Annotated in this window: 55 protein-coding genes and 1 pseudogene; 16 read left to right on the top strand and 40 right to left on the bottom strand. The window is 52.1% G+C overall.

Annotated elements, in window-relative coordinates:
- The 28 genes and pseudogenes from ACLD4K_RS17815 to ACLD4K_RS17950 form a co-directional block, all read right to left on the bottom strand.
- Nucleotides 1–126 (bottom strand): annotated as a pseudogene (locus ACLD4K_RS17815) (hypothetical protein); the annotation flags it as partial.
- An 11-nt stretch (nucleotides 127–137) separates the two neighbouring features.
- Nucleotides 138–635: a hypothetical protein gene (locus tag ACLD4K_RS17820; RefSeq protein ID WP_000128057.1), complete on the bottom strand. Its 498-nt coding sequence runs from the start codon at nucleotides 633–635 to the stop codon at nucleotides 138–140.
- Nucleotides 636–639: 4 nt separating this feature from the next.
- Nucleotides 640–1,872, bottom strand: coding sequence for a DUF2213 domain-containing protein (locus ACLD4K_RS17825; RefSeq protein ID WP_411012254.1), 1,233 nt, complete (start codon nucleotides 1,870–1,872; stop codon nucleotides 640–642).
- Between the two features lie 14 nt (nucleotides 1,873–1,886).
- Nucleotides 1,887–2,495, bottom strand: a complete 609-nt coding sequence (locus ACLD4K_RS17830; RefSeq protein WP_411012255.1) for a phage minor head protein — start codon at nucleotides 2,493–2,495, stop codon at nucleotides 1,887–1,889.
- Nucleotides 2,496–2,508: 13 nt separating this feature from the next.
- A complete protein-coding gene (locus ACLD4K_RS17835; RefSeq protein WP_079789953.1) occupies nucleotides 2,509–3,978 on the bottom strand; it encodes a DUF1073 domain-containing protein in 1,470 nt (489 codons plus the stop codon).
- Nucleotides 3,978–5,600, bottom strand: coding sequence for a TerL protein (locus tag ACLD4K_RS17840; RefSeq protein ID WP_411012256.1), 1,623 nt, complete (start codon nucleotides 5,598–5,600; stop codon nucleotides 3,978–3,980). The genes ACLD4K_RS17835 and ACLD4K_RS17840 overlap by 1 nt, the downstream gene beginning before the upstream one ends.
- A 2-nt stretch (nucleotides 5,601–5,602) precedes the next feature.
- Entirely contained in the window at nucleotides 5,603–6,232 is a 630-nt protein-coding gene (locus ACLD4K_RS17845) for a hypothetical protein (protein WP_001118128.1), read from the bottom strand.
- A gap of 60 nt (nucleotides 6,233–6,292) precedes the next feature.
- A complete protein-coding gene (locus tag ACLD4K_RS17850; protein ID WP_080160151.1) occupies nucleotides 6,293–6,796 on the bottom strand; it encodes a hypothetical protein in 504 nt (167 codons plus the stop codon).
- 102 nt (nucleotides 6,797–6,898) lie between these two features.
- Nucleotides 6,899–7,441: a DUF2514 family protein gene (locus tag ACLD4K_RS17855; RefSeq protein WP_411012257.1), complete on the bottom strand. Its 543-nt coding sequence runs from the start codon at nucleotides 7,439–7,441 to the stop codon at nucleotides 6,899–6,901.
- On the bottom strand, nucleotides 7,438–8,064 hold the full coding sequence (locus tag ACLD4K_RS17860) for a glycoside hydrolase family 19 protein (protein WP_411012258.1): 627 nt from the start codon (nucleotides 8,062–8,064) through the stop codon (nucleotides 7,438–7,440). The genes ACLD4K_RS17855 and ACLD4K_RS17860 overlap by 4 nt, the downstream gene beginning before the upstream one ends.
- 2 nt (nucleotides 8,065–8,066) lie before the next feature.
- Nucleotides 8,067–8,408 (bottom strand): phage holin, lambda family, encoded by a 342-nt coding sequence (locus ACLD4K_RS17865; RefSeq protein ID WP_411012264.1) that lies wholly within the window; start codon nucleotides 8,406–8,408, stop codon nucleotides 8,067–8,069.
- A 179-nt stretch (nucleotides 8,409–8,587) separates the two neighbouring features.
- On the bottom strand, nucleotides 8,588–8,905 hold the full coding sequence (locus ACLD4K_RS17870) for a hypothetical protein (RefSeq protein WP_010989004.1): 318 nt from the start codon (nucleotides 8,903–8,905) through the stop codon (nucleotides 8,588–8,590).
- A gap of 66 nt (nucleotides 8,906–8,971) precedes the next feature.
- Nucleotides 8,972–9,769 carry an antitermination protein gene (locus ACLD4K_RS17875; RefSeq protein WP_001047631.1) on the bottom strand — a complete coding sequence of 266 codons (798 nt, stop codon included), beginning with the start codon at nucleotides 9,767–9,769 and terminating at the stop codon, nucleotides 8,972–8,974.
- Nucleotides 9,759–9,905, bottom strand: a complete 147-nt coding sequence (locus tag ACLD4K_RS17880; RefSeq protein ID WP_001617856.1) for a YlcG family protein — start codon at nucleotides 9,903–9,905, stop codon at nucleotides 9,759–9,761. Before ACLD4K_RS17880 ends, ACLD4K_RS17875 begins: the two co-directional genes overlap by 11 nt.
- A complete protein-coding gene (locus ACLD4K_RS17885) occupies nucleotides 9,902–10,513 on the bottom strand; it encodes a recombination protein NinG (protein WP_001096547.1) in 612 nt (203 codons plus the stop codon). The genes ACLD4K_RS17880 and ACLD4K_RS17885 overlap by 4 nt, the downstream gene beginning before the upstream one ends.
- Nucleotides 10,514–10,515: 2 nt before the next feature.
- The gene (locus ACLD4K_RS17890) at nucleotides 10,516–10,722 is read right to left on the bottom strand and encodes a hypothetical protein (RefSeq protein ID WP_411012265.1); all 207 of its coding nucleotides are present in this window, start codon (nucleotides 10,720–10,722) and stop codon (nucleotides 10,516–10,518) included.
- Nucleotides 10,722–11,324, bottom strand: a complete 603-nt coding sequence (locus ACLD4K_RS17895) for a DUF1367 family protein (RefSeq protein ID WP_000929805.1) — start codon at nucleotides 11,322–11,324, stop codon at nucleotides 10,722–10,724. Before ACLD4K_RS17895 ends, ACLD4K_RS17890 begins: the two co-directional genes overlap by 1 nt.
- 82 nt (nucleotides 11,325–11,406) lie before the next feature.
- Nucleotides 11,407–11,628, bottom strand: a complete 222-nt coding sequence (locus ACLD4K_RS17900; protein WP_000807548.1) for a hypothetical protein — start codon at nucleotides 11,626–11,628, stop codon at nucleotides 11,407–11,409.
- A gap of 111 nt (nucleotides 11,629–11,739) precedes the next feature.
- A complete protein-coding gene (locus ACLD4K_RS17905; protein WP_001217669.1) occupies nucleotides 11,740–11,973 on the bottom strand; it encodes a DinI family protein in 234 nt (77 codons plus the stop codon).
- 283 nt (nucleotides 11,974–12,256) lie between these two features.
- On the bottom strand, nucleotides 12,257–12,517 hold the full coding sequence (locus ACLD4K_RS17910; protein ID WP_000273939.1) for a hypothetical protein: 261 nt from the start codon (nucleotides 12,515–12,517) through the stop codon (nucleotides 12,257–12,259).
- A 34-nt stretch (nucleotides 12,518–12,551) separates the two neighbouring features.
- On the bottom strand, nucleotides 12,552–13,361 hold the full coding sequence (locus ACLD4K_RS17915; protein ID WP_411012259.1) for a dATP/dGTP pyrophosphohydrolase domain-containing protein: 810 nt from the start codon (nucleotides 13,359–13,361) through the stop codon (nucleotides 12,552–12,554).
- Nucleotides 13,358–13,810, bottom strand: a complete 453-nt coding sequence (locus ACLD4K_RS17920) for an ead/Ea22-like family protein (RefSeq protein ID WP_000151011.1) — start codon at nucleotides 13,808–13,810, stop codon at nucleotides 13,358–13,360. The genes ACLD4K_RS17915 and ACLD4K_RS17920 overlap by 4 nt, the downstream gene beginning before the upstream one ends.
- Nucleotides 13,807–14,208 (bottom strand): chromosome partitioning protein ParB, encoded by a 402-nt coding sequence (locus tag ACLD4K_RS17925; RefSeq protein WP_411012260.1) that lies wholly within the window; start codon nucleotides 14,206–14,208, stop codon nucleotides 13,807–13,809. Before ACLD4K_RS17925 ends, ACLD4K_RS17920 begins: the two co-directional genes overlap by 4 nt.
- Complete coding sequence (locus ACLD4K_RS17930; RefSeq protein ID WP_411012261.1) at nucleotides 14,205–14,552, bottom strand: DUF977 family protein; 348 nt, start codon at nucleotides 14,550–14,552, stop codon at nucleotides 14,205–14,207. The genes ACLD4K_RS17925 and ACLD4K_RS17930 overlap by 4 nt, the downstream gene beginning before the upstream one ends.
- 10 nt (nucleotides 14,553–14,562) lie before the next feature.
- Nucleotides 14,563–15,312, bottom strand: a complete 750-nt coding sequence (locus ACLD4K_RS17935; protein WP_000800012.1) for an ATP-binding protein — start codon at nucleotides 15,310–15,312, stop codon at nucleotides 14,563–14,565.
- Between the two features lie 2 nt (nucleotides 15,313–15,314).
- Entirely contained in the window at nucleotides 15,315–16,298 is a 984-nt protein-coding gene (locus tag ACLD4K_RS17940; RefSeq protein WP_001670138.1) for a replication protein, read from the bottom strand.
- Nucleotides 16,299–16,382: 84 nt separating this feature from the next.
- The gene (locus tag ACLD4K_RS17945; protein WP_001574095.1) at nucleotides 16,383–16,757 is read right to left on the bottom strand and encodes a CII family transcriptional regulator; all 375 of its coding nucleotides are present in this window, start codon (nucleotides 16,755–16,757) and stop codon (nucleotides 16,383–16,385) included.
- A complete protein-coding gene (locus ACLD4K_RS17950) occupies nucleotides 16,723–16,962 on the bottom strand; it encodes a helix-turn-helix domain-containing protein (RefSeq protein ID WP_000370145.1) in 240 nt (79 codons plus the stop codon). The genes ACLD4K_RS17945 and ACLD4K_RS17950 overlap by 35 nt, the downstream gene beginning before the upstream one ends.
- Before the next feature lie 119 nt (nucleotides 16,963–17,081).
- Between ACLD4K_RS17950 and ACLD4K_RS17955 the strand changes: the two genes are divergently transcribed.
- From ACLD4K_RS17955 to xis, 8 genes are all read left to right on the top strand, one after another.
- Nucleotides 17,082–17,492, top strand: a complete 411-nt coding sequence (locus ACLD4K_RS17955; protein WP_001038966.1) for a helix-turn-helix domain-containing protein — start codon at nucleotides 17,082–17,084, stop codon at nucleotides 17,490–17,492.
- A gap of 108 nt (nucleotides 17,493–17,600) precedes the next feature.
- Nucleotides 17,601–17,801 carry a hypothetical protein gene (locus tag ACLD4K_RS17960; RefSeq protein WP_411012266.1) on the top strand — a complete coding sequence of 67 codons (201 nt, stop codon included), beginning with the start codon at nucleotides 17,601–17,603 and terminating at the stop codon, nucleotides 17,799–17,801.
- The gene (locus tag ACLD4K_RS17965; protein WP_000917563.1) at nucleotides 17,794–17,952 is read left to right on the top strand and encodes a YdaE family protein; all 159 of its coding nucleotides are present in this window, start codon (nucleotides 17,794–17,796) and stop codon (nucleotides 17,950–17,952) included. The genes ACLD4K_RS17960 and ACLD4K_RS17965 overlap by 8 nt, the downstream gene beginning before the upstream one ends.
- Before the next feature lie 21 nt (nucleotides 17,953–17,973).
- The gene (locus ACLD4K_RS17970) at nucleotides 17,974–18,324 is read left to right on the top strand and encodes a hypothetical protein (RefSeq protein ID WP_023239959.1); all 351 of its coding nucleotides are present in this window, start codon (nucleotides 17,974–17,976) and stop codon (nucleotides 18,322–18,324) included.
- A gap of 126 nt (nucleotides 18,325–18,450) precedes the next feature.
- Nucleotides 18,451–21,378, top strand: coding sequence for a RecE family exodeoxyribonuclease (locus ACLD4K_RS17975; RefSeq protein ID WP_094894940.1), 2,928 nt, complete (start codon nucleotides 18,451–18,453; stop codon nucleotides 21,376–21,378).
- Nucleotides 21,341–22,498: a RecT family recombinase gene (locus ACLD4K_RS17980; protein ID WP_077907589.1), complete on the top strand. Its 1,158-nt coding sequence runs from the start codon at nucleotides 21,341–21,343 to the stop codon at nucleotides 22,496–22,498. The genes ACLD4K_RS17975 and ACLD4K_RS17980 overlap by 38 nt, the downstream gene beginning before the upstream one ends.
- A 42-nt stretch (nucleotides 22,499–22,540) precedes the next feature.
- Complete coding sequence (locus ACLD4K_RS17985; protein ID WP_001237031.1) at nucleotides 22,541–22,780, top strand: DUF4060 family protein; 240 nt, start codon at nucleotides 22,541–22,543, stop codon at nucleotides 22,778–22,780.
- Between the two features lie 40 nt (nucleotides 22,781–22,820).
- Nucleotides 22,821–23,105, top strand: coding sequence for an excisionase Xis (gene xis, locus ACLD4K_RS17990; protein ID WP_001670787.1), 285 nt, complete (start codon nucleotides 22,821–22,823; stop codon nucleotides 23,103–23,105).
- Here xis and ACLD4K_RS17995 read toward each other — a convergent pair.
- The 6 genes from ACLD4K_RS17995 to rseD all read right to left on the bottom strand — a co-directional run bounded on the left by ACLD4K_RS17995 (nucleotide 23,083) and on the right by rseD (nucleotide 27,659).
- Nucleotides 23,083–24,312, bottom strand: a complete 1,230-nt coding sequence (locus tag ACLD4K_RS17995) for a tyrosine-type recombinase/integrase (protein ID WP_001007937.1) — start codon at nucleotides 24,310–24,312, stop codon at nucleotides 23,083–23,085. The two genes, xis and ACLD4K_RS17995, sit on opposite strands and share 23 nt — an antisense overlap.
- A gap of 496 nt (nucleotides 24,313–24,808) precedes the next feature.
- Nucleotides 24,809–25,288, bottom strand: coding sequence for a SoxR-reducing system protein RseC (rseC, locus tag ACLD4K_RS18000; RefSeq protein WP_000589049.1), 480 nt, complete (start codon nucleotides 25,286–25,288; stop codon nucleotides 24,809–24,811).
- Entirely contained in the window at nucleotides 25,285–26,241 is a 957-nt protein-coding gene (gene rseB / locus ACLD4K_RS18005; RefSeq protein WP_000812021.1) for a sigma-E factor regulatory protein RseB, read from the bottom strand. Before rseB ends, rseC begins: the two co-directional genes overlap by 4 nt.
- Nucleotides 26,241–26,891: an anti-sigma-E factor RseA gene (gene rseA / locus ACLD4K_RS18010; protein ID WP_001168374.1), complete on the bottom strand. Its 651-nt coding sequence runs from the start codon at nucleotides 26,889–26,891 to the stop codon at nucleotides 26,241–26,243. The genes rseB and rseA overlap by 1 nt, the downstream gene beginning before the upstream one ends.
- Nucleotides 26,892–26,922: 31 nt before the next feature.
- Nucleotides 26,923–27,498, bottom strand: a complete 576-nt coding sequence (rpoE, locus tag ACLD4K_RS18015) for an RNA polymerase sigma factor RpoE (RefSeq protein ID WP_000003307.1) — start codon at nucleotides 27,496–27,498, stop codon at nucleotides 26,923–26,925.
- Entirely contained in the window at nucleotides 27,495–27,659 is a 165-nt protein-coding gene (gene rseD, locus ACLD4K_RS18020) for a rpoE leader peptide RseD (RefSeq protein ID WP_014344135.1), read from the bottom strand. Before rseD ends, rpoE begins: the two co-directional genes overlap by 4 nt.
- A gap of 264 nt (nucleotides 27,660–27,923) precedes the next feature.
- On the opposite strand from rseD, the gene nadB reads away from it, so the two are divergent.
- Nucleotides 27,924–29,546, top strand: coding sequence for an L-aspartate oxidase (gene nadB, locus ACLD4K_RS18025; protein ID WP_000989181.1), 1,623 nt, complete (start codon nucleotides 27,924–27,926; stop codon nucleotides 29,544–29,546).
- Here the strand turns inward: nadB and trmN are convergent.
- Nucleotides 29,531–30,268: a tRNA(1)(Val) (adenine(37)-N(6))-methyltransferase TrmN gene (gene trmN, locus ACLD4K_RS18030; protein WP_000083345.1), complete on the bottom strand. Its 738-nt coding sequence runs from the start codon at nucleotides 30,266–30,268 to the stop codon at nucleotides 29,531–29,533. The two genes, nadB and trmN, sit on opposite strands and share 16 nt — an antisense overlap.
- 129 nt (nucleotides 30,269–30,397) lie before the next feature.
- Between trmN and srmB the strand changes: the two genes are divergently transcribed.
- Entirely contained in the window at nucleotides 30,398–31,732 is a 1,335-nt protein-coding gene (gene srmB / locus ACLD4K_RS18035; RefSeq protein WP_000219174.1) for an ATP-dependent RNA helicase SrmB, read from the top strand.
- A gap of 118 nt (nucleotides 31,733–31,850) precedes the next feature.
- Here srmB and grcA read toward each other — a convergent pair whose 3' ends face one another.
- Nucleotides 31,851–32,234, bottom strand: a complete 384-nt coding sequence (gene grcA / locus ACLD4K_RS18040; protein ID WP_000627811.1) for an autonomous glycyl radical cofactor GrcA — start codon at nucleotides 32,232–32,234, stop codon at nucleotides 31,851–31,853.
- A gap of 318 nt (nucleotides 32,235–32,552) precedes the next feature.
- On the opposite strand from grcA, the gene ung reads away from it, so the two are divergent.
- Nucleotides 32,553–33,242: a uracil-DNA glycosylase gene (ung, locus tag ACLD4K_RS18045; protein ID WP_000179978.1), complete on the top strand. Its 690-nt coding sequence runs from the start codon at nucleotides 32,553–32,555 to the stop codon at nucleotides 33,240–33,242.
- A 115-nt stretch (nucleotides 33,243–33,357) separates the two neighbouring features.
- On the opposite strand, the gene ACLD4K_RS18050 is transcribed toward ung, so the two are convergent.
- Nucleotides 33,358–34,395, bottom strand: a complete 1,038-nt coding sequence (locus tag ACLD4K_RS18050) for a tRNA/rRNA methyltransferase (RefSeq protein WP_000997368.1) — start codon at nucleotides 34,393–34,395, stop codon at nucleotides 33,358–33,360.
- A gap of 203 nt (nucleotides 34,396–34,598) precedes the next feature.
- Here ACLD4K_RS18050 and trxC point away from each other — a divergent pair, with 203 nt between their 5' ends.
- The 5 genes from trxC to ACLD4K_RS18075 all read left to right on the top strand — a co-directional run bounded on the left by trxC (nucleotide 34,599) and on the right by ACLD4K_RS18075 (nucleotide 40,323).
- Entirely contained in the window at nucleotides 34,599–35,018 is a 420-nt protein-coding gene (gene trxC, locus ACLD4K_RS18055) for a thioredoxin TrxC (protein ID WP_001098732.1), read from the top strand.
- Nucleotides 35,019–35,090: 72 nt separating this feature from the next.
- Nucleotides 35,091–35,771, top strand: coding sequence for a tRNA-uridine aminocarboxypropyltransferase (gene tapT / locus ACLD4K_RS18060; protein WP_000183642.1), 681 nt, complete (start codon nucleotides 35,091–35,093; stop codon nucleotides 35,769–35,771).
- A gap of 53 nt (nucleotides 35,772–35,824) precedes the next feature.
- Nucleotides 35,825–38,485, top strand: coding sequence for a protein lysine acetyltransferase (pat, locus tag ACLD4K_RS18065; protein WP_001728948.1), 2,661 nt, complete (start codon nucleotides 35,825–35,827; stop codon nucleotides 38,483–38,485).
- Nucleotides 38,486–38,599: 114 nt separating this feature from the next.
- The gene (pssA, locus tag ACLD4K_RS18070) at nucleotides 38,600–39,955 is read left to right on the top strand and encodes a CDP-diacylglycerol--serine O-phosphatidyltransferase (protein ID WP_411012267.1); all 1,356 of its coding nucleotides are present in this window, start codon (nucleotides 38,600–38,602) and stop codon (nucleotides 39,953–39,955) included.
- Nucleotides 39,956–39,999: 44 nt separating this feature from the next.
- A complete protein-coding gene (locus tag ACLD4K_RS18075) occupies nucleotides 40,000–40,323 on the top strand; it encodes a YfiM family lipoprotein (protein WP_001264478.1) in 324 nt (107 codons plus the stop codon).
- Here ACLD4K_RS18075 and ACLD4K_RS18080 read toward each other — a convergent pair.
- The 3 genes from ACLD4K_RS18080 to ACLD4K_RS18090 all read right to left on the bottom strand — a co-directional run.
- On the bottom strand, nucleotides 40,320–41,621 hold the full coding sequence (locus ACLD4K_RS18080; protein WP_411012262.1) for an MFS transporter: 1,302 nt from the start codon (nucleotides 41,619–41,621) through the stop codon (nucleotides 40,320–40,322). The genes ACLD4K_RS18075 and ACLD4K_RS18080 overlap by 4 nt on opposite strands.
- 103 nt (nucleotides 41,622–41,724) lie before the next feature.
- The gene (locus ACLD4K_RS18085; protein ID WP_000985653.1) at nucleotides 41,725–42,180 is read right to left on the bottom strand and encodes a DUF4385 domain-containing protein; all 456 of its coding nucleotides are present in this window, start codon (nucleotides 42,178–42,180) and stop codon (nucleotides 41,725–41,727) included.
- 16 nt (nucleotides 42,181–42,196) lie between these two features.
- The coding region (locus tag ACLD4K_RS18090; protein WP_411012263.1) for a hypothetical protein at nucleotides 42,197–42,470 on the bottom strand (274 nt) is incomplete at its 5' end.

Here is a 42,470-nt window from a genome sequence, read left to right on the forward strand (position 1 = left end):
CAACTGGATATCACGTGTCCAGGTATAACCCACCAGTGGCAGATTCAGCCCCTGGTCGAGTCGCTCCAGCTCCCCGATGAGAAAGGCACCGGAGCTATCAACGGTTGCCTGATCAAAAGTAATCATTCGTCTGTTCCTTAAATCTTCCAGGAGATTTCTGCGTTGCCGTTAGCGTCACCGGCCCCCGTAAAAAAAGCATCAGGTAACGCGGCTGTTTTGCCTGTCACCTCTGCTGCCGTGATCCCGCCAAGCGGAACCGGGATGGAAGCATCGGCTGATACCACGATGTACACCACGCCCCCTTTTTTAACGGACGAAGCATCAGCACCCACGTTTACCGTCATGTACCCACGCTTCATGGCGTCGCCCGGGAAATTCTTATCAGAACCCACCTGGCGAACCATGTCTGGCTGCGATGTGGTCGGATACGGACGAACGTAGATACCCTTCACCTTGTCGACGGTGTCACCCTCCGCCAGCGGCACGAAAAAGCCGTCAGCGTCGTATTTGCCAGCCAGACCATACGCTGCGAAGGCGTTATCGGATTTAAGGATCACCGGTTCGACGGTTAAGTCCTGCGGGCGAGAGATAGCCCCGGCAATGCCAACAGGCATCCGGTACAGATATGCAGTCATTGGATTATCCTTTGCGGTTAGACCAGAAGTCGGCGTTTTGTTTGTTCAGGGAAGCGATGCTGGTCATGCCCATGCCTGGACGTTGTGCATCGCCCATGGTGCTGCGGGTGTTTCTCCCTTTGGCAATCTCAGATACGGCGTTAAACGCCATATCAACCGATTGTTTAGGTAATTTGCGGATATCAGCGTCACCGACAACCTGGCGAACCAGTGTTTTGTCTGCGGCCGCCAGTACATCACGTTTAAATGCGGTCGGTTTCACCTTACGGCTCAGATCGATACCCGGGATAATAACTTCAGCGCGATAGGCAGAGTCACCAGTAATCGTGGTTTCCTCTTCGTTGTCCTCGCCGTCGCCAGTCGGGTCTTTCTTATCTTTATCATCAGGGGTGTCAGCATTATCACCCGTTGCCGTTCCTTCCAGCTTAGCCAGCAGGGCCTTGAGCAGGGTTTTGATATCGTCCTCGCCGTCGCCGGTCACATCTCCGCCCATCTCCGGCTTTTTGTCCGGCAATGGCTGTTGCGGTGAAAGGTTAATGTTGAGATTAACGCCGCCCGGCAGATCACCTTCATCACCCGTTACAGCCGCTGGCGCTGAGTCCAGCAGTTCGTTCATGGTGTCCGAGTCACCTGTTTTGATGGCCGTGCGCATGCGGGTCCACCAGCTTTTCTTTTGATTTGCCATTGTGTCTCTGTCTCCAATTGCACAACGATTTCCGGCTCTGCCCTTAGGGACAAGAGCCACATGGTTTCCGGTAATATCGACCTGCCTAGCTTTGCCCGGTTCGGTCTGCTCGTACTCCGCGTCATAACCACACGACACTTCGCGCAGACCATCCTCGATTAGCTGAATGGCGCTTTCGTCTTTGACTATAAGGTCAGCCAGCATCAAATCAGACTGGTCTCCGGTCCCGCGTCGAACGTTCTGAAGATGCCCGACAGCAAGCTCTTTCCAGTTTTCGGGATTCACCAGCCGCACATTCCCGTTTTCATCTTCAGGATGCAGGATCGTGATGCTCATCCCTTCAAATGAGGCGAGCGTGGCCGGATGGAATACCTGCTCAGGAGAGCGCGTTACGACTATCTCACCGAACTTGTCAGGCTTGAGGTTTGGCAGATCAGCAGCGCCGTAAAGCTGCTTACCCGTTCGACCTATCGGCACGTCTTTACACAGCAGGGAGCCGTCAGCCAGCTGATAGCGGGTTTCCCCCAGCCGGGTATTGAAAAAATATTTCATGTTTTACCTGCGATTCAGGCGAGATAAGAATGAGGGTTGGGGAAGACGATCTCTTTATAACAGCGGCAGTTCGGGAGCTCGCCAGCGTGACCGGTCATGCCGTCAAGCGTTGGAGGTCGTCCCCATTCGACAAACTTCCCTTCCATCTCCCGATGAGAATGCCGGACGTCGCCATCTTCGGCTGTACGCCAGATATAACCATTCGAGCCGATTGACAGCGCACGCGCCTGATCAAGCGCGCCGGTTGCACGTCCAAGCTCGGTACGGGCGATAAGGTCAGCTCTGGACTTTGCTATATCACCCGATGCTGCAATTTCTTTAGCAAAATGCTCCGCTCTCCCACCGGTCACAACAGCTTCAATCGCCCGATTCTGGATGTCGTATACCCTGTCAGCAGCCTCGAGGGGTAGCGATTTAATGTACTTAACCTGTTCGGCAACGATGGATTTCATCTCCTGCCCTGGCGGGGCATTGCTCACCAGATTGCGTAGCTCACGACTGATGGTTTTGCTGTGTTTCCGCCACTGCTCATCATTTTTGCGCACAATGTCGGCGGTAAAGTTCTCAGCAACCTTCGTCGCCCACGGCGTTATAATTTCGCTGTAGCGCTCCAGGGCCTCCATGATTTCGGTGACGCTATCGTTTGAACCATCGTAGTGCCCATTTACGATATCCCCGGCCGCCCGCGCTATCTGCCGTAGGCTCGTTCGATATCGGATCTCCGCCTGTCGGCTCTGGCGGTTTGTCGACAAGTTCGCCGATGCCTGGTGGCGCTTCGTCTTCGGCATTCTCGATATCCTCGTCGGTAATGGATGCCCCGATGCCAGTAACATCGGAGTTCTCACGCAGGTCGGTCATAGCGGCTTTGGTTGTCATCAGACCTGCATCCAACGCATTGACAATCGCCGTTGTGGTATTCACAGCCACCGTTGAGCGGTCCACATCTGACATCTGCCATAGCGGGTTAAACTCAAACGTGAAATCGTCCGGCAGCGGCTTACCGAGCTCCGAACGATGCATAATGTCCAGCACCCGGCGCACTGGCAGGCGTAAGCGACGTTCCTGCAATGAACTAACCCGGTCATAATAGTTGGCAAGGTCTGCGTCACCCGTTGAGAAACCTTTAGGGGACTGCCCGAACAGGCGCACCAGTGGAATACCAACAGCACCGCTAATCTGCTCGGCGAACTGCGAAAGAATGTCATCCAGACCACTAAAGCTGTACTGGTGGGTTTCGAAGGTATCCTTGGCATCCATTAGCGTCATGCCTTCATTGCTCTGAAACTGGCGGATCAGATCAATGTTTTTCAGCAACGCCTCGAATGCCGGGCCGCCCAGTGCAATAAGCTCACGGAGTTTTTCCACTTTGTAGGTCCGCAGATGCGCTTTGTAGACCAGCTGCGCCGCACCGACAGTGGCGCTGTCGAACGCAGTAAGCCGATCCCAGATACGCTCTACAACCGACATTCCCCATTCGTTCTCGGTCATCTTCTGCTGGAATGGCAGCGTCACCCCATCGAAGCGAATCAGGCGGCTATGGTGAATACGCCAGGCGGGGATGCCCGTTGCGGTGGTCACCACATCATAAAGCTCGGGCTTGCCGAGATTTGGCCCCATCTCTTTAATGCGGCGCGTCAGTACCGGGTTAATCATCCAGCGGTCGAGCGGGAGAATACCCTTAAACTTGCCTTCACCAATGGTTTCGAGCCGTAGCGGGGTAATGGGCGCCTGACCTTCTATCATGATGAAGCCCACCGCGCCGCCGTAGAGACGAGACCATTTCAGTACGTCGTTCAGTGCATCCCAGATTTGCAACTGGTCCAGCTGCGCTTCGAGGGTGCCACGGTCTTTTGCGTCAATCTCAGAAGTGATGCGAATGCCTTTGCGGGTCATGTCGTCGGGGATAGCATCTACCGCTTCACCGATGAGCCAGGATGAGCGATAGGACCATTCCACCAGCATACGGTTGCGGCTGGTGAAGTTCGCCCGGTAGGTTGATGCGGAGTGCTGGTTAGGCGTCTGCATCCCCACGCGGGCGACAAAGTTCTCGTAGCCGTCGGCCGTGGCCTGCACCGTTCGTCGCGAGGCTTGTTTGTTTCGTGCCATCAGGCCTGTCTCCCTAGCAGCTTCCAGATATTGAGGGCTGAATTCATTGGCGCGTAGCTGATCATCACCGAGTCGGCGAGGTTCGGCGACCTGGTACCGTCAGGCTGTTTATCCACAACGATTTTCCCCACGCCGTTAATGGAGTAGGTTGGCTGCGAAAGCTCGATGATGAGTTTGTCTTTGCTCTCCATCGTGCTGCTGATGGAGATAATTTCGTCCGGGTTGTAGGCCATACCTTCAACAACGGCGCGGTAGGTATTCCGGAAGAGCTTGCGTAAGTACCACCAGCTCTGTGCCTTGGCGTTGGCGAAGAAATCCTTGTTCAGGCGTGCAGCCTGCCCATTGTCGCCCCGTACGGCTTCGTCATCAGGATCGAATACCGCGCCGCTACCACGAAACGGTGTGGCAAGTACTGGCGGCCTGCGGGCGGCTTTGCGTAATTCGTTAATGGCACGCGCATCGCCGCGAACGCCAGCGCCCAGACCGTCTTCGTCGAAGCGAAACTCTTCGAGATTATCCTGTTCACAAAAGCCGAAGACCTTCTCAACAGACTGGTAAATGTCGCTGCCCACGCCGGACCATTCCCGCACATTCTCCAGAAGGAAACCGTGACGGGTTGAAAAAGCGTTTTTGTCCCGACCTTCGTCGGCGACGTCCATCGCCCCCAGTCGTTTGCCAGTTGGCTGGATGCCCAGCCTGATATGTGCATCAACAGCAGCCTGTACCCAGTCTGAGGGGATCAGGACACCTTCCGCTGATGCGCTGTAGTTCAGGTCAAGCTCCTGCGCCACTACCACCGGATTGTCGATTTTCTCGCATTCCCTGCGATACCACTCATCATCCTTACGGGGGTCGCTGCGCCAGTGGAATGTGAATATCGGTATCTTTCCGCCGTGTCGTTTCTGCGCAAAAGGGTTCGCCATGCCGTTGACCGAACTCAGGTCAATACGGCAACGGGTGGTTTGCGATAACGCCGCATCAATCAGTAGCGGGCGTTGCAGAAATGCAGCCTCATCCACCAGATAGAGTGTGGTTCGGTCACCACGTCCAATATTGTCACCAGCCTCGCCCTTGATGACCGCGCCTGTCTCAGGAAATTCAACACGCATGTACGGTGCATGCTTCTTCTCATTCCACGACCCACGAAACTCGACGGGCAACGTCTCTACAAACTTGCGCGCCTTCCAGAACAGCGCCTTAGGGTCACCAGTACTGTCGACATATTCCTCTTTACGGGAACCAAAGCCGATAACCATCTCTTTGTTAAACAGGCAAAGCGAACAGGCCATCCCGATCGCCGTCCAGCTCAGCCCCATTTCACGGGATTTTTCGGTGATACCGTTCTCCCGCTTGCCCCAGCGTTCCATAATCCAGTGAATCCACTCTTCCTGTTTCGGGAATAGCAGAAAAGGGATGGTGACCGGCAGGCCATAATCGATATTACGCGGGTCCGTCGTCATGCCCCAGTCGATGATGAACTGAGCCGGGTTAGTACGATAAAACTGCTTCAACGCGGGCAGCATCTCAGGATGCTGGCGAATGCGCTGTAAGCGTTCCATCCGCCATTCAAACACCATCTGGTAATCTGGATGTTTGAAATCGAAGGAGAATGGTAACGGCATAATTAACCCATCATTTTTTTGTATAGCTCCGCTGCCTGATCAGTTGTCAGATCAGTATTTTTTCCTGGTAGAGGCGTTTTTTCTGGTTCACTGGCAGTACCTATACTCCATGCTTCTCTCTCCAGGCCGATCAACGTTTTCAGGCTGTCGCTCAGGTCTTTCAGAGATTTCACACGGGAAGGAAGACTGATGACTTTTTGATAAGTTTCGTTGAGCCGGTCACGGCCTTTATCGTCAGGAGCGAACATGATGTCACCCAGCTGCTCCAGCGCCCCCACATCAGCACACTGCGCACCAAGTTCATCAAAAAGCGTGTTTGTGAGTTCCCGGGCCCGGCGAATATCGCCCCGGTGCTCCATGCGTACCGAGGCTATTACCTCCGCTGTGGCTTCTATCAGTACGCGTTCTGTAAGTTCAGTTTTGGTGCGTACCGTTTTGCGTACTTCCTGTTTGCGTACCAGATCATCAGCCTTTTGCTGAATCCTGGCGTTAAGATCACGGGACCAGTCATCACGCTTTGCGCGCTTGCGGATAGCACCTTCACTAATACCATGATGTGACGCAATTTCACGGAGGGACATCACTCCGGCCCGGTATGCCGTCTCGATGGCCTCCCAGTCCGGTTTTGCCATATCTGATCACCTGCCTGTTTGTCATTATCGCAGACACTCAGGGAATGCCTGCTGTAATGCTTACTTACGTAACCGTTCCAGCAAATCCTTCTCAAATATCCCGGTACTTTTACACTCCACCGGTTTCACCTTGTCGTTACCGTCGGCAGTATCCAGTCCGGCAGTGCCTGTCACCATTACCGAAACATTACTGCCTTCACCGGCACTCCAGACCTGCGCGACGATACGGTAATGCTCCTGGATATTTTGTGTCTGCGGTAACAGTGAACAATCCAGATACAACGAACTCAGTTCCGGGTCATCCCCGGTACCGGCGATAATTCCTGTGGTCTGGTCGTTAACACTGGCTGTGATGGCCTTTTCCCTGAAGTACAGCGCCACGGCATTCAGCAACTCATCCGGTTTACGATTACCGATGAATGAGGTTGATGTCTGTTCGCTCATCCCTGGCTGCTGCCCGGCCTGGCTGTCCTGCTGTTGCTGCCCTCCCGTTTTAACCGGACCATACACAGTAATACAGCCGCCAAGACAAAGTGCGGCAGTGGTGGCTAATATACGGCGCATAGTCATTACCGATAATAAAGCGTTGTACACCCGGCGAGGGACACACATACCAGGGCCAGTACGAATAATTTTGCCTTCATTAATTTTCCTTGTTATCAGGTTTCAGTTCTGCCCGGTCACTTTGTCCCAGGTACGTTCGCATGTGCTTCCGGCGACATAACGCTCATCAGCCTCTTTTGCGAACTTTCCCGCCAGATCGTCAGCTTCGCCAAGCAACTTGGCGAGCAGTATTCCGGTCTCGGCTTTTGCCTGGCTTGCTGCGGCAAGAGCGGAAAGCCTGCCGGTTTCACTTCCTGCGAGCTGCCGTTGTACTGCTGCGAGCTGCTGTTGCAGCCCACCGCGAGCACGCTCAGCAGCATCAGCATCGGCCTGTATTTTTGCCAGTTCTTCATCGGCTCTTTTCCGTTCTTCATCTGCGGCGTGCTGGCGACGCTGTTCTTTCGCTCGTTCGGTTACTTCACGCTGCAATGCAGCGGTCGCATCAGTAAGGTCTCGTTGCGCCCACTGGAATTTCCAGGATGTATCTGCCTCCTGATATCCGCGTGAATAACACCAGTACGCTGCCGCACATAACAAAAAAGCCACCAGCAGTATTTCTGCTAATGGCTTCCAGAATTTTTTAAGCAATACAGGTAACAGATTCATACCAGCACCGATTTTGCTTTTTCAAAGCGCTCTCGCCGATCTCCGATGCCGTTCTGCCCTCCGTTGATTATCTGTGTAATGCGTACCATGTCGCCGGAATATTTCAGACACCCTTTAGTCGCGAAGAACCACGCTGCACTACGGGCAGCATACGTATCCTGTGCCAGTAGATCCGGATGGGCAACGAGCTCAGTTTTGATCCCGTTACCGCAATCACGGTAGTTGTTCAGACCTGTGATCTGAATAAGTCCACGCCCGCGGTAGTTCCAGCCGTCGCCAGGCCCGTTGTTACCCATTCGCTTGCTGTATACCAGATTAGCTATTGCACGCTGTCGCTCGAGCGGAAGCGCCTTCTCACAGGCTTTTCGCCCAAGAGTACTGGCCTGATCTGGAGTGATTCTCCCGGCGCGGATGAATCCGGTCAACCCGGCGATACTGTAGTTGAAGCTCTCCACCAGCCTTGTAAAACCAGCGCTTTCATGTCCCGCCTGAGCAATGAACATGGCCTGATCCAGTGGAGCAGTAATACCGAATTCGCTCATTGCCGCCGTAATATGTGGATACCAGCGCGCGGCCAGTTCGGCGCTGATACCAGCCGCCTGCTGAAATTGAGACTCGTTCATGATTAAACCTTGTTATTATCCCCACCGATACGACCACTGATAAACTTCATTGCAAAGCTGCGGATCGCATCCACGCCGATAAGGCCGACGCCGCCACCAATCGCAACAGACAGGGACTTGGGCCAGCCGAAATATTCCAGCGCAGATGAGAAGGTCAACGTCAGGGCACCACATAGCAGAATTTCGAGTGTTTTTTTCTTCCAGCCACCACTACCGCCAAAGTACGCAATACGCAGGCCAGCCATAAATAACGACATCAGAACAGCGCCCAGCGGCGTATCTCCTCGCCACCAGCTCTGGAACAGTTCCAGCCAGCCCTGCCAGGAATGGGGATCGTTGTGCATTTTCATAAGCCTCACCTCCGATAGCTCGGATGGCGCAGTGTGTGATGAAAGGGGCAGGCTTCACGGGCTGGATTTATCAACCAAGCACGTAGCGGATGATGCCCGGTGCCTGAAAAAGAAAAAGGCCGCCGAAGCGACCTAATGAAATTGGTAATGTGGATACTGCCAAGTTAAATCCGTTAAAGCCTATTAAGAGATTCAGCCTGTACTTCTTGAAGTACCGCTGCCGGCGAATCAGCCTGCACGATTCCCGAGAAGACACAATCTGGATCATTAATCATGTGCCTGGACTTCGCTCTCTTTGCCTCATTCCGGTCCGAAAACTCCTCGGAAACATTTAAATGCTTACCCGACGACATCCCTTTCGGCTTGTATTGAAAAACGTAATAGAACCCCATATCGCCCCCCCTGTGATTTGACACCAAGGGAATATACCACCAAAAAAAACAAAAACCCCGCCGAGGCGAGGTTCTTAATTCTTGTAACGTCACAGGCATAATAACCCATCGTTGGAATCAGATTAGCCATTTTCCGTTAATTTTGCAATAGCTAAATTATTTTGGTCATCGAGTCACGTTTCCCAGAACCTTTTCTGCATACGATTCCTCAATATGGCAATGCTCCACCAGCCGATCGAAAAACAGTTTATAGTTGTACCGCCATACCATTTCCGTTACTCCTAGTGCTTTAAAAATCTCGGTATCTTTGAGACGTGGGTAGCCTCTTCCCTTGCATCTTGGGCATTTTTTATAAACCGGCACGCCCTGCAACTCAGATTTTTTCTTATCGAGAATTTCTCCGCGTCCCCGGCAACGACATTCATTTTTCACATGGCCTTTGCCATCACACGCCTTACACACTACGCGCACCTGCTCACGAACTGATTTCCACACCTCCCAGTCGGACGGAGAAATACCTTTCGTATCTTTTACCCATTTTGGTGGCTTACCATCCGGGTAAGTAACCTTGTTCGTGAAAACCTCAGCATCAATTAATTTAGCACCATGACAGCTACTGCACGTCACCAGGCTGGCCGCACTGAGGGAATAATCGCGAAATACATAACGCGCCATAGTGTCGAGAAATTTTGAGCGCTTACCCTTTTCCATTTTCCGTAATGCCCCATGCCGTTCTGCACGCTGCTCTGCTAATTGCCTGATGTAGGCGATGATATTTTCAGAAGATAAAACCCCGGCTTTTGCCAGATACAATTCAATACCCACTGCGGCTTTTGCAGTAAGTAGCCCGAGAGATGCCATTACGTCAGTAATAGTCAGCGTATCAGACGTTATTCCGCATGGTACTGCGCCGGGCATCATGGATTTAGGTGAAAAATATTTCGGTAAGGACTCAAGATTCATTTCGATGCTCCCGTTTTGCTTCAATGCGGACGTAATTACGAAGAATGCGATATGCCACAGGAAAAGATCCCCGGTATCGATAAATTCGGAGACGCAACCAGCGCATGCGGAGTATCTCGATCAGTTCTGGTTTCATGCGGCCTCCAGCTTTTTTAGCGCACGCAGATCCGCCAGTGCCGCGAGCCTGATTTCCTTCAGCTCCTCGACCGTCCAGCGGTGCGGGGTGTTATTGTTCTCGAGTGCCAGCACCGCCGCCTCCCCGTAACGCTCAACCAGCGCGGCACGATATGCTTCGATGTTCCCTGATTTGTAGACGTTGCAGACATCACACTGAAGATGGATGTTGAAGCGAGTGAAGCGCAGATGCCCGGCGGCAGCCGTACTCCTGTAATGGCCTGCATGCCATGCGAATGCCGTCTTCGTTCCACAGGAGATGCAACCGAGTCCTTCTGCCAGTTCGGTTTCGCGGCAAATGTCATTTACGGCGCGCTGCGTCAAGTCAATCCAGTGTTTCAGCGGCTTAACCGCGGCTTTCCGCTGGCGCCAGGCGGCGCGTTCTTTTTTCTCAGCGGCGCGCTGAAGGGATTGCGCCTTACGTTGCGCGGCTTCGCGAGCTTTTCTGGTCTGTTCTTTGCCGACGGCGCTGGCGCACTGGTACGAGCAAACGATCTGCCCCTCGCGTATCGGGTGAAACCACTGGCGGCATTCTTTGTTTGCGCACTTACGGCGCGGTAATTTAGCCATGTTCACCCCCAGTCCTTTTGGCGTAAGGATTTTGGCGTCCGCACCCGGTGTGCATATTCAGGTAATTTCGCGCTGACAGTCCAGGTAATGAAGTCAGGGTTCAGGCTCTTTTCTGTCCTTACGCCCCGCTTCTGATAATCCGATATCAGCGTGTCGGCCTGCTCGGTTGAGCAGTCGTGATGATGGAACCAGGAGTATTTCATCGCCATCACCCCGCAAAGCTCATTAGCTGGGCGGCGGCGTTCTCCGCCTCGCGCTGAGTACGAAATGTACGTGATAAAATCCACCGCCAGAGCACATCAAGCGCGGATTTATACAACTGCTGAAATTCGACCTCATCCATGCTGGAAAAAGCGATGCTGCGGGGATGTTTGCGAAGGGTGCCGTCCGGTAACTGGATGGCGTCATAGTGGCCAGCCTCAACCGTCACCCATGCGCGGTATGCATCGAAAGATTTACAGAGGCTAATTCCGTTTGTTACCCGGCGGTTTGCAATCTGTTCCAGATACTGTTCAGCCGCATCCAGTAATGCGCTCTCATTCCCGCCATATGCAGCGAGAAACTTTGCATAACCGTTTACCAGTTTGCGTTCATTGGCAGAAATGGTGCCGCCGGTGGGTTCCCAGTATTCAAACCCAAGATTAAGCAACGCGAAAAAGCGGCGATGGAATGCAGGATTCCTAACCTGACGGAACTCAGCCACCAGCACGGCACCGAGTTTAATTTTTGACTGCAGAATTTCGCTGGTCTCCGGCGTAGCGGGGATCAGAATTCCAGATGACTGCTTGATGAGTTGTAATTCGTGCGCCATGGTATTCTCCGTGGCGCATAATTGTCAGGTTACTGGTTGTTCAGGCCAGTGCGATAATTATGATTGCGTGCTTATTGTTAAGTCAATTATTAGAGCCCATCTCTCTGACAACTTCCATAATGGTATCCTTAGACCAGTACAAATCATCTCTTGATAGCTTTCGGTTTGTTACAGAACCGTTTTGGGTTGATAGGATATAGCGATCACCTGATGCAAGTCTAAAAGACAAAAGTTCTATTCCCTTAGCATCAGTTATAGTCACCCGCAAATTATCAGCAAGATCTGATAGGACTCCCTCTGCCACGTAACCCCCCTGAGCGACACACGGACGCGGTTAAAAATTGTCGGCAGCAGCATCAAAGGGATACGCAAATTGCGATATTCTGAAAAATGCGCGCCAGCATTAAGCGCAATGTTAATAAAACCAGTCGTCAGCGCTTTCCCACGTTTCCTGCAGAATGCTCTGTATACGTTTTTTATCGCCATCAGCAGCACCGACGATACTCAGACCATCCTGACTACCTCGACGGATGGTTAAGTTGCAGTTTTCATACTGATTCTGGAGACGGGTAATTAATTCTTTTTCAAGTGCAGGAACGGCACCTTCCGGAAGCTGTTTTGTCCGGCTAATAACAAGCTCAATTCTCATAATTCCCTCTACATTTAACCACTGTATATAAACACAGTATACCTGTTAGAAAGAATATTCAAGAGGTGAATAGCACTTTTTGCAAAAGCTAGAATGTTGTTTCATATCAGATTTTAGGCGGAAAAACCCGCCGCAGCGCGCTGCGACGGCTTCTTTAAGAGGGTTGATAGATAGATTAATATGTAACGGTGCCGGATTCCCAAAATCGCGACATCCAGCCCCCTTCTTTAACTGGTGCTTCAATTACACCATTTGTTACTTTCAGATATAGTGTTTGATATAATTAAGGCTCGCATTTCCATATTGTATTTTGAACCCCGCTTCCTTTTGGTAGGTTGGGATTCATGTTAGCGCTATGGATGTACACGGCTTTTGACTTTCCATATTGCTGACAAGCTTTAACGGCGGTGTCGTGAAGACTATCAAGGCCGTACCACCCATCAGACTGGATGCTTACTTTGTCGCCATCGTTGTACTGAACGGCAGCGCATCCGGATAATAAACATGCAGTAATAATTACAAAGGTTTTCAAACTGAAGTACATAAACTACTCCTTATATTATTGGAGGGATTATACATCACTTCACCTCCTGCTGTGGTGCTGCGGGCAGTGGCATCCAGTGCGTAACAAAGATGTGCTCAATACAGTTCATCTGATTGCCGCCTCGCATGTCAAAAAATAGTCCAGAATGCTCATCAAAATATGAAACATAACGATATCCCAACTTGTTATGAACAATTACTTCTTGCTCGTCTTCTGGCATCCGCTCACTACAGCTTATCCAACCATCCGGAATTACCGGCGCTGACTGCTCTTTAATATGCAGTCGTGGCTCACCGTCTTTCGGTTCAGGCCATTCGCGCTTCTTGTTCACCGCCAGCTTTTCCACCATCGCCAGGGCAATCTGCTCGTCAGTAATACCAGCGCGGCGTTGTGCATCCCATAACAGGAATTGCATATCAGCCCATTCGCTGAGGTCGCCAGGTTCTGCGGCAGTTTCCAATGCCTCTTTCGAGAGGTGCTTCAGTGGACCGATGGGGCCAACATCGCCGAATGTGGCATCAGACCATTCAGCATGTTCACGGCGAATACGTTCGCGTTCTGGTACTGGTTGCGAGACTGTGTATAACGGGATAACGCGATACATATCAGCATCCTTACTGACAGGTTCAACTGTGAACATTTCGCAAAAACCGAATGTACGTAAATCCCGCAGTTCTTCAGCGTCAGTCCACGCCACAGGTTCAGCGGTAAGCGCTGCCAGCGCACGCTTCAGCACAATAAGAATTTTGGCGTCGTCATCGTTCAGGCCAAATGGAATATCGTCGCGAGTGTTTTCAAATTCAGCGATGGTCTGCTGTAGCCATTCTTTGGTAATAGTGGTCATCTCAATACATCCTCCACACTGATTAACCCCTTACGGCTCAAATAGTCCATTGCGGCACCGTATAACTTGCTGTTCGGCTTGGCGTTTCTGAGTGAGTGGGCCAGACGCTTAATCCACATCGTGAATTCTTCCACTTGCTTTTCTGCTTCTTCCAGTTGCTCCCGCGCATCCCGCATATCATCACGCAGCGCCAGCGCTACGGCCTCTGTTGCGTCTTTTTCCCGCTGGAGTTGAATATTCTCGTCAAGCAGCGCCAGCATGGTGGCGGGGTTGGCTGCGGCGATAAATTCCGCGTCACGTTTCTCAACAGTATGGGCCAACGTCACTTCTTCACCGCAAAGAGAAAATGGCGTTACCGTGATGCCATTGAACAGTGATGAGGTGCGGCGCCAAGTCCCCGGCGTAGCCTTTTCCGCCACTTCACGCAGCGCACGTTTGTCGATTGTCATGCTGCACCTCCAAAAATCCATTGGTTACCTGCGTGCGCCTGGAATTTGCAGGACGTATCAGGCATAACCAACTCATGAACCACTTCGCCTGTTTCAACAAAGTAGTAGTTGCTGTCTGTAACGTTGTTGATGAAGAATGCCTCACGCTCGCGCCATGACATCTCACCGAGAATACGCTGCACCTTTTTGGTGATTGGTCGGTAATCAGGTTCTATGCCAGCCAGTTTTGCCGCCGCGTAGTTGTGGTGGCCATCCATCAGGATGGTGTATTGCTGCCCACGCAGAACTATCGGGTAAACAGATACGATAAAACGCTTAAATCTTGCCGCTCTGTCGTTTACCTTTGCCTTGTCGAGGTAGCGCTGACTGCTGATAAGCGGAGCTTTGATGTTGCTCATTGGGCTACCCCCTTGTTGATGCTCATTTTGGGTGCTCCATAAACCTGCATTACCTGGCTTTTCTCCAGTGCCGGTAGCGCTGAAAATCCGGTTGTCTTGTTGCAGCTATAACGCTTCAGGTCATAATCAATTACTGCCCGCTGGTCACGAAAAACGCCGCACCGCCCGTGGCGGATGAAACCTCCGCGCACTAACGCGATCTGCAGATATTTCTCCGCCGTGGTTCGGTGCACGCCGAACATCGCAACGACGTCGTTCGTCGTGATGCGCCCCTGCTCTTTCACCAGACCGATAATCCGCTCAAGAATAATCATCCGTTCTCTGTGTGTTTTAGGTCGGGCCATTTTTAACCCCTTATTTCACGATCCGGAGGTGGCTAACGTTTTTCCGGTAGCTTCCCCAGTCAAAATTCACCCACATCCCTCCGTCCATCTGGAGGCGATCGATAACCCTCGCGCCCAGTGAATCCAACAGCCCCTCGTGGTTAAGATTCGTCAGAACGCCAACAGGTCGCATCGATGAGAGACGGCGATCGATAACCTGATTGAGAATGACCTTCTCACCACTGCTCCCGCGCTGAATACCGACTTCATCCAGTACCAGCAGGTCAACTTTGCAAAGGTCATCAAGCAGGGACGCTTCTGATTGCCCACCGTCGTAGCACTCACGAACCCTGAGCATCAGGTCAGGAATGGTTACCACCAGAACGCTATGACCGCCGGCCAGCAGATGATTTCCGATTGCCGCCGCAAGATGGTTTTTCCCGGTTCCCGGACCACCACTGAACACAAAGCTCGCAAATCCACTACCGAAGTTCTGGGCATAACTTTTTGCCATCGTGTACGCTTTTCGCTGCCCCTCCCCGCTTACTTCGTAGTTAGCAAACGTACAGCTACGATGGAGATCCTGAATGCCAGATCGCCCGAAAATCTTCTCGGTGCGGGATTTCTGATTCATCCTGTCAAGCTCTTCACTGCGTTTACGCCCTTCGGCTTCCTGCCATGCCCGCCACTCATCAGCAGTCGAGAATTTCGGCTGCACACTGGCTGGGATAATTCTTTTCAGGCGATCAAGCGCACTGCCAGTACCGATTACGTTTTTCATCGTTACCCCCTGAATCCGGTAGGAATGGTTTTGTCTGGCGCAGAAATGTGGTTCACATCTCTGCCAGCTCTTCGGTCGTTGAGAGCGAACTTCGGTTTGAATAGTCCCTGGTAGCCGTTGGCAATGCTTGTGTTGATGACGTTTACCGGATCGTGGCCTTCATCCAGGCACTCCTTCAGAAGCCTGAAAGCTTTTGTTACCGTCAGTTCGGTTTTTATGGGCTTTCCGGATTGCTGGCGGTATGTGACCCATTCGTTCCACGACGCAGCATTCAGCCATTCGGGAACAGGAATACTCAACGGATCAAACTTCACTTTTCCCTTAGGGGGATTAAAGGGGGTTAGATCTTTTATATTTGTCTTTGGAATAATGTCTTTGGTGTTCCCTGTTTTCGGGGATGCCCTTCCCCCTTTTCGGGGATAACTATCCCCGTTTTCAGGGATGGCTGAATGGGGTAAAACGCTATCCCTGTTTTCAGGGATAACTATCCCCGTTTTCGGGGATGCCCTTCCCCCTTTTCGGGGATAACTATCCCTGGTTTCGGGTACAGAAATAATCCATGTGGCAATTTCATCATCAGGAAAAGACACCGGACATTTTGAGCAATGTGGCTTGGAATAAGCCCATTTATCCAGGTTTGTATTAATCCCTATGTATCTTGTTTGACCAATACGGCGCAGGATAATGATGTTACGATAGGCAAGACTCAGCACCGCTTCGGATACATGCTTTACCTTCAGTGTTGTCTTATCTGCAATGAGGCTGTTGGCAATACGATCTGATTTTTTCGACCAGCCATAAGTCAGCCGGATAATCGCATTCAAAACACGGAACTCACGCCCCGATAGTTCAACGATACACAAGGCGTCCTGGATCTGATTAGCTAAACGTAAATAGCCATTTTCCAGATCAGCCATACGGCACTCCTGTTGCGTCGGTACCGGCGCAGGGAATTTGTATATTTCAGCGGTATTTGACATACTCATCTCCGCAATTACCTACCGTTTTTGCACCAGAAAGCCGTTGGTGACCCCTCACCGCGGCTTTCGCCTTTTTAGTTGCTGCCATTTTCAGTCCCACCCCAGCGCATCCGGCCTGGCTCGTTCAGCCTTTAGCCCGGCATCAGCGAGAATCTCTACTGCTGTGAGATAGTTTCTGGATACCAGTACCGCTTCCGGTGGCGCGGCCTGAATCCCAAGAAAAGCCAGCTCTTTCGCCATGTTGCAGAAATATCCCTCAGCTTTACGCCTGCTGACTGTCGACTCGCTGATGCCCATATGCTCGGCGTATGATTTCTGCCCTACTGATGCAAGCCGGTTGAGCAGGACGCTCTCTATCTCAATCGGGTTGATTTCTGGTGGGTCTAACTTTCGTGCAATTGCGTTCTCCATGGGTAAATATCCTCTATGGTTATTTGGCTGATGCCTCTTGGCTTGGTAAGCCATCGGTTGGGTTTGGGTATGCTGCTGGGTCAATCTCGTGAGGAGTGACTTTCCATTCAAGAATTTCACATAACGGCAGGATGCGACGGGGAGGAATTACTCCTTTTCTCAGCCACTTGCCTACAGCTTGAGACGAGATACCAAAATGTTCGCCGATGCTCATTTGAGTCATGTGGTTACTGATTTTGATTTTTAATTGGTTGTCCATTTGGCTCTCCAGTTCTACGAGTTGGTAGCTGGAGATTATCACGTAAAACTTTAGGTTCCAACAAAAATCAATCTAATAGTTCCAATGAATAAAGAAACTGAAGGTTGTAAAATGTGAATATGAACAAAAATCTTCATCCCATTTTCGCCAAGCGTATCCAGCAAGTTCTGGATGAGAACGGCTGGTCTATGGCTGACCTCTCACGGCGCGTAATGCTTTCTCACACATCTGTGAGAAAGTGGGCCTCTGGCACGTCTGTAGCCAGCGGAGAGCGCTTGAAAAGGTTATCGGCGGTGACCGGAAGGCCTGAATATTGGTTCTTCATGGAGCCAGGGGATGAAAGTGAAGGCGAAAGGGCTGAACCTAAACCCAGAGTCCTTGATGAAAAAGAAGAAACATTGCTTTCTCTTTTCAATCAACTCCCGGAAGCAGAGAAACTGCGTGTTATCCTCCATACAAAAGCAGTCCTCCAAGAGATGGATCTGCTGAAGAACAACGTTTTTGATCTAATTAACGACCTCAAAAAATAGAACCAAAGAACTCATCCATACAGGTAGCACCTCTTTAGGTGCTATTTTTATGCCCCAAGATAGAACTTTAGTTGCACTTTTTGCTTTACAAATCGAACCTTTGGTTTTATTGTTAGTTTCATCGACAACAAGCGCATCGTTGTCAGGTGTAAAACGTTCCGCTGGCCGGCGATAAGGCAAACGAGGGTGAGAATGATTGATTTCGCACGTAAACCAGCTCGACAGCAGGCCGTCCCGCTCAACCGGATTGAGGTTTTAATCCGCCGCCTCTGCTACCTGCTGGCGCAGAAAGGAGATCCGGATGCTTAAACAATGCGGTTACTGCCGCAAATCCATTGATGAAGGCAAAGAAGTAAAAAACACCCTTCTCTATCGCAACGGCTCGCAACTGGCGCGCAAAGAAAAGGAATATTGTTCCAGGCAGTGCGCTGAATACGACCAGATGGCGCACGAAAGTTAAATAGTAGTTCCGAAATATGAAATGAAAAATTCGCCATTAATTTGGCGTGGCTTCATACACCCTGAATTTAAGACTGGAGAAATTATGGAAATCGTAAAAATCGAAATGAACCTGAAAGCAGTTAATAAGAGCATTGCTTTATTCAATTGCGAAAAGAAAGTCTCAGGCGTTATTCACTCAAATTCAACTGGCGAAACTACTGTGATTCTCGACGGTGGATATGTACTCGGAAAGTTCGACTGTCCTCATTGTGCTGTAGAAGCCATTTCGCTGCTCACAGTCAAGGTAAGTGATGGAGAACAAGCAGGGTTTGGTAATTACCGAAGTTACAAGCTTGATTACTCAGAAAAATTTTATCAGACCATCCATTAAGAAAACGCCCACCGAAGCGGGCGTGCCCTGTCCGGTCCAACCGACCAAAGCGTACCGGACATAACAACCTGATATATCGGGGTGCTGTTAAGGCACCTCCATTCTACACGAATCGAGGATAAAGTAATGAGTGGAACTAATCCTGTATTTTTAGTCCGCAGAGCAAAAAAGCAATCCGGTAATAAAGATGCGGTGCTCTGGTGCAGCGATGATTTTGAGGCTGCAAATGCAACGCTGGATTATTTGTTGATTAAAACCGGCGCAAAGCTGAAAGATTATTTTAAAGCTGTTGCCACTAATTTCCCTGTCGTTAACGAGTTGCCCCCAGAAGGCGAACTGAGCCTCACTTTCTGCGATTACTATCAACTCGCTAAAGACAATATGACCTGGACGCAAATCCCCGGCGTCACCCTGCCATCATCTGAAGCCGCCGCCGCGGCGCGCCAGCATATCGTCGACGGTGTTGATACCGAAACAGGCGAAGTGCTGGAAGACCATACCGAAAATTTTGGTAACGAAAGCAACAGCCCTGCCCAGGCAACAGCTCCAGCCCCCGAGCTGACTGTTGTCGCAACTATGCCTCTCCGTCACCGCGTTCTTGCTCAGTACATAGGTGAAGGTGAGTATCTTTATCACGTCGACGCCTCCCAGAAAAAAGAAATTCTGCGTCTCGAAATGGACACCGATAATTCATATGTCCAGAACCTGCTGCTTGCCGCCGAGAATGTTGAAGCGTTCAAGAAAGCCATTGAACATGACATTCACAAAATAGTGAATGCCGTTAAAAAAGTATTCCCTGTCGATGGAAAAACTCCTGAACTGGCGACTGTTATCCAGTTCCTTAAAACATGGTTCGAGACGGAGCATATCGATCGCGGTTTGCTCGTTAAGGAGTGGGCGAAAGGCAACCGTGTATCGGCTATTCAACGCACTGAAAGCGGCGCCAACGCTGGCGGTGGCAATAAGACTGACCGTAACCCTGATTACGAACACACTCTCGATACTCTGGACGTAGAGATTGCAATGGCCACTTTGCCTATGGACTTTAATATCTATGAGCTACCTGGCAGCGTTTACCGTCGCGCAAAAGAAATCGTAAAGAAAAAGGAAAGTCCGTTCAAAGAATGGTCCGCAGCACTTCGCGCAACGCCCGGTATCCTGGATTATTCCCGCGCCGCTATTTTCGCGCTGATCCGAAGCGCACACCCTGAGTTTTATCACTACCCCGGACGCCTTCAGGGGTATATCAACGCCAACTTAACGGAGACTGATCACGAGAACCCCACCGAGGAAGCTCTCACGGCTGCCCGACACACTCCGGAAAAAGACGCGGTAGAAGAAGCCAACCGACAGCTTGCCGCCGCGCGCGGTGAATATGTGGAAGGCATCAGCGACCCGAACGACCCAAAATGGGTGAAAACCGGGACAAGCCAGCCGACCACCGAACCTGAACTGGTTAAAAATGTTGGCAACGGTATTTTCGACGTGTCCGCTTTAATGCAGAACTCATCAACTCATGGCACAGAAACGAATCCGGAGACCACCAGCAATGTGCAGGTTCAAAAAGCTGACAGTGATGAAAAACAGGCTGGTGATGCGGTGCAGGCAGGCGAAGGCGATCTGGGTACTGGTAAAGAAGCAGTTACCGTAGAGAACCAGAATCAGGCTGAGACGCACCAGAACAACGATTCTGTGAGCCAATCTGAACCTGAGGCGCAACAAAACGTACCGGAATCGCAACAAGAAGAGCCAGAAGCAGCCTGGCCGGAATACTTCGAGCCGGGCCGCTATGAAGGTGTACCAAACGAGGTTTACCACGCCGCCAACGGGATCAGCTCAACTCAGGTGAAAGATGCTCGCGTGTCGCTGATGTACTTTAACGCGCGTCACGTAGAGAAGACTATCGTCAAAGAGCGCTCTCCAGTGCTTGATATGGGCAACCTGGTACATGCTCTGGCTCTACAGCCGGAAAACCTCGAAGCGGAGTTCAGCGTAGAGCCGGAGATCCCTGAGGGTGCTTTCACCACCACCGCCACCCTGCGCGAGTTCATCGACGCGCACAACGCCAGCCTGCCAGCGCTGCTGAGTGCTGACGATATCAAAGCGCTGCTGGAAGAGTACAACGCCACCCTGCCGTCGCAGATGCCGCTTGGAGCTTCGGTAGATGAAACCTATGCATCGTATGAGCAGCTTCCCGAAGAATTCCAGCGCATTGAAAACGGCACCAAACATACAGCCACGGCGATGAAAGCCTGCATCAAAGAGTACAACGCCACCCTGCCCGCGCCGGTTAAAACCAGCGGCAGCCGTGACGCGCTGTTGGAGCAACTGGCAATAATCAACCCTGACCTGGTCGCTCAGGAAGCGCAAAAATCGTCGCCGTTGAAAGTCTCTGGCACGAAGGCCGATCTGATTCAGGCCGTGAAATCAGTCAACCCGGCAGCGGTATTCGCCGACGAATTGCTGGATGCGTGGCGGGAGAACACCGAAGGGAAAGTGCTGGTCACCCGCCAACAGCTCAGCACCGCGCTGAACATTCAGAAAGCCCTGCTGGAGCACCCGACCGCCGGCAAATTGCTGACTCACCCAAGCCGCGCTGTCGAGGTGAGCTATTTTGGGATTGATGAGGAAACCGGGTTGGAAGTTCGGGTACGCCCTGACCTTGAGCTCGATATGGGCGGCCTGCGCATTGGCGCCGACCTGAAAACTATCAGCATGTGGAACATCAAGCAGGAAGGCCTGCGTGCGAAGTTGCACCGTGAAATCATCGATCGGGACTATCACCTGAGCGCGGCCATGTACTGCGAAACTGCGGCGCTGGACCAGTTTTTCTGGATTTTCGTCAACAAAGACGAGAACTACCACTGGGTCGCCATCATTGAGGCGTCTACCGAGTTGCTGGAACTTGGCATGCTGGAATACCGCAAAACAATGCGAGCGATAGCAAACGGCTTCGACACTGGTGAATGGCCAGCGCCTATCACAGAAGACTACACCGACGAACTGAACGATTTTGATGTGCGCCGCCTTGAAGCGTTGCGCGTACAGGCATAAGGGGAAAATCATGGAAAACACAAATATTGTTACCACTGAGCAGCAGGCACCAAACACCATTTCTGCCAGTAACGCAATTTTTAACGTTCAGGCACTGGGTCAGTTAACAGCTTTCGCTAACCTGATGGCAGACTCACAGGTGACGGTACCGGCACACCTTGCAGGGAAACCAGCCGACTGTATGGCTATCGTTATGCAGGCTATGCAATGGGGCATGAACCCTTACGCTGTGGCGCAGAAAACACACCTGGTTAACGGTGTTCTTGGTTACGAGGCACAACTGGTCAACGCAGTAATCGCAAGCTCCAGTGCCATTCATGGCCGTTTTCATTACCGCTATGGGGGTGACTGGGAGCGCTGCACCAGGACACAGGAAATCACACGCGATAAAAACGGTAAAAATGGGAAGTACACCGTCACTGAGCGCGTTCGTGGCTGGACGGATGAGGACGAGATCGGCCTGTTCGTTCAGGTTGGTGCCATTCTGCGAGGTGAATCTGAAATCACCTGGGGAGAACCTCTTTACCTCTCCGGCGTTGTTACCCGCAATTCTCCGCTATGGGTTTCAAACCCTAAACAGCAAATTGCTTATCTGGGCGTTAAATATTGGGCTCGCCTGTACTGCCCGGAAGTGATCCTCGGCGTGTACAGCCCTGATGAGGTTGAGCAACGAGAAGAACGCGAGATTAACCCTGCTCCAGTCCAGCGCATGAGCGTACAGGAAATCACCAGCGAGGTTAGCACCAGGACCAGCGCGCAGGAGTCGGCAGCTAACGTTGATGCTGTTGCCGACGATCTTCGCGAACGCATTGATACAGCAAGTTCCGTTGATCAGGCAAAAGCAATCCGTGCGGATATCGAATCACAGAAAGCGTTGCTGGGTACTGCGCTGTTCACCGAATTAAAAAACAAAGCAGTGAAGCGCTATTACCAGGTCGATGCACAGAATAAAGTCGAGGCAGTGATCAACTCAATTCCAAACCCTGGCGAACCGGAAGCCGCAGAGATGTTTGCTAAAGCTGAAAGTACGCTTGGCGCTGCTAAACGTCATCTTGGCGACGAACTGCACGATAAGTACCGCATCACCCTGGACGATATGAAACCGGAATACATCGGCTAATTGCATCGGGAGGGGTTACGCCCTCCCGCCTGAGGAGGTTTTATGCGCCTTATAAATCGCAGTAAGCAATCCCCATTGGGTCGTCGCGCATGTGATGTTGCACTGGCGGCGCATCATGAGAAGTTCGGCGATTACGGCAGACAAAAGCACGTTACCAATTACACCGTTGTAGTGGATGGCGTAAAGGTTCCTGTCGAAGTAGTTAACCGGGCCACCAGCTACGTAGCCACCGCAATGATCGGCGTTCGGAAACTTAGAAATCTGCCGGCACAGGCAAACTGAATATTAGCGATGGCCCGCTGCGGGGCCACTGGAGAAAACGATGAGCAAAAAAATTAGAGACTTTGAATTGATGAGCACCCGCGAAATTTGCTGCCAGCTCAGGATTTCTTCCAGGACGCTGGAGCGTTACCGTAAGCGACCAAGCGACAACAACCCATTCCCGGAGCCTGACTGTTCATATATGGGTGGCTCCAACAAATGGCTTAAAACCAAAGTCAATGAGTGGCAGGTCAGGGAAATGTCACGACCAACACGCCGTCCAATGTCGCATCTGAATCTGCCCCGTGACAACAAAGGTCGGCTCATCCGGTCTGACGTGGCGTGAACTCCAGAACATCGGGCTCGATGATGCTCATCAGTCGGGCCCACCATTTACTATAAGCTTCTCTCATTTCTTCGATATAGGTGTATTTGTCGTACACCGACCACACTCCAGGCAGTTTATGCCCGAGCATCATCTCAGCAATATGTGGTTCAGTCAGCTCGGAGAAATTCGTTCGCGCAGTTCTGCGTAGATCATGGATCGTAAAGTGCGGAACCTGCTCGTTATAAGCCTTCAGCATGAACTTAACAAGGTTGCTGCTGATGCTCATATGAAAGCCTTCGCTCATCGGCTTGTCTGCATATTTTGAGAAAACAAAACGGCCCGGTGCCAGCTCAATGGCTCGTTGTATCAGCGGGAGCATTTCAGGGATGATCGGGCGGATTATCGGCTTCTTACTTTTCCGTCCCGTTTTATGATTTTCCCACGGTACGGTCCAGACGCCCTCCTCAAAATCGAAATGCGAAACTTCAGCCTGACGGAGTTCACCGACCCTGCACGCCCATATCAGAGACAATTTATAAAGAATCTTGTTTCGCTCAATAAGGCGGGAATCCTCAATAGCTCGCCAGACAATCGCAATTTCTTTGCGATCCAGTGTTCTCTCCCCCATTTTCTTCTGAATACCAAAATCACGACCGGACATTTCAGAAAGTGGGTTAACCTCAAGCAACTGGCGCTTCACTGCCCATGAGTAGCACTGCCGACCGTTACTAATTACTCGCCGGGTGATCTCAGTGTATCCCTGCGCCAGTCGGTCCAGAACTGTAAGCCAGTTGTGCAGCGTCAACTGATGCGCTGGATACTTACCCAGCTTAGGGAATACATGCAGCTCAAACGAACGCAGTATTTGATCGGATGTTTCTTTCTGAACGCATACCATCGCATGCCATTCTCTGAAAAGTTCCTCGAATGTGTACTGGCTGTTGATTTTAGCTTTATCGAGGCCTTGCCTGATCCGCGGATTTTCTCCACGGGCAAGAATGGCGGCCCACTTAGTTACCTCTTCGCGCGCGGCCTTCAACCCGAATTCCGGGTAACTGCCGATCGTCATCTTGTCCTGCTTACCCAGGAAACGGAATCGGTAGAAAAAAGTGACGGCGCCCTTTTTGGAAATGCGCACCCACAGACCGTCCCGGTCTGCCTTCTCTTCAACTTTATCGCGTTCGCGCCCGAGGCACGACTTTAGATAACTATCTGAAATAGCCATGATTTATCCCTGCATGTGTCCATCAGAACGGAAGATTCTGTGTCCATCATAGGATATGGACGCACTGGTGGACACAAAAACCATGACTCATGATGTCGTAGGTTGACTGTACATGCAACCAGTATCATTTTTGTGAGCGCTTATTTTGCGGGGATCTTGAGAGGATTTTGTCGTAGGTTTGCGGAGGGTGGCGGGGTATCAATTATCGATGTGAGCAATGATCGAAAAGTTACGTATGTTCTTCATAGAGATAAATTATTATGCCTTACGCCTGGTTGACCAGACTTTAGAGGTCGCTGTTCTGAGCTTAACGTCTGTTTTAACTGAAACGCCGCATTCTACACTACAACGCTAAGGCGAGGAAATGTTCATAGTGTAAGGAGAGCGGGAACTGGAAAACGCCTCGCTTTTTCCTGTAAAACACCGCAACGCAGGAAAAGCGCATGTTTATCGGGACAACAACCCAACGCGGCAGGTGTACCGTTGGGCAAAACGTTTACTGGCGCGTTTCGATTGAGGTAGTTTCGACGCGAACAAGGTCCGGCGGGAGGGCAACGTTTAAAATCACCGGCTGCCAGGCGTCGCGCTCCGCCAGTTTTCGGGAATAGCCGCGGGCAACCAGAAAACCGCCCACGCCGCCCAACACGGCCCCGCTTAATGCGGCAAGGTCAGATCCAAACAGCATCTGAAAAAGCGCCGCACAAAGAAATAGCCCCGCTAAAGGCGACATATAGACCAGCAACGCCGAACCTAAAAGGCTTTTTTCGGCGATGCCCAACTCGACTTTCTGCCCCGGCGCCAGCGGCTCCGCGCTTGGAACAACAATGGTATGCGTGGTTTGCGGCCCTAATTTATTCAGCACGCGACTGCCGCATCCCGCACGGGAGGCGCAGCTACTGCATGACGCTTTAACGTCGCAGCTCACCACCGCCTGACCATTCTGCCAGGAGATAACGGTTGCCCACTCTTTAATCATTGTACTGCCCTGAATTTGATACTGTCGGCAATGCGCTTCGCCGTTTGCGGCGGAAGCTCGCCGACAATGGTGATTTCCGCGTTGTCGCGAACGCTGCTATAAACCGTTCGGCGCCCGGTGCGCAGCATCTGATCGCTGCTGTTTTGCGTCGCCCGGTTCACATTGACGGAAAAGCTAAACAGACCGTCAGAATAAAGCCGCGATTCGATAGGCAGGTTATCCATCGTCGGCAACGGACGACGGCTGCTGGAAACTTCGCTAAAGCCTTGCGGTACCCAGGATGGACTCCAGTTAAATTTCGTTTTTTCGCCACCGGGAACAGAAAGCAGCGGCGGCAGATTCGCCTTCGCCAGCGCCTGCATGTTGCTGCCGATATCCTGACTCACCGTGAACGCAATAACGCGGAACTGCTCCAGCGTCTCGCCATCGCGATCCAGCAGATCAACGCGCATCGGCAGTTTAGTGTCCATGTCCATCCAGACGATATAGCTGTAACGCGTACCATCGCGCGCCACAACGCGGATAACTTCGCACAATCTGTCTGCGATACGGGTACGTCCGACAGAAATAAAGTCGTAGTAAGGCGCCAGGCGCTTGAAGTCGGTGTAAATCAGGGAAGGCAGAGAATCGACAATATAATCACCGTTCAGGGTGAACGGCTCAAGGCCCGGTTCAAAATAACTGATTTCATTACCACGCTGTACGACCTCCCGGCGGGGACCGTCCAACTGTAGCAATTGCGCAAGCGGGCGACTATCCAGGCGTGCGTGTCGATAACGTAGAGATTCAACGCCTTGTTTCGTGATGCTGACGAATGACAGCTCGTAATTCAGTGACTGACTGGCGATGTTCATCTGCTGCAATAACGCCCCGGACGCAGGGTCGGCCGAGGCGTTTACTGAGAAGAACAGGCTAGCCGCCACAAGGGACATGGCAAACCAAAGTTGCTTCATTACTGCGATTGCGTTCCTAAAGTTTGGATTCCTGGCACCTGTACCGCGGCTTGCTGGGTTTGCGCCTGCTCAAACTGAAGCTGTTCGGAGTGCAGTCGGCGCTGCAGTTCATAGTCCTGCAACATGGCATTAATGCGACGACGCTGCTCCTGTACCTGCTGTTGCTGACTGCCGACAGGCGCTGCTTCAGAAGGCACTCCCAGACTTACCGGGCTGGCTTTCCCCATCATAGGCAGGGTATTGAAAACCGGCGTTTCAGGTTGTTGGGATGTTTCAGATTGCCCATTATAGTGCTGGACACCGACGATAACTGCAAGTGAAACGCACGCCGCCACGCCCATTTGGGTAAGCTGCGCCGCCCACGGACGCACTTTTTTCCAGAACGGCATTTTCTGCCATTGCTGCGGAGCGGGTTGGGCCTCAGGGATTAATGGCGACACCTGACGTACTGGCTCGTTTTCAATAGCGGCCATCACGCGAGCGGATATATCGAAATGGAGAACGTCAGGCGTATCCCCCCGCATTGAATCGCGGATCAGGTGATAACTCTCCCAGGTTTTCTGCATTTCCGGGTCGTGCGTAAGCGCTTTGAGCAGCTCACTATCCAACGTTTCGCCATCCATCAAAGCGGAAAGTTTTTCTTTCTGCATGCCTAATACCTTTTCCAGTATCCCGCTATCGTCAACGCCTGATAAGCGGTTGAACTTTATTATCAATAGCTTCCCGCGCCCGGAAGATACGTGAACGCACCGTCCCCACCGGACAATCCATGATAGCCGCTATCTCTTCATAGCTCAGGCCATCCAGCTCCCGTAAGGTGATTGCCATACGTAAATCTTCCGGGAGGGACTCAATAGTTCGGAAAACTATCTGTCTCAGTTCTTCTGACAACATTAAGTTCTCAGGGTTCGAAATTTCTTTCAGCGCGCCGCCGCTTTCAAAGTTTTCTGCTTCAATCGCGTCTACATCACTGGAAGGCGGACGACGCCCCTGCGCAACCAGGTAGTTCTTCGCGGTATTGACCGCAATGCGATACAACCAGGTATAAAAAGCACTATCCCCCCGGAAAGAATCCAGCGCGCGATAGGCCTTAATAAATGATTCCTGTACGACATCGGGAACGTCGCCCGATGGCACATAGCGGGAAACCAGACTCGCCACTTTATGCTGGTAGCGCACTACCAGTAAGTTAAAGGCTTTCTGATCTCCCTTCTGGACCCGTTCAACCAGGACCTGGTCCGTTAACTGCTCGCTCATCCGAGGTAATGTCTCCCCAAACCAAATTTCCACGCGCTTTCGAAACGCCACTCCATAAGCCGCACTATGAGCAAGCAACAGGTTAGAGTGTCTATGTTTCGTAAAGTTCCGTTACGCATTTGTTTTTGTTTGTCATGTTGTAGACAGGTCTTATCTTCCATTATAAGTCTACAGATGCTGAACAACGCACTATCTGTACAGAAATGCCCATTTCGTCGTTTGCAGAGTAACCTAACAGCATCTTTATTTCACTACAAAATCCGACGCTAACACCCTGCCCTATAAAATATTTTTTGCCGTTTATCTCTCGCCGTATTTTTATTTTATGTTTAATAAGCACAACACCAGCGAAATCATCACGTGCTTTTTAGCGCCATATAGTGCTAATCTGCCGCAACCGTGTTTAGTAAATTAAACAAAAAACCATGATGACAACTCCTGAACTGTCCTGTGATGTGTTAATTATCGGCAGCGGCGCGGCCGGGCTCTCGCTGGCGCTGCGTCTGGCTGAAAAGCATAAGGTTATCGTCCTGAGTAAAGGGCCGGTGAGCGAGGGCTCCACGTTTTATGCGCAGGGCGGTATTGCCGCCGTGTTTGATGAAACCGACAGTATTGCGTCGCATGTCGAAGATACGCTGATTGCCGGCGCCGGAATTTGCGATCGCCACGCGGTGGAGTTTGTCGCCAGCAACGCTCGTACCTGCGTGCAGTGGCTTATCGATCAGGGCGTCCTGTTTGATACGCATGTCCAGCCAAACGGCAAGGAGAGCTATCATCTCACGCGTGAAGGCGGCCATAGTCATCGCCGTATCCTTCATGCCGCCGACGCTACCGGAAAGGAAGTCGAAACCACGTTGGTCAGTCGGGCGCAAAATCATCCTAATATTCAGGTGCTGGAACGCAGCAACGCCGTTGATTTAATTATCTCCGATAAAATGGGTCTGCCGGGGCCTCGCCGGGTCGTCGGCGCCTGGATCTGGAATCGCAATAAAGAGTGGGTTGAAACCTGTCATGCGAAGTCGGTGGTGCTGGCGACCGGCGGCGCCTCAAAGGTTTATCAATATACCACTAACCCGGATATTTCCTCCGGCGACGGTATCGCGATGGCCTGGCGCGCAGGCTGTCGGGTCGCTAATCTGGAATTTAACCAGTTTCATCCCACCGCCCTTTATCACCCGCAGGCGCGTAATTTTCTCCTTACCGAAGCGCTGCGCGGCGAAGGCGCATACCTTAAACGTCCGGACGGTTCACGGTTTATGCCGGACGTTGACGAACGCGGGGAACTGGCGCCGCGCGATATTGTCGCCCGCGCCATTGACCATGAGATGAAACGACTCGGCGCAGACTGTATGTTTCTCGATATCAGCCACAAGCCTGACGATTTTGTCCGCCAGCACTTCCCGATGATCTATGCGAAACTGCTCGATTTGGGGATGGATTTAACCAAAGAACCGATTCCCATTGTTCCTGCCGCGCACTATACCTGCGGCGGCGTGGTCGTCGATGATTATGGTCGTACCGATGTAGACGGCTTATATGCCATTGGCGAAGTCAGTTACACCGGCCTGCACGGCGCTAACCGTATGGCGTCCAACTCGTTGCTGGAATGCTTAGTGTACGGCTGGTCCGCAGCAATGGATATCGACAGGCGAATGCCTTCTGTCCACAGCGTTGACGCCCTTCCCGCCTGGGATGAAAGCCGCGTGGAGAACGCCGATGAGCGGGTGGTGATTCAGCATAACTGGCATGAACTGCGCCTGCTGATGTGGGACTATGTGGGAATTGTGCGCACGACGAAACGGCTGGAGCGCGCCCTACGGCGTATTACTATGTTGCAACAAGAGATTGACGAGTATTACGCCAACTTTCGCGTCTCGAATAATTTACTGGAGCTGCGCAATCTGGTGCAAGTGGCCGAACTGATTGTGCGTTGCGCGATGATGCGTAAAGAGAGCCGGGGGCTGCACTTTACGCTGGATTATCCGCAACAACTGGCTGAATCAGGCCCATCGATCCTTTCGCCGTTAACGCCTCACATAAACAGATAAAATGCCTGGGTCAGCGCCGTATAACTTTCAGAATAATGCTGGTCTGACCCGCGAATCACTAATCTGTCGCTAAAGCACTCCCCGGCTTGCGGGGAGAATGCGAGCAAAACCCGGTGCGGCAAGCGCGCTTCGTTTTCCGCAACGTCAGTACGTAGCCGCAAATGCCATCCCATGTTGAGCGCTTGCTGCGTAAAAGCGTTACCTATTTGTTCCGGCAAGACTACGCAAAAAAAGCCATCTTCGGTAATACAATCCGCCGCAATAGCCAATAACGTCTGGTGATCCAGCGTAGCGGTGTAACGCGCCTGCTCCCGCTGCGGCGTGGCGCATTCCACACCGGGTTCGTAATAAGGCGGGTTGCTGATAATAAGATCAAAGCGTACCGTCTGGCGAGGCGCCCAACTCTGAATATCGTCAGTATGCACCGTTATTCGATGCGGCCAGGGAGAGTGAGCCACGTTTTCCTGCGCTTGCATGGCAGCCCCGGCATCCAGTTCCACGGCGTCAATAGGCACATTGTCATCCGTCCGCTGCGCCAGCATTAACGCCAGCAGACCGCTTCCAGTACCGATATCCAGAATTCGCTTTACATCCGCGACCGGCGCCCACGCCCCGAGTAAAATACCGTCAGTTCCCACTTTCATCGCACACCGATCGTGTGCGACAAAAAACTGTTTAAACGTAAATCCGTTACGACGAAGAACGGAGCCAGACTGAGACATGTAAAAACAACCTTGCAAAAAACGGCGACAGCGCCGAGTGAAAACAATACCTGAGAAGGGATATCCATACAAACAGATGAAGATTGCGGCCGTAACGTCTATAATCAGCGCCCCACACAGAGGTAGAACATGACTGTAACGACTTTTTCCGAACTTGAACTCGACGAAAGCCTGCTGGATGCCCTCCAGGATAAAGGTTTCACTCGCCCGACCGCCATTCAGGCTGCCGCCATTCCGCCTGCGCTCGATGGCCGTGATGTACTCGGTTCTGCGCCGACAGGCACCGGTAAAACGGCGGCATATCTGCTGCCGGCGTTGCAGCACCTGCTCGACTTTCCGCGTAAAAAATCGGGGCCGCCGCGTATTCTGATCCTGACGCCAACCCGCGAACTGGCAATGCAGGTTGCCGATCACGCTCGTGAACTGGCTAAGCATACTCATCTGGATATCGCCACGATTACCGGCGGCGTGGCCTATATGAACCATGCTGAAGTGTTTAGCGAAAACCAGGATATCGTGGTCGCCACAACGGGCCGTCTGCTGCAATATATAAAAGAAGAGAACTTTGACTGCCGGGCGGTTGAAACACTGATTCTTGACGAAGCTGACCGGATGCTCGACATGGGCTTCGCTCAGGACATTGAACATATCGCTGGTGAGACCCGCTGGCGTAAACAGACGATGCTGTTCTCCGCCACGCTGGAAGGCGATGCGATTAAAGATTTTGCCGAGCGTCTGCTGGAAGACCCGGTTGAGGTTTCCGCCAATCCGTCAACCCGCGAGCGTAAGAAAATTCACCAGTGGTACTACCGTGCCGACAATTTCGAACATAAAGTTGCGCTGTTGAAACACCTGCTAAAACAAGACGATGCAACCCGTTCTATCGTGTTTGTACGTAAACGTGAACGCGTCCATGAACTGGCCGAAACGCTGCGTCTGGCAGGGATCAACAATTGCTATCTTGAAGGTGAGATGGCGCAGATCAAACGTAACGAAGGTATTAAGCGTCTCACCGACGGTCGCGTTAACGTGCTGGTCGCGACCGACGTCGCGGCACGCGGGATTGATATTCCTGACGTCAGCCACGTCATTAACTTCGACATGCCGCGCAGTGGCGATACCTATCTGCATCGCATTGGTCGTACAGGCCGTGCGGGCCGCAAAGGCACTGCAATCTCGCTGGTAGAAGCCCACGACCATCTGTTGCTGCTGAAAATCGGTCGCTACATCGAAGAGCCGCTAAAAGCGCGCGTCATTGATGAGCTTCGCCCGACCACGCGTGCGCCCAGCGAAAAGCTGACCGGCAAACCGTCGAAAAAAGTGCTGGCGAAACGCGCCGAGAAGAAAAAAGAGAAAGAAAAAGAGAAGCCGCGTGTGAAGAAACGTCACCGCGATACAAAAAATATCGGTAAGCGCCGCAAGCCAAGCGGTACGAAGATGCAGGAGCAATCCAGCGAAGAGTGATGATAATGCCGGGTTCGTTAACCCGGCATTTTTTTATCGATGAATAGACGTAAAAAAAACGGAAGACGTATAAACGTCTACCGTTTTTTACACCCCAAGTCGGTATAATTCGTGAATCTTACAGGCTTTCGGTAAAGGTACGAGCGATAACGTCGCGCTGCTGTTCCGGCGTCAGGGAGTTAAAACGCACCGCATAACCAGAAACACGAATAGTCAGCTGCGGGTATTTTTCCGGATGCTTAACCGCATCTTCCAGAGTTTCACGACGCAGAACGTTAACGTTCAGATGCTGACCGCCTTCAACGCGTACTTCCGGTTTAACTTCCATCGGAATTTCACGGTATTCGATCTCGCCCAGTTTGCTGACAGCCACAACTTCATCTTCAGCAAAGCCGGATTTTGCAACGATGCAGCGCGCTTCGCCTTTTTCGCTGTCCAGCAGCCAGAAGGAATTCAGCAGGTCGTCGTTAGCGGCTTTAGTAATCTGGATACCTGTAATCATGTGATGCCTCCCCAGGCAAAATTATTTGATTTCGGTCGGCCTAATCCCGGCCAATTGGTAAAACCATTGTTGCTTGAGTGTATATATACCCTTCGATCACCCTTCATTCTTTGATTTAAATCAATAAAAACCACACCATAAAAAGGGTGATGAAGGGAATTTATTGTTTTACATCAACTTACACCATTCAGACCTATAAACTTTTTACATAAATTTTCAACTATCTTTTGTAGGTAACCGTTTTTGTAGCACGCAGGATTTTGCACTGCAGAAAGAAGCAGTTAAGCTAAGGGAACTGGAAATTCGCAGGAGAGCGAGATGGCGACTGAGTTAACCTGGCACGATGTGCTGGCTGATGAGAAACAGCAACCTTACTTTATCAATACGCTTCACACTGTTGCTGGCGAGCGTCAGTCGGGTATCACGGTCTACCCGCCGCAAAAAGATGTGTTTAACGCCTTTCGCTTCACGGAACTGGGCGACGTTAAGGTGGTGATCCTGGGACAAGATCCTTACCACGGCCCCGGCCAGGCACATGGTCTGGCGTTTTCCGTGCGTCCTGGGATCGCTCCCCCGCCGTCATTAGTGAATATGTACAAAGAGCTGGAAGCCTCCATTCCCGGCTTTGTTCGCCCCGCGCACGGTTATCTGGAAAGCTGGGCGCGCCAGGGCGTACTGTTACTGAATACGGTGCTCACGGTACGGGCAGGCCAGGCGCACTCTCATGCCAGCCTGGGGTGGGAAACCTTTACGGATAAAGTGATAAGCCTGATTAACCAACACCGCGAAGGGGTCGTCTTCCTGCTGTGGGGCTCGCACGCCCAGAAGAAAGGCGCGATTATTGATCCACAGCGCCACCATATTCTGAAAGCTCCGCATCCCTCGCCACTCTCTGCGCACCGCGGATTTTTTGGCTGTAACCATTTTGCGCTAACGAACCAATGGCTGGAACAACACGGCGAGAAAACTATCGACTGGACGCCAGTATTACCGGCTGAGAGTGAATAACGTTGGCGACTCGCCGTTTTATCGCCCGGATAACGGCGCGAAAGCGCCTTGTCTGACCGGGCGGTAGGAAGTACATAATCGGCCCGGCGCGCGTTGCGTCACCGGGCTGCAGCCCTTACGCTTTATTCTGTCGCCACCACTCGGCGAGCAGTACGCCTGTCGCAACCGACACATTCAGGCTTTCCACGTTCCCGGTGCCGTTAATTTTCACGCACAGATCGTCGGGTTCGCGCGCCGCTTCCGGCAGGTAGTCATATTCACGGCCTAAGACCAGCACCATCTTTTCCGGCAGGGTCGTACTAAAGAGCGCCTGACCGCGATCGCTGGACGTCGTCACCACGGTGTACCCCGCCTGACGAAAATCATCCAGTACGTCAACAATGCTTTCACCAGTGATCGGCTGGACATGCTCCGCCCCGCCTTCCGCGGTACGAATCGCCGCGCCGGACTCCAGCAACGCCGCATCCTGTACCACCACGCCTTTCACGCCGAAGTGCGCGCAGCTACGCATCATGCCGCCCAGATTATGCGGGTTAGCGACATCTTCCAACGCCAGCACGCAGTCTTGATCCGCCGCCTGCTTTACCCATTGCTTAACGGTCGTACCGTTACGCTTTTTAATCAGGAAACACACGCCACCGTGGTGCTCAGTCCCGGAAGCTTTTGCCAGTTCGGCTTCATCCACCACATGGTAGGCTTTACGATTCGCCGCCATCCAGCGCAGCGCCTCTTTAAAACGCGGGGTCACGCTTTGGATAAACCATGCGCGCACGATGGCGTCAGGACGGCTCTGGAATAGCGCCTGGCAGGCATTTTCGCCGTAGACGCGTGTCTCTTCCGCACGCTGGCGACGCAAAACTTCAGGGTCGATAAAACTTTTACCGCTAATACCACCATGATCGACTTTTTCAGGCGTTTCATCGCCTGGCGCGCGTGACACGGTGCGCCACGGCGAAGTTTCATGTTTACGGTCACGGCTCTGATTATTTCGCTCATCACGGGCGGGGCGACGTCCACCGTCAGTGCGAGACTTTGCTGGGCGGCCTCCCCCTTTCCCGGTACGCGGGTTATGGGTGCGTTTATCAGAGTCATCATCACTACGGACATACATCACTTTGACTTTGCCGCTTTTGTTTTTTAATTCATCGTTCATGCTTTTCTCCACCAGCGCTGCGCGAAGCGCGAAGATTACCCGATGTGCATCCGGTTAGCCATGATTTCGTTTAAAAGCTTGCGACTATTGTACTCATTGAATAAAACACATTGTTGTTTAGCACAGACTCCTCGATAATATGTAACATTATAGAAACATCCCGCGCGTAGCGGGACGTCTTCCGACGTATTCAGAGGTTAGCTATGAACACCGTTTGTACCCATTGTCAGGCCATTAACCGCATCCCCGACGATCGGCTTCAGGACGCGGCAAAATGTGGACGCTGCGGTCATGAGTTGTTTGACGGAGAAGTCATTAATGCGACCGGCGAAACGCTGGACAAACTGTTGAAGGACGATCTTCCAGTGGTGATCGACTTCTGGGCCCCCTGGTGCGGCCCTTGCCGTAACTTTGCGCCAATCTTCGAGGATGTCGCAGAAGAGCGCAGCGGTAAAGTCCGTTTCGTCAAAGTGAATACCGAGGCGGAACGGGAACTCAGCGCCCGTTTCGGTATCCGCAGCATCCCGACGATTATGATTTTTAAACATGGACAGGTGGTCGATATGCTTAATGGCGCAGTGCCTAAAGCGCCTTTCGACAGCTGGCTGAACGAAGCGCTGTAAACGCCACGGGGCGCATCTTGTGCCCCGTTTTCACCTCTGCCACAATAGCGTTTTTCTCCGCAAACGCTTTCTATGACCAATAACGCTGTCCTTCAGTTACGCGCCGAACGGCTTGCGCGCGCTACTCGCCCTTTTCTTGCCAGAGGCAATCGGGTTCGCCGCTGTCAACGCTGCCTGCTGCCGCTAAAATCTTGCCTGTGTGATACGTTAACGCCTTCTCAGGCGAAAAGCCGTTTTTGTCTGGTCATGTTTGACACTGAACCGATGAAACCCAGCAATACCGGCCGGCTGATAGCCGATATTTTGCCGGATACCGCGGCGTTTCAGTGGTCGCGTACCGAGCCGCCGCAGGCGTTGCTGGAGCTGGTACAGCATCCGGATTATCAGCCGATAGTGGTCTTTCCTGCGTCCTACGCCGGCGAAGCGCGCGAGGTCATTTCCACCCCGCCCGCCGGGAAACCGCCGCTGTTTATTATGCTGGACGGCACCTGGCCCGAAGCACGTAAAATGTTTCGTAAAAGCCCTTATCTGGATCATCTGCCGGTCATTTCCGTCGATTTATCGCGTCTTTCAGCTTATCGTCTGCGTGAAATCCATGCCGAAGGGCAATATTGTACCGCCGAAGTCGCCATAGCGTTGTTAGATCTGGCGGGAGATACCGAGGCGGCAACCAGTTTAGGTGAACATTTCACCCGTTTCAAAACGCGCTATCTGGCAGGAAAAACGCAACATCCGGGAAACGTCACAGCATAAAATAGCGAAAGCGTTTAAAATTATCCGGTCACTTCTGTGTAAGGGAAACCGGTATGAGCCAGCAAGGACTGGAAGCGCTACTGCGACCAAAATCGATCGCGGTGATTGGCGCATCAATGAAGCCCCACCGCGCGGGTTACCTGATGATGCGTAACTTGTTGGCGGGCGGATTCAATGGCCCCGTCCTTCCCGTGACGCCCGCCTGGAAAGCCGTTTTAGGCGTCATGGCCTGGCCGGATATCGCCAGTCTTCCTTTCACCCCCGATCTGGCTATTTTATGCACTAACGCCAGCCGTAACCTGGCGTTACTGGACGCGCTTGGCGCGAAAGGGTGTAAAACGTGCATTATCCTTTCTGCTCCCACGTCGCAACATGAAGAACTTCTTGCCTGTGCCCGGCATTATAAAATGCGTCTGCTGGGTCCAAACAGTCTTGGGCTCCTCGCGCCGTGGCAAGGGCTGAATGCCAGCTTTTCTCCCGTCCCGATTAAACAGGGCAAGCTCGCTTTTATTTCCCAGTCTGCCGCCGTGTCCAATACCATTCTTGACTGGGCGCAACAGCGTGAAATGGGCTTTTCCTACTTTATCGCGCTGGGCGATAGCCTGGATATTGATGTCGATGAACTACTGGACTATCTGGCGCGCGACAGCAAGACCAGCGCGATTTTGCTCTATCTGGAACAGTTAAGCGACGCCCGCCGTTTTGTTTCCGCCGCCCGTAGCGCTTCACGTAACAAACCGATTCTGGTGATTAAAAGCGGCCGAAGCCCGGCAGCCCAGCGTTTACTTAATACCAGCGCGGGAATGGACCCTGCGTGGGATGCGGCCATCCAGCGCGCAGGCCTGCTGCGAGTCCAGGATACGCACGAGCTTTTTTCCGCCGTCGAAACACTGAGCCATATGCGTCCGCTACGCGGCGACAGACTGATGATTATCAGCAATGGCGCCGCGCCTGCCGCGCTGGCGTTAGATGAGTTGTGGTCGCGTAACGGCAAGCTGGCGACGTTGAGCGAAGAGACCTGCCTGCAACTACGGCAGGCGCTTCCCCCGCACATTGATATTGCCAATCCGCTGGATCTGTGTGATGACGCCAGCAGCGAACATTACGTCAAAACGCTGGATATCCTGCTCGCCAGTCAGGATTTTGACGCGCTTATGGTTATCCACTCTCCCAGCGCTGCCGCGCCGGGTACGGAAAGCGCCCATGCTCTGATCGAGACGATTAAACGCCACCCCAGAGGCAAGTTTGTTACGCTGCTGACAAACTGGTGCGGCGAGTTCTCGTCTCAGGAAGCAAGACGGCTATTCAGCGAAGCCGGCTTACCAACCTACCGCACACCGGAAGGCACGATTACCGCGTTTATGCATATGGTGGAATACCGGCGTAACCAGAAGCAACTGCGGGAAACGCCAGCGCTGCCGAGTAACCTGACGTCCAATACCGCTGAGGCGCATAATCTGTTACAGCGGGCGATTGCGGAAGGCGCCACCTCACTGGATACCCATGAAGTACAGCCGATTTTACACGCCTATGGGCTGCATACGCTCCCAACCTGGATTGCCAGCGACAGCGCTGAAGCGGTGCATATCGCCGAACAGATAGGCTATCCGGTAGCTCTCAAGCTACGCTCGCCCGACATTCCGCATAAATCTGAAGTTCAGGGGGTCATGCTTTACCTGCGAACCGCAAGCGAGGTACAACAGGCCGCGAACGCCATTTTCGATCGTGTAAAGATGGCCTGGCCGCAGGCGCGGATTCACGGTTTGCTGGTACAAAGCATGGCTAACCGCGCCGGCGCGCAGGAGCTTCGTGTGGTGGTCGAGCACGATCCGGTATTTGGTCCTTTGATTATGTTGGGTGAAGGCGGCGTAGAGTGGCGTCCGGAAGAGCAGGCGGTCGTCGCGCTGCCGCCGCTCAACATGAATCTGGCGCGCTATCTGGTGATTCAGGGCATTAAACAGCGGAAAATTCGCGCCCGTAGCGCGCTGCGTCCGCTGGATATTGTCGGTTTAAGCCAGTTGCTGGTCCAGGTTTCAAACCTGATTGTCGATTGCCCGGAAATTCAGCGTCTGGATATCCATCCGTTGCTGGCTTCCGCCAGTGAGTTTACCGCGCTGGATGTGACGCTGGATATTGCCCCGTTTGATGGCGATAACGAAAGTCGACTTGCGGTACGCCCCTATCCCCACCAGCTTGAAGAGTGGGTGGAGATGAAAAATGGCGATCGCTGCCTGTTCCGTCCTATCCTGCCGGAAGATGAGCCCCAACTGCGACAATTCATCGCACAGGTCACCAAAGAGGATCTTTACTACCGTTATTTCAGCGAGATCAACGAATTCACCCATGAAGATTTAGCCAACATGACGCAGATCGACTACGATCGAGAAATGGCCTTTGTGGCCGTGAGGCGGATGGACAACGCTGAAGAGATCCTCGGCGTAACGCGCGCGATCTCCGATCCTGACAACGTAGATGCCGAGTTTGCCGTATTGGTGCGTTCAGATCTCAAAGGGTTGGGTTTAGGACGCCGTTTAATGGAGAAATTGATTGCCTATACTCGCGATCACGGATTGAAGCGGCTGAACGGTATTACGATGCCGAACAATCGCGGCATGGTCGCGCTGGCCAGAAAACTGGGATTTCAGGTCGATATTCAGCTCGACGAGGGCATCGTGGGATTGACGCTGAATCTGGCCAAATGTGATGAATCGTGAGTAATGTACTGGAAATGTTGACCACTTTAACGGGTACTGATGTTATTATTGCTCGCTTATGTCGTCTGCATAGCACAGAGGACCCTTCAATGAACAGAGAAGAAATGCACTGTGATGTTGTCAAAATTTAAGCGTAATAAACATCAACAACACCTTGCCCAACTCCCTAAGATTTCTCAGTCAGTTGATGATGTAGATTTCTTTTATACTCCTGCTACTTTTCGGGAGACACTGCTGGAGAAAATCGCCAGCGCGACGCAGCGTATTTGTATCGTTGCCCTGTATCTGGAACAGGACGATGGGGGTAAAGGTATACTCGACGCGCTCTATGCGGCTAAACGGCAGCGTCCTGAACTGGACGTGAGGGTGCTGGTCGACTGGCATCGCGCGCAACGCGGGCGCATTGGCGCAGCAGCCTCGAATACCAATGCAGACTGGTATTGCCAACTGGCGCAGGAAAACCCCGGCATTGATGTCCCGGTTTACGGCGTACCGATTAATACGCGAGAAGCGCTTGGCGTACTGCATTTTAAAGGCTTTATCATTGATGATAGCGTCCTGTACAGCGGCGCCAGCCTGAACGATGTCTATCTCCATCAGCATGACAAATATCGCTACGATCGCTACCAGCTGATTCGCAATCGGCAAATGGCAGACATCATGTTTGACTGGGTGACGCAGAATCTGATGAATGGCCGTGGTGTGAATCGTCTGGATAATACCCAGCGTCCGAAAAGCCCGGAGATTAAAAACGATATCCGCTTATACCGTCAGGAGCTGCGTGATGCGTCATATCATTTTCAGGGTGACGCTAATGACGAGCAGCTCTCCGTTACGCCGCTGGTCGGGCTTGGCAAATCCAGTCTGCTGAACAAAACCATTTTCCATCTCATGCCCTGTGCGGAGCATAAGCTCACCATTTGTACCCCTTACTTCAATCTACCAGCGGTACTGGTGCGGAATATTATTCAGCTACTACGCGACGGAAAGAAAGTCGAAATCATTGTTGGCGATAAAACCGCGAATGATTTTTACATTCCGGAAGATGAACCGTTCAAGATCATTGGCGCGTTACCCTATCTCTATGAGATTAACCTGCGCCGCTTCCTGAGCCGTTTACAGTATTACGTCAATACCGATCAGCTTGTGGTGCGTCTGTGGAAAGATGACGACAATACCTATCATTTGAAAGGGATGTGGGTAGATGATAAATGGATGCTACTCACCGGCAACAATCTGAATCCTCGCGCCTGGCGTCTGGATCTGGAAAACGCCATTCTGATCCACGATCCTAAGCAGGAGCTTGCCCCTCAGCGGGAAAAAGAGCTGGAACTTATCCGAACGCACACAACCATCGTAAAACATTATCGTGACCTGCAGAGCATTGCCGACTATCCGATAAAAGTGCGTAAATTGATTCGCCGTCTGCGCCGGATCCGCATCGACAGATTAATTAGCCGTATCCTGTAATCGAAGCCCCGTCCTGTACGGGGTTTTCTCTTAGGAGTGAACTGGTGCGCGTGTTGATTCCTTTTACGGTGTTGTTTCTCTCCGGGTGCAGCCATCTGGCTAACGACCGCTGGAGCGGTCAGGATAAAGCCCAGCATTTTATGGCATCAGCGATGCTATCGGCAGCCGGTAATGAGTATGCGCGTCACCAGGGAGTAAGCCCTGACCGCAGCGCAGCGATAGGGCTGATGTTTTCTTTGAGTCTCGGAGCCTCAAAAGAACTCTGGGACAGCCGCCCGGAAGGCAGCGGCTGGAGCTGGAAAGATTTTGTCTGGGATGTCGCTGGCGCGACAACCGGTTACGCTATCTGGCAAATGGCGCGATACTAAAGGCGCAAGCCCTTTCCTTTACGGTGCAACATCAGCGAAACCAGGAAAGCCAGAACGGCCATCGCGGTAACATACCAGAAGAACGAACTCTCCATACCGACAGACTTTAGCGACAGCGCGACATATTCCGCAGAGCCGCCAAATAACGCATTTGCTACCGCGTAAGATAAACCGACGCCCAGGGCGCGAACCTGCGCCGGAAACATCTCCGCTTTCAGGATCCCGCTAATCGAGGTATAGAAACTCACAATCAATAGCGCGCACATCACTAAAGCAAATGCGGCATAAGGCGACGTCACATTCTGCAACGCGGAGAGAATTGGAACGGTGAAAAGCGTCGCGAGTGCGCCAAAACATAGCATAGAGGTGCGCCTGCCAATCTTATCGGATAACGCGCCGAATAACGGCTGTACCAACATGAAAACACACAGCGCGACCGTCATAATGCCGCTGGCGACATTGGCATGCATACCTGCTGTATTTACCAGATATTTCTGCATATAGGTGGTGAAGGTATAAAAGCACAGCGAGCCTGCCGCGGTGAAACCAAGCACCATCAAAAAGGCTTTGCGATTACGCCACAAACCTTTCAACGAACCGGCTTCTTTTAATGCGCGAGTCTCATACTTCGAGGTTTCATCCAGCTGGCGACGTAGCCATAACGCCACAACCGCCAGCACGGCGCCCAGCGCAAAGGGAATACGCCATCCCCAGGCACGAAGCTCAGCATCCTCCAGAACCTGCTGCAAAATCACAACGACCAGCAATGCCAGTAGTTGGCCACCGATAAGCGTAACGTACTGAAACGAGGCGAAAAATCCCTTACGACCTTCAAGCGCAACTTCACTCATATATGTCGCGCTGGTCCCATACTCTCCCCCTACCGAGAGCCCCTGAAATAACCTTGCAATAAGTAGCAGCGCCGGTGCCCAGGTGCCGATGGTATCGTAACCAGGTAAGCAGGCAATCACCAGCGACCCCATGCACATCATGCACACCGAAATCAACATTGAGGCTTTGCGCCCGCGTCGATCGGCAATGCGTCCAAACAGCCAACCACCGATAGGTCGCATTAAAAAACCGGCGGCAAAGACGCCTGCCGTTTGCAAAAGCTGAGTGGTGGTATTACCAGAAGGAAAGAAGATATGTGCAAAATAGAGCGAGCAGAAAGAGTAGACGTAGAAATCAAACCATTCCACTAAGTTTCCGGAAGAGGCCCCCACGATAGCCCATATGCGTCGCCGCATCTCCGGAGCCTCAGCGTTGTTTTTATCTATACGCTGAATAATTTCTGCCATACTGTTCTCCTTGTTGCCAGGCTTAATCGGCCTTTTATTTTGGAGATTCAGATTACGCGAGACCAAAAAGTAAATAAAGTGTTAATTATTTGTTTGCTAATTTTTATCCCCACCGTGCCTGATGCTGGCGTTTCCGTTTCAGATAGTCTTCGTCCTGACGAATTTTATCCCACCAACCTTTGAAAACCGTTGCCGCCGCGGCCTTAATAGGATCATTACCCCGTGTATTCAGGCTGCCGTCTTCGGCATACTTTTTACCGCCTTTATAGTTAGCGTATCGCCTGGCGCGGGTGTATCCCATCTGAATAAATTTACGCGCCATGTCCATACCAACGAAATCATCCTGCTGCCGGTAAGCTTCGAACAACTGGTAGATTTGCTCTGCGGATTTCATCGCCGATGCTTCATCTTTATAGCGCCAGAAAGGAAGAATTTCGCTTTTGTAGGGTTCAACCAGTAGCACCCCCTGCTCGCCTCGTCCAACCTGATACAATTCAGGCTGCTGGCGGAAGTCGATGCTGGAAAAGTCCTGCTGGTAGTTAAAAGGTTTGATAGCCAATGAAAATCCTCACTGCTTATATAAGCACGTATAAAGGATAGTTCATCGTTAATGATTGGGTGGGTTGTGCTCTTATCAGTTCTACAAGAGCACCAGCTTCGTAGGTGGGATAATTCCTGTATGCCGGATAAGGCGGAGCTGCCATCCGACGGTGCCGGTTGCCTGATGGCGCTGCGCTTATCAGGCCTACGATTTTACAGTTACCACACACGCAAAAAAGCCCGTCCAGACGGACGGGCTTCTTCACTTGTCTGATGCCTGGCAGTTTATGGCGGGCGTCCTGCCCGCCA

Origin of the sequence: Salmonella sp. 741265055_HSA, from assembly GCF_046569525.1 — a bacterium.
GTDB lineage: Bacteria > Pseudomonadota > Gammaproteobacteria > Enterobacterales > Enterobacteriaceae > Salmonella > Salmonella enterica.

What these genes read in the sequence shown, in the direction of transcription:
- ACLD4K_RS17820 (WP_000128057.1), bottom strand. Translation starts at nt 635, where the DNA reads ATGACTGCATATCTGTACCGGATGCCTGTTGGCATTGCCGGGGCTATC.
- ACLD4K_RS17825 (WP_411012254.1), bottom strand. Translation starts at nt 1,872, where the DNA reads ATGAAATATTTTTTCAATACCCGGCTGGGGGAAACCCGCTATCAGCTG.
- ACLD4K_RS17830 (WP_411012255.1), bottom strand. Translation starts at nt 2,495, where the DNA reads ATGGAGGCCCTGGAGCGCTACAGCGAAATTATAACGCCGTGGGCGACG.
- ACLD4K_RS17835 (WP_079789953.1), bottom strand. Translation starts at nt 3,978, where the DNA reads ATGGCACGAAACAAACAAGCCTCGCGACGAACGGTGCAGGCCACGGCC.
- ACLD4K_RS17840 (WP_411012256.1), bottom strand. Translation starts at nt 5,600, where the DNA reads ATGCCGTTACCATTCTCCTTCGATTTCAAACATCCAGATTACCAGATG.
- ACLD4K_RS17845 (WP_001118128.1), bottom strand. Translation starts at nt 6,232, where the DNA reads ATGGCAAAACCGGACTGGGAGGCCATCGAGACGGCATACCGGGCCGGA.
- ACLD4K_RS17850 (WP_080160151.1), bottom strand. Translation starts at nt 6,796, where the DNA reads ATGCGCCGTATATTAGCCACCACTGCCGCACTTTGTCTTGGCGGCTGT.
- ACLD4K_RS17855 (WP_411012257.1), bottom strand. Translation starts at nt 7,441, where the DNA reads ATGAATCTGTTACCTGTATTGCTTAAAAAATTCTGGAAGCCATTAGCA.
- ACLD4K_RS17860 (WP_411012258.1), bottom strand. Translation starts at nt 8,064, where the DNA reads ATGAACGAGTCTCAATTTCAGCAGGCGGCTGGTATCAGCGCCGAACTG.
- ACLD4K_RS17865 (WP_411012264.1), bottom strand. Translation starts at nt 8,408, where the DNA reads ATGCACAACGATCCCCATTCCTGGCAGGGCTGGCTGGAACTGTTCCAG.
- ACLD4K_RS17870 (WP_010989004.1), bottom strand. Translation starts at nt 8,905, where the DNA reads ATGCCTGTGACGTTACAAGAATTAAGAACCTCGCCTCGGCGGGGTTTT.
- ACLD4K_RS17875 (WP_001047631.1), bottom strand. Translation starts at nt 9,769, where the DNA reads ATGAATCTTGAGTCCTTACCGAAATATTTTTCACCTAAATCCATGATG.
- ACLD4K_RS17880 (WP_001617856.1), bottom strand. Translation starts at nt 9,905, where the DNA reads ATGAAACCAGAACTGATCGAGATACTCCGCATGCGCTGGTTGCGTCTC.
- ACLD4K_RS17885 (WP_001096547.1), bottom strand. Translation starts at nt 10,513, where the DNA reads ATGGCTAAATTACCGCGCCGTAAGTGCGCAAACAAAGAATGCCGCCAG.
- ACLD4K_RS17890 (WP_411012265.1), bottom strand. Translation starts at nt 10,722, where the DNA reads ATGGCGATGAAATACTCCTGGTTCCATCATCACGACTGCTCAACCGAG.
- ACLD4K_RS17895 (WP_000929805.1), bottom strand. Translation starts at nt 11,324, where the DNA reads ATGGCGCACGAATTACAACTCATCAAGCAGTCATCTGGAATTCTGATC.
- ACLD4K_RS17905 (WP_001217669.1), bottom strand. Translation starts at nt 11,973, where the DNA reads ATGAGAATTGAGCTTGTTATTAGCCGGACAAAACAGCTTCCGGAAGGT.
- ACLD4K_RS17910 (WP_000273939.1), bottom strand. Translation starts at nt 12,517, where the DNA reads ATGTACTTCAGTTTGAAAACCTTTGTAATTATTACTGCATGTTTATTA.
- ACLD4K_RS17915 (WP_411012259.1), bottom strand. Translation starts at nt 13,361, where the DNA reads ATGACCACTATTACCAAAGAATGGCTACAGCAGACCATCGCTGAATTT.
- ACLD4K_RS17920 (WP_000151011.1), bottom strand. Translation starts at nt 13,810, where the DNA reads ATGACAATCGACAAACGTGCGCTGCGTGAAGTGGCGGAAAAGGCTACG.
- ACLD4K_RS17925 (WP_411012260.1), bottom strand. Translation starts at nt 14,208, where the DNA reads ATGAGCAACATCAAAGCTCCGCTTATCAGCAGTCAGCGCTACCTCGAC.
- ACLD4K_RS17930 (WP_411012261.1), bottom strand. Translation starts at nt 14,552, where the DNA reads ATGGCCCGACCTAAAACACACAGAGAACGGATGATTATTCTTGAGCGG.
- ACLD4K_RS17935 (WP_000800012.1), bottom strand. Translation starts at nt 15,312, where the DNA reads ATGAAAAACGTAATCGGTACTGGCAGTGCGCTTGATCGCCTGAAAAGA.
- ACLD4K_RS17940 (WP_001670138.1), bottom strand. Translation starts at nt 16,298, where the DNA reads ATGAGTATGTCAAATACCGCTGAAATATACAAATTCCCTGCGCCGGTA.
- ACLD4K_RS17945 (WP_001574095.1), bottom strand. Translation starts at nt 16,757, where the DNA reads ATGGCTTACCAAGCCAAGAGGCATCAGCCAAATAACCATAGAGGATAT.
- ACLD4K_RS17950 (WP_000370145.1), bottom strand. Translation starts at nt 16,962, where the DNA reads ATGGACAACCAATTAAAAATCAAAATCAGTAACCACATGACTCAAATG.
- ACLD4K_RS17955 (WP_001038966.1), top strand. Translation starts at nt 17,082, where the DNA reads ATGAACAAAAATCTTCATCCCATTTTCGCCAAGCGTATCCAGCAAGTT.
- ACLD4K_RS17965 (WP_000917563.1), top strand. Translation starts at nt 17,794, where the DNA reads ATGCTTAAACAATGCGGTTACTGCCGCAAATCCATTGATGAAGGCAAA.
- ACLD4K_RS17970 (WP_023239959.1), top strand. Translation starts at nt 17,974, where the DNA reads ATGAAAAATTCGCCATTAATTTGGCGTGGCTTCATACACCCTGAATTT.
- ACLD4K_RS17975 (WP_094894940.1), top strand. Translation starts at nt 18,451, where the DNA reads ATGAGTGGAACTAATCCTGTATTTTTAGTCCGCAGAGCAAAAAAGCAA.
- ACLD4K_RS17980 (WP_077907589.1), top strand. Translation starts at nt 21,341, where the DNA reads ATGTGCGCCGCCTTGAAGCGTTGCGCGTACAGGCATAAGGGGAAAATC.
- ACLD4K_RS17985 (WP_001237031.1), top strand. Translation starts at nt 22,541, where the DNA reads ATGCGCCTTATAAATCGCAGTAAGCAATCCCCATTGGGTCGTCGCGCA.
- xis (WP_001670787.1), top strand. Translation starts at nt 22,821, where the DNA reads ATGAGCAAAAAAATTAGAGACTTTGAATTGATGAGCACCCGCGAAATT.
- ACLD4K_RS17995 (WP_001007937.1), bottom strand. Translation starts at nt 24,312, where the DNA reads ATGGCTATTTCAGATAGTTATCTAAAGTCGTGCCTCGGGCGCGAACGC.
- rseC (WP_000589049.1), bottom strand. Translation starts at nt 25,288, where the DNA reads ATGATTAAAGAGTGGGCAACCGTTATCTCCTGGCAGAATGGTCAGGCG.
- rseB (WP_000812021.1), bottom strand. Translation starts at nt 26,241, where the DNA reads ATGAAGCAACTTTGGTTTGCCATGTCCCTTGTGGCGGCTAGCCTGTTC.
- rseA (WP_001168374.1), bottom strand. Translation starts at nt 26,891, where the DNA reads ATGCAGAAAGAAAAACTTTCCGCTTTGATGGATGGCGAAACGTTGGAT.
- rpoE (WP_000003307.1), bottom strand. Translation starts at nt 27,498, where the DNA reads ATGAGCGAGCAGTTAACGGACCAGGTCCTGGTTGAACGGGTCCAGAAG.
- rseD (WP_014344135.1), bottom strand. Translation starts at nt 27,659, where the DNA reads ATGGAAGATAAGACCTGTCTACAACATGACAAACAAAAACAAATGCGT.
- nadB (WP_000989181.1), top strand. Translation starts at nt 27,924, where the DNA reads ATGATGACAACTCCTGAACTGTCCTGTGATGTGTTAATTATCGGCAGC.
- trmN (WP_000083345.1), bottom strand. Translation starts at nt 30,268, where the DNA reads ATGTCTCAGTCTGGCTCCGTTCTTCGTCGTAACGGATTTACGTTTAAA.
- srmB (WP_000219174.1), top strand. Translation starts at nt 30,398, where the DNA reads ATGACTGTAACGACTTTTTCCGAACTTGAACTCGACGAAAGCCTGCTG.
- grcA (WP_000627811.1), bottom strand. Translation starts at nt 32,234, where the DNA reads ATGATTACAGGTATCCAGATTACTAAAGCCGCTAACGACGACCTGCTG.
- ung (WP_000179978.1), top strand. Translation starts at nt 32,553, where the DNA reads ATGGCGACTGAGTTAACCTGGCACGATGTGCTGGCTGATGAGAAACAG.
- ACLD4K_RS18050 (WP_000997368.1), bottom strand. Translation starts at nt 34,395, where the DNA reads ATGAACGATGAATTAAAAAACAAAAGCGGCAAAGTCAAAGTGATGTAT.
- trxC (WP_001098732.1), top strand. Translation starts at nt 34,599, where the DNA reads ATGAACACCGTTTGTACCCATTGTCAGGCCATTAACCGCATCCCCGAC.
- tapT (WP_000183642.1), top strand. Translation starts at nt 35,091, where the DNA reads ATGACCAATAACGCTGTCCTTCAGTTACGCGCCGAACGGCTTGCGCGC.
- pat (WP_001728948.1), top strand. Translation starts at nt 35,825, where the DNA reads ATGAGCCAGCAAGGACTGGAAGCGCTACTGCGACCAAAATCGATCGCG.
- pssA (WP_411012267.1), top strand. Translation starts at nt 38,600, where the DNA reads ATGTTGTCAAAATTTAAGCGTAATAAACATCAACAACACCTTGCCCAA.
- ACLD4K_RS18080 (WP_411012262.1), bottom strand. Translation starts at nt 41,621, where the DNA reads ATGGCAGAAATTATTCAGCGTATAGATAAAAACAACGCTGAGGCTCCG.